This is a genomic window from Paenibacillus sp. BR2-3 (genome assembly GCF_046529485.1).
Taxonomy (GTDB): domain Bacteria; phylum Bacillota; class Bacilli; order Paenibacillales; family Paenibacillaceae; genus Paenibacillus_AQ.
The window spans coordinates 807,401-865,071 of record NZ_CP126311.1; the positions used below are offsets into that span (position 1 = coordinate 807,401).

The window sequence follows — 57,671 nt, forward strand, 5'->3', positions numbered from 1 at the left end:
ACAAGCTCGCCGCTGCCGTAAATCAAAGGTTACCACCGGGCTGCTGCTTCAGTCTGGATACTTCTTCGGCGATGTTGTCTTTAATCAAATTGGCATTCCACTGGGCTCTATTCGTGTTTATTTAATCACAACCGTAAATGCTTATGGGGTCAAAAAAAGCCTCAGACCCGAGGTCTGAGGCTTCAACAAGTCACATAGTACTTCTGTTGTCTTAAACGCCCTGCGGCAAAGGCAGACCCAACCCTGCGGCGATGCGCTGGCCGAATTCCGGATCGGCTTTGTAGAAATGCCCGATTTGGCGGATTTTGATTTCGTCCCGCTCGACTGGAGCCATGGCACCAACGATATTTTGCACGAGACGGGTACGTTCCTCTTCGCTCAGCAGCCGGTATAAATCTCCGGGCTGTGTGTAATGATCATTATGGTCATAGGCAACACTCTCCGCGAGGCCGGATACCTCGAAAGGAACAGGTTTATGTTGCGGAGACTCTTTCGGACCGCCGTAGCTGTTAGGCTCGTAGTAGACAGAACTGCCTCCATTGGTACCGCTGGTCATGGCACCGTCACGCTGATAGTTGTTCACGTCCGCTTTCGGACGGTTAATCGGCAGATTGTTATGATTGGCACCCACACGGTAGCGGTGTGCATCGGAGTAGGCAAACAAGCGGCCCTGCAGCATTTTATCCGGAGAAGCCTCAATTCCGGGCACGAACGAACCGGGGGAGAAGGTAGCCTGCTCAACCTCGGCAAAATAGTTCTCAGGATTACGGTCGAGCACCATGCGTCCAACTTCAATCAACGGATAATCATTCTGTGACCACACCTTTGTAACATCGAATGGGTCGAAACGGTAGGTGTTCGCGTCCTCGATCGGCATAATTTGCACATGCAATCTCCAAGCCGGGAAGTCTCCTTTGTCAATCGCGTTGAACAAATCCTCTGTATGATAATCCGGGTTCTCACCGGCTATTTTGGCTGCAAGATTCACGTCCATATTCTGAACGCCCTGTTCCGTTTTGAAATGATATTTCACCCAGACAGCGGCACCCTCCGCATTTACCCATTTGAACGTGTGGCTTCCGAAGCCGTGCATATGTCGGAGTGTAGCCGGAATTCCGCGATCCGACATCAGAATGCTTACCTGGTGCAGAGATTCAGGAGATAATGACCAGAAATCCCACACGGCATTGGGGTTTTTCAGGTGTGTCTGCGGATGGCGTTTCTGTGTATGGATAAAGTCAGGAAATTTAATGGCATCACGGATGAAAAAGACAGGTGTGTTATTCCCGACTAGATCATAATTTCCTTCTTCTGTGTAGAACTTTACGGCAAAGCCGCACGGGTCACGCACCGTATCGGCAGAACCCAGCTCACCGGCAACGGTGGAGAAACGGATGAACATCGGCGTACGTTTGCCTACTTCGGATAAAAAGCTTGCTTTTGTATATTGGGACAAATCATTGGTAACCTCAAAATATCCATGGGCTCCGGCACCTTTGGCATGTACGACACGCTCCGGCACACGCTCCCTGTTAAAGTGCGCTAATTTCTCAAGAAGGTGGACATCTTGAATTAAAGTCGGGCCCCGGGAACCGGCTGTCATCGAGTTTTGGTTGTCGCCTACAGGAGCGCCCCAGCTAGTTGTAAGATTGTTAGAATTGGAACTCTTATCAATTCCCGGAAAATATGCAATCCTTTTTTATAATAATTTTAAATAAGCGATATTTAGGTATAAAAAATCCCATCCGAAGGGGCGGATGGGATAGGGAAAACTTTTTAATTATGCCTTGATATACATTCTATTGTAATATTCTTCAAGCATACGCTTGGTAGCGAACTCGGTGCGGGTGGTCTCGATACTCTTTTTCATCATTTCGACCCACTTGCCGCGGTCCTCGTAGTAGGTTGGCAGTACACGGTTCAGGAGCGTATCGTACAGCGCATCACTGTCATGACGGTCCAATTCCCCGAAATCCGTGGTTTCAAAGCCGTCCCCGATCTGCCAGCCATTCTCGCCGTCCATGCAGGCTTCCGGCCACCATCCATCCAGTATGGAGCAGTTAAGTACACCGTTCATGGCTGCCTTCATGCCGGAGGTACCGCTGGCTTCCAGCGGCCGGCGCGGATTATTCAGCCAAATATCGGAGCCCCGGGTCAGCTGTGCGCCAATCGTCATATCGTAATTTTCCAGGAAGACGACGCTCTTCGGATATTTCTTCATCATGGACACCAGATTGCTAACGATTTTCTTCCCGTTATCATCAAGAGGATGAGCCTTGCCGGAGAAAACGATCTGTACCTTTCCGCTTTCCAGATACGGCTCGATAATTTCCGGCTGCGAGAACAGCAGGTCGCTTCGCTTGTAGGGTGCAGCTCTGCGGGAGAACCCAATGAGGAGATTATCGGGATTTAAGGAGATGCCCGAACGCTCCTCAATGAATTGAATTAGTTCGCCTTTGATCTCTGTATGAGCCGCCCATAGATCGCCGTCCTCTTCTAACGCATGAGTGATACGTTCATCTACCCAGGTAGGCGTATGAATGGCATTGGTAATTCCGATGATTGGTGATCTGCCGGCTACTTCCTTCCACATTTTATTGGAGGTCTCGGCATGCAGCTGGGCAACACCGTTGGAGATTCGGGACAGACGAAGTCCGGCTACGGTCATATTGAACGGCTCCCCCCCGATCCGCTCCATTTGCTCGCGGGAGAGGCCGTTAAATGCGCTCATATATTCCAACCGGTCCAGCGGGTGGGTTTCATTGCCTTCCTTAATCGGGGTGTGGGTGGTAAATACGACTTCTCCCCGTGTCGCTTTCCATGCTTCCTCAAAGGTACTGCCCCCGGACATTTTTTCACGAATCAGTTCAGTGGCCGCCAGAGCAGCATGCCCCTCGTTGAAGTGATATACGTCAATGGGGATGTCCAAGGCACGCATAGCTTTCACGCCGCCGATTCCAAGCACAATTTCCTGGGCAATTCGTTCCTCGCCGAACCATCCGTACAGCTGTCCGGTAATCCAGGCGTCGCTATTCTCAGGAATGTCTGTATCCAGTAAATAAAGCGGGTTGTTGCCGAAGTGATCGGTTTTCCATACTTTACAGACCACATCGGTTTTTCTGACTTTTACCGTAACCTTTACCCCTGTATCTTCAAGGAAATCATAAACATAGTTGTGATAGGAGTCGTATGGATTGCCGTTTGCGTCAATTTTTTGATCCGTGTAGCCTTGCTTCCACTTCAGACCGATGGGGATAATGGGGGCGTTAATGTCCTTGGCGCCCTTGATGTAGTCCCCTGCCAGAATACCCAAGCCTCCGGCATACATTTTGAAATCGGAATGAAGCCCATACTCCATACTGAAATAAGCCACTGCCGGTAATTTCTTCTCGTTCACTTGATAAGCCTCCTAATCATGGAATAGATTAAATTACAGAAATACTGTAGGCATTATCTAAGGTGCAAACGTTTGCTCAAAAAGTGGTGAGCAGTCATTAGTGAAAGCGATTGCATATATATTTTAGCACACATTAAGCGTGAAAGGTTAACGAAGTTTTGGTGGGAATGATCCGCAGATTTATTTGCATGCAGTCAATCATAAGTAGGTCTGTCCGGCTGGTACCGGAGTAGCGTTGCAATCTCTGACCCGAGCTATATTACCCAAAAAGCACGACTGCTCTAACAAAGTTAAAGTGTTCAGCCGAATATAGAAGGGATATATACAAATACTGAGGAGGTAAAGGGAATATGAAAAAAAGCTTTATGATTCTCACAAGCTGCCTACTGGCAGTTAGCCTTATGTCGGGTTCGGCATTGGCAAGGTCACAAAATGGCAATGGGACAGAGAAGAAGCAAGGAAACAGTTTCAGCAGGTCTGTTACGGTATCGGACAAAGAAAAGGAAATAGAAATAGAAATAGAATATAGAAAAGAAAGAGAAAATAAAAAAGAAAGAGAAAATAAAAAAGAAAAAGAAAAAGAAAAAGAAAAAGAAAATAGGAATGAAAAAGAAGATAAAAATGAAAAAGAAGATAGGAATGAAAAAGAAGATAAGAATGAAAAAGAAGTTAAGGTGAAGGTAACAGTAACTTCAGCTACATATGCTACATATGGCAAAGGCGGCAATGGATATAAAGGTCTACTCCATGCGATTGAGAATATAAAGGACAAGCCTGCCGGTGCCATAATTGCCGAGCTTCTGTTGACGAAATATAATACCCAGCTTACACCTGAAATGAAGGCCGAGCTGGAAGCCATCAAGGAAAAGGATGCAGCGCTGTCTGCGCTCGCTGATATGCTGAATAAAAGAGGAAGCGTAACCGATGCGGTATACGTGGAGAAGGAAGCTATCAAAGCGAACGTTAAGAATCTGAATTCTTACAAAAAGCTGGGCAAGCTGTACGATAAAATCGGTGAAAAAGGTGTAAAGCTGTACATTAACGGTGAAGAGTCTTCCTCCGATGTGGCTCCGATCCTCACGAACAGCAGCACATTAGTGCCGTTCAGAGTGGTTGCCGAGTCGTTGCAGGCGGATGTAGTCTGGAACAAAAAGGAGCTTTCCGTTACCGTAATCCGTGACGGGATTACCGTGAAGCTATTTATCAATAAAAAGACGGCTTACGTCGACGGTAAACCAGTTACGCTTCAAGCGGCCCCGGCGGTTGTGGATGGCAGCACGGTGGTGCCTGTCCGTTTTGTGAGTGAATCCCTTAAGGCGACCGTTAAATGGGAGCCGGAATCCCAGTCCGTAGTGATTTACGAAGAATAGGATTTCAGACTGAAAGTGGAGCACAAGGATCAGAAGTGAATGGAATAGGTGCATTAAGGGACACGGTATAAATGCCGTGTTCTTTTTTGTATAGGAACATGAAATCAAGGGTTTGATAAAACGGATAAAAGCCAATAAGATAGAGACTATGAGGATTAATCCGCCAAGTCAAAATGCAGACATAAAATAAGGAAATAAGGAGCTGTAATATGAGCCGTACGGTAACCGTTAAAAATGTAATTATTGGTGAGGGTACACCGAAGATTTGCGTTCCGATAATGGGAAAGGCGGTTCCGGAATTAAAGCATGAGGCTGAAGCGTTGAAGTCACTGGCTCCCGATTTAGTCGAGTGGAGGACTGACTTCTTCGATCAAGTAGAGGATATTGGTGCAGTTATGGAGGCGCTACAAGAAATCCGCTCTGTAATTCCGGAGCTGCCGCTAATATTCACCTTCCGCAGCGCCAAAGAAGGTGGCCAGAAGCAGGTTAGTACAGAATATTACCTTGCGCTAAATGCAGCAGCGGCCGAAAGTGGCCTGGTTGATATTATTGATGTGGAATTATTCAATGCGGAAGCAGATGTAAAAGCACTTGTCGCAGCCGCTCATGCCCAGGAAGTGTTCGTGATTATTTCTAACCATGATTTTCAGGGAACCCCTGCTCAGGAAGAAATCGTATCACGCTTGCGGAAAGCTCAGGAGCTTGGGGGGGATCTTCCAAAAATTGCGGTCATGCCGCAGCATGCGGGTGATGTACTGACCCTGCTGGAAGCTACTTACATCATGAAGGAAAAGTATGCAGACCGTCCTATAATAACAATGTCTATGGCTGGAGCCGGGGTAATCAGCCGTCTTGCGGGTGAAGTATTTGGTTCTGCCCTGACTTTTGGTGCTGCTCATAAAGTCTCTGCACCGGGTCAGATTCCCGTCGCTGAGATGAGGGAAATGCTTTCCTTATTTCATCGCAATTTATAATTACTCTGCTTTATGTGGTCTAAATTAAATTAGTAAACGGCATCCGGATCCACGGATGTCGTTTTTTTTGTCCAGCAAAGCATGGGAGTGTACTGCCGAAGGATAGGATTGCCAGCTGCCTTTGCCATAGATGTATTGCAAACCTAAAAGACCTGTGCTATATTTGTGTGGTAACGCTACCGCATAGCATAAAACGTTTAAATACTTAGTTATTTTGTATATATGGAAGCGATACCATATGATCATAGTCGGGAAGTGAAGCTAGGATGGCAACCATACGTGATGTAGCTAAATTAGCTGGGATCTCCGTTTCTACAGTCTCTCGCTATTTGAATAAGAGTGGCTATGTGAACGCTGAAACAGAAATGAATATTAAAAACGCAATCGAGAAATTAAATTACTTACCCAGCGTTGTGGCAAGAGGGCTCGCAGGGAAAAATACGAAGACCTTCGCTTTGCTGCTTCCGGATATATCCAACCCCTTTTTCCCGGAGCTGGCCAGGGCAGTTGAAGATGTGGCCACCATTTACGGCTATACTGTAATTTTTTGTAATACAGATGGTCAAGTGGGCAAAGAAAAAAAGTATATAGAAGCTTTGAAGAGCAAGAACATTGATGGTATTATCTTCGCCTCAAATACTTTAGGGCAAGAAGATGTAGACAAACTGGCCTCTTACAATATCCCTTATGTGTGTTTGGATCGTGCGCCTACCAGTGGAATCTGCAGTGTAGTTAAGTCAAATGATCTCGAAGGCGGCAAATTAGCTGTGAAGCATCTTTTGGAAGCGGGCTGCAAGAAGATAGGACATATTTATGGCCCACAAGATCTAATCACAGCCAAAGAAAGATTGATTGGATATGAGGAAGCTGTGAGAGGTTTTGACTGGTTCAGTCCAAGCTTGATGGTGCCAGGAGATTTTGGGATTGAAAGCGGTAAGAAGGCTACTGAAATCCTAATGAAGCGGCACCCGGATATTGATGCGATTTTTGCAGGGAATGACTTAATGGCTTTCGGAGCTTTAAAAGTGCTGCACCGCATGGGTATTAACGTACCTGAGCAAGTAGCCGTGTGCGGGTATGATGGCATCAGCATAACGGAAATCACTGAGCCTGAATTAACAACAATTGCCCAACCTATTTACGATATGGGGGCGCTTGTCTCTAGGATTTTGATAAAGAAAATCGAAGGCGATATTGAAGAAGACCAAATTCATGTGCTCGATGTCAAATTAACACTAAGAGAGTCAACGAGAAGGAGGAGATAAAATGAAGACACCTCATATAGTAGTGATCGGCAGTTTGAACATGGATATTGTCATTGAAGCGGATAGATACCCACAGATGGGAGAGACCCTTCTAGGACATAATGCCCGTTTTATACCGGGGGGGAAAGGCGCGAATCAAGCGGTTGCGGCTGCTAGGCTTGGTGCTAAGACGACCATGATCGGTGCAGTTGGAGCGGACAGCTTCGGTCAAGATCTCCTGCGGGCACTCGATACCGATACAATCCATAGAGATTCCGTAAAGGTTGTTGAGGGTAGCTCTACTGGTGTAGCGTCCATCTTTATTACTGAGGGTGATAACAGCATTGTAGTTGTACCAGGGGCTAATTACCAATTAACACCTGAAGATATAGACCAATATGAAGACATTCTCCAAGATGCGGATGTCCTTCTTCTTCAACTGGAAATTCCCCTGGAAACGGTTATTCATGCAGTTAAAAAGGCAAAAGCATTGGGCAAGACAATTATTCTGAATCCTGCACCTGCACAGGCCCTACCGGATGATCTGCTGAGAAATGTAGATTATATTACGCCCAACCGGTCAGAACTGAGTTTAATCACAAACATGAGTACCGAAGGGGAAGCGCTGGAAGCAGCGATGGGAAGCTTAACCCAGCTGGGAAGCCAGGTAGTGACAACTCTCGGGGCAGAGGGATCCGCTTTTTTAACGGAAGTGGGCACTCTGCATCAGGTACCTGGCTACAAAGTTCCAGTTATAGATACTACAGGTGCAGGTGATTCGTTCAATGCAGGACTGGCCTACTCAATAGCATTAGGTAAGAGCCTGGAGAAATCCGTCTCGTTCGCAGCAAAAGTGTCTGCATTAGCCGTTACTCGGTTTGGGGCTCAGGCTGGCATGCCAACCCTAGAAGAAGTAACTAAGTTCGCAAATACGACTATGGGAGTAGAACGAGCATGAAGAAAATCGGTATTCTAAATAGTGATATTTCAAGAGTCATTAGTGAACTTGGCCATACCGATACCATTGTAATATGTGACAGTGGGCTTCCTATCCCTGCTCATGTCAAGCGTATTGATCTGGCTTTGAAGCAGGGCGTTCCAAGGTTCATGGATTGTTTGGCAACGGTGCTTCAAGAAATGCAGGTCGAGGAGGCTATCATTGCCTTGGAAATGGAAGAGAAGAGTCCAGCACTTAAGGAAGAGATGACGTCGGTGCTTGAAGGTGTCACTTTACATGAAATAAGTCATGAGGAATTCAAGATATTAACTCATGATGCCAAGGCCATTATTCGGACAGGTGAGTTTACTCCTTATGCCAATGTGATTCTTCAAGCCGGAGTAATCTTCTGAAGGGAGGGATAAGAAGTGACTACAAATCTATTAGAAATGAAGGGAATCAGTAAAAGCTTTCCGGGTGTTAAAGTATTGGATCAGGTGGAATTCACCCTTCAGGGTGGAGAAATCCATGCATTGATGGGAGAGAACGGTGCGGGTAAATCTACGCTTATGAAAATACTAGGGGGTATTTACACCAAGGATAGTGGTTCCATATCTGTAAATGAAAGCGCTGTTGATATAATATCTCCTTCTATGGCGCACAGCCTAGGCATCGTTATTATTCATCAGGAGTTAAATTTGGTTCCTCATTTGACGGTTATGGAAAACATATTTCTCGGACGGGAATTCACATATGGCAAGTCAAAGTTAATAAACTGGCGCGTGATGAGAAGGCAAGCCCAGCAGTTTTTAAATCAGCTTGGGTTGAACATAGATCCTGGGATGATGGTAAATGAACTTTCTGTGGGTCAGCAGCAGATGGTGGAAATCGCAAAAGCTCTTTCAATGAATACGAAAATTCTCGTGCTGGATGAACCTACTGCGGCCTTAACAGACCGGGAAATTGATGCGCTCTTCCAAGTTATTGACTCACTTAAGCGTAAGGGTGTAGGGATGATCTATATCTCCCACCGGATGGAAGAAGTATTCAGAATCTGCGACCAGGTCACAGTGATGCGCGACGGACATTACATTGGAACCGAAAAGATTGCTACCACTACCATGGACCAGTTGGTCAAAATGATGGTGGGCAGGGAAATTAAAGACCGCTTCCCTAAGGTTGCAGTCGAACTTGGAGAAGAGCGTTTAACTGTCAATGGGTTGACGCAAAAGGGGAAGCTCCACAATATTTCTTTATCCGTAAGGGCTGGAGAAATTGTAGGGATTGCTGGACTTATGGGAGCAGGTAGAACGGAACTGGCTAAAGCACTATTCGGAGTGACCTCCATAGATCAGGGAAATATCCTTATTAACGGCCAGCCCGTTTCCATCAAGAAGCCAATCGATGCGATCAAGGTAGGGATTGCCCTGATTACCGAAGACCGCAAAGATGAGGGACTGCTCCTTCCATTGTCCGTAAGCGATAATCTGGCACTTCCTAATCTGGATTTGCTATCTTCCTTCGGTTTCATGGATCGCAGCAAAGAACGGGAGTTATCTGAATCTATGATTAAGAAGCTTCTGATAAAAACGCCAAATAGTGAGCAGAAGGTCGGCTCCTTGAGTGGAGGCAATCAGCAGAAAGTAGTCATTGGAAAGTGGCTGGCTACAAGCCCTCAGGTATTGATCTTGGATGAGCCTACCCGGGGTGTTGATATAGGGGCAAAGAAAGAAATATATGATTTAATGAATGCGCTTGCTTCCCAAGGTGTAGCCATCCTTATGATTTCTTCCGAGCTTCCTGAGGTTATGGGGATGAGTGATCGTATCCTCGTTATGCATGAGGGCAGAATTAGTGGGGAATTCGTAAGAGAAGAAGCCACTCAGGAAAACATTATGTTATGTGCGACAGGGGGAGAAAAACATGCAGGCTGATGGCAAATTAATGAATAAAATAAAATTCGATAAAATCCAGAATTTAGGACCGTTAGTAGGATTGGTTCTCATCATTGTATCTTTATCAGTAATTAACGGGGATTTCTTGACCGCAAGCAACTTCTTTAATGTTCTTCGTCAAATATCCATTAATGCACTTATTGCCTTCGGGATGACCTTCGTTATCTTAACAGGAGGCATCGACCTTTCCGTAGGGTCTATACTGGCTTTATCCAGTTCACTGGCTGCAGGCTTGATGGCAGGAGGCATGAATACATGGATGGCGGTGGCCATTGGCCTTGTTGGCGGCATGCTCATGGGGATGGTTAACGGGATATTAATCACCAAAGGTAAGGTAGCTCCCTTTATAGCCACTTTGGCAACGATGACCGTATTCCGCGGGTTAACCTTGGTTTATACCCAAGGAAAGCCGATTACTGGATTCAAAGAGGACTTCTCCTTTGTAGGTAAAGGGTATTTCCTGCAAATTCCAATGCCGATTATTTGGATGGCAGTCGCATTTGCAGTGTTATATATCATTTTAAAGCACACGACTTTTGGCCGGCGCGTCTATGCGTTAGGCAGCAACGAGGAGGCGACTTGGCTATCAGGAATTAATACCACTAAGGTAAAAATCCTGGTGTATTCAATCAGTGGGTTACTAGCTGCAACTAGTGGCATGATTCTCAGCTCCAGACTTAACTCCGCACAACCTACTGCAGGAGGAGCCTTTGAACTGGATGCAATCGCAGCCGTAGTCCTGGGCGGAACCAGCTTGTCGGGTGGGAAAGGTTGGATTGTAGGAACACTGATTGGTGCAATGATTATTGGAGTTCTGGATAATGGTCTCAATTTGTTGAATGTATCTTCCTTCTATCAACAGGTGGTCAAGGGTATAGTCATTTTAATTGCCGTATTGCTCGATCGGTCGAAGTCTAGAAAATAAAACAAAATTAAAGGGGAGTTTACAATGAAAAAAATGTACGCAAGCTTGGTAGTAATCTTAGCAGTCGTATTGGTTCTGTCAGGTTGTTCTACCAACTCCAAAAATGAAGGTACAGCCAATAATGCAAATAACGGGACGGGTGAAATAACGATTGGTCTTTCGGTCTCTACACAAAACAATCCATTCTTCGTTACTTTGAAAGACGGAGCTGAAAAAGCAGCCAAAGAAGCAGGAGCAACCCTGGTAGTCGTAGATGCTCAAGATGATACAGCCAAACAAATCAGCGGGATTGAAGATTTGATTCAGAAAAAAGTGAGTGTAATTCTGATTAACCCGACAGATAGTGATGCTATTGTAACTGCAGTAGAATCCGCAAACAAAGCTAACATCCCGGTAATTACAGTAGACCGTGCAGCAAATGGCGGCGAAGTTGTTACTCATATCGCTTCGGACAATGTGAATGGTGGTAAAATGGCCGGTGAGTATATCTTGAAGGCACTTGGCAATAAAGGCAACTTGGTAGAGCTTCAAGGTATCGCAGGAACCTCTGCTGCAAATGACCGCGGTAAAGGCTTCCATGATGCAGTAGATGGTAAAGACGGAGTTAAGGTGATCGCTTCCCAGCCTGCTGATTTTGACCGTGCCAAAGGACTTTCCGTAATGGAAAATATTCTGCAAGGCAACAAAGATATCGGCGCAGTATTTGCTCATAATGATGAAATGGCTCTAGGTGCGCTTCAAGCGATTCAAGCCTCCGGTCAAAAAATTCTGATTGTAGGTTTTGATGCTACTGACGATGCTGTAAAAGCTGTAAATGACGGCCAAATGGCTGCTACCGTAGCTCAAAAACCGGCTTCTATTGGCGAAACTGCTGTTAAAACAGCTTTGCAAGTATTAAAAGGTGAAACTGTAGAAAAAAATATTGCGGTGGAATTGGAATTGATCACGAAGAAATAATAAATCCCAATCTTAATAATCAACCTTAACCATAATGAGACCCCACTACCAGGCAGTTACAAGGTAGCGGGGTCTATTTTTCGAAAAAAACGGGAGTGTCCCGTAGCCAATTCTATTGGACTTTGAGGCACCCCACCTAATGTTACTCTATAGTATTTTACTCTTTAATCTTGGTATAGTGATGCACGGCATCTCTCAGGAAAGCTGCGAGGCCCGGCTGGCGCTTGTCATAGTAGGCGGTGAACCGCTCATCGTCCACATACATTTGGGTAACACCCGCATGGGCCTCCTTGGAGTAGGTATCCCAGTAAAAGCTCAACCATTGACGGTGGAGGTCGGCGGCTTTTTGCGCCAGTACGCTTGCAGGATCGCCTTCTTCCATCGCATCCACCAGGGATTCGAACATTTCCTCTTCGACTTTCTGAATATCGGCATGCTGCTCTTCTGTCATGTTTTGGATTTTGCGGTTGGACCGATCTACGGCGTCATCCCCGTATTTCTCACGCACTTCCTTGCCGTACTTCTTCTCATTATCATCAATCAGTTTTTGCTTGAATCCCTCGAATTTTTCCTTATTGCTCATCGTAATTCTCCCTTCTGTGGACGCCAGCGTTTTCTCGACGCTCACGATTAGCAGGTTTAGTTGTTTTCTTTTCTCAAGCAGCTTGTTGTGGTGTTCCCGCAGTGCTGTGGCCCCGTACGGTACCCTGAGGAGTTGATTCTTGCCGGCTTAAGAATTCCAAACTCATCGTAGTAACGCAGTGTCCGAGTACTTATCCCTGCCAGAGTTCCCAGCTTTTGCACGGTGTATTCCGTAGTAACACCTCCCAGAAGTTTTGTTAGCGTGTGCTTACAAAATAACTGTACTCCTTTACGTAACGGCAATGTCAAACAGTTATTTTGGAAGAGAAATGATAGTAGTATGTAAAACAGCGCCAGTTTCCCTTCGTAAGTTCATTGGGGAGACTGCCGCTGTTTTTTTGGGGAAATCGGAAATAGATTGAGGTCAGGCCCGGCCGACCTGCGCCGCAAAAAACGCCTGCAGCTCCGCCAACTTCCGGGGATCGGCAAGAGTGGCTTCCGGAAAGTAATGCTCGGCGACAAGCTCCCAGGTAGGGACAATTTTTTGTGCCTTTATGGCTTTTATGGCTATTTTTACGGTTTTGCGTTCTCTCGCATTGGAGAAGGTGTCCTTGTAATGCTGTACACGTTCGAAATCCAATTCATTAAAGACGGCCCGGAAAATTTCCGAAGTCATCCGCGCATCGTCCAGCGCCCGGTGGGCGGAGCCGGAGGGATCCAGCTCAAGCAGAGCCATGGCGCCCTCAACACTGATATCGTTGCTTAAGCCGCGGGCCCGAAGGACGCCCTTCAGCAGATCAAAATACGGGGCGGCCAACCAGTAGGCAGCATCCATTTTGTGAATACGGACGTCCTGTATAATCCGTTTCATGTCTTCGCCGCCCCAGGTAAGCAGCAAAACACCGTCTGCACTCTGGTCCAGCCAAGCTCTAAATTCGGTGATGACCTTGGGAAAACGATCGGCTACGTCGATCTCCTCTTGGGGGATACCGGTTTTTTTCTTAATAAAGGAATTCAGGGTGGAGAAATATATGGGTTTGATCAAGGAAGAGAATTCATCCTTATACTGCAATGAAGAGTCTAACCGGACGGCTCCAATCTCAATGACCTCCATAGGGTGATCACTGGCAAACTTCCGGCCGTTGAATTCGATGTCCAGAATAATATAATCCACAGGTACTTGCCTCCGTTTCCATGACTGACGCGCTGACATGCCCAGAACGCCGACAACTCTATTTTAGCAAAAAAAGCGGAGCAGCGGGGGATATAAGGAAGTATTCGTACTCGTATCAGATTTATTGTTGCAGTTAACGAGAAAAATTATTTACAGCCAAATGAACAAATGGGCTATAGGCGAAGTCGTTTCCTTTATACACTTGAGAGGAGATTTCAAAAATGAAGCGATTGATTGAATCCGTTATGCAGCGGGCAACCATTATTTTAGTCTGTGTCGTATTTATATTAGCGTGGGGAGCCTTCTCGGCTTTCCAGATGCAAAGAGATTATCTGCCGGGTATTAACAACACCACTTTAATGGTGTCATTACGTGCATCGTCTTATCAAGCCGATCAAATCAGACGCGATATCACTACGCCCCTGGAGGAAGTGATCCGCAAGACGGACGGGTTAACCAATCTGGAGACGACCTCGTACGATGGCGGGCTTCTGATGAATCTTTATTACCCGATGGATTACAATATGGAAAAAGCAGAGAACACCATCAGACAGGCGTTGAACGATGCGGATTTGCCGGATGGGGTCAACAAGCCTGCGGTAACCAGACTGACCTCGAGTACATTTCCGATTCTGAGCTACAGTTTAACCGCCAAGGGCAGCCAGGTGGATGACTTGACCCTACAATCCTCTTTACAAACGGACATTGTAAAACAATTGAAATCCGTTCCCGGCGTGGCGGATGTCCAGACTGTAGGCGGAGCTAATAAAGGCTATGTTGTTACTCTTCGTATGAAGGATCTGGTGGCGAACGGGATGACGTTGGATGATTTTAATAAATCCATCACGGCGGATGTCCCCAGCTTGCAGGGGAACATTGCAAATGTCAAAGCCTCTTTTCCCATCAGAGTAGAAGGCTGGGACCTTACCATGCAACAACTGAACCATTTTGCCATCAAGAATAAGGATGGTGACAGCGTACCTTTATCGGCCGTTGCATCGGTTTCCGAGTCGCTCACGGATGTGAAAACCGTCTCGCGAACCAATGGTAAGGCAAGCGTGATTATTAGCGTCATCAAGACGCCTACCGCTACTATTACCGATGTAGCTCAGCATGTAAAAGAACGTGTCTCCGGCATATCCGCTGTAAAAAACGGCGATGCGGCGATGACCTTGCTGACAGACCGTGCGCAAGATTTGAACGGCTCCCTGAAAGGCCTTGTTCGCGAAGGTTTATTGGGCTGCCTGTTCTCCATGCTGTGCGTGCTGTTCTTTTTCCGGAATGTGCGATCTACACTCTTGATTGCCGTATCGCTTCCCATTTCACTGCTCGCAACCATCGCTATTCTCAAATGGATGGGCGTTACGCTTAACATATTGACCGTTTCCGGTCTGATCGTGGCCATGGGGCGTATTGTTGACGACGCGATCGTTATCTTGGATAACATGTACCGCAGGGTCCAAGAAAACAAGGGTAAGCCTGTCTTGCACGTGCTTGCATCTGCGGTGGTCGAGATGCTGCCGGCGATATTTGCTTCTACCGCCACAACCGTTGCCGTCTATGTTCCGATTGCTTTGGTCGGGGGCATCATCGGCGCGTCCTATGCCGGATTTGCGTGGTCGGTTGTAATCGCCCTTGTTGTATCTTTCCTCGTCGCGATGCTGGTGATTCCGGCCTTTGCCTTTATCGGGTGGAGGGAACCTAAAGCCAATGCGGTAACGCTTGAACCGTTGATGAAGCCTCTTCTTCAGTGGTCACTTGCGCACAAAAAAACAGTGATCAGCGTCTCGTTCATCCTGTTCGTTGCTGCCGTACTGTTCGCCTCCCGTCTTCCGTTCAGCCTGCTGCCCGGCACGGCAAGCGGTCAGGTGGCTATAAAGGTGGAATTGCCGAAAGGGACTCCACTATCGGAAGTGGATAAAGAAGTGAAAAATGTAGAAGACGTTCTGCATAACAACGCGAAAATCGCTTCCTATTCGGCTACCTTCGGTTCTTCATTTACACCGCAGGCAGACGATGTGTTCGACCAGGGCGGCGGTTACATTCAGCAGCCGAACGTTGCGAACCTTTCCATCCAATTGAAAAACACGAAGGAGGTTAATTCGACCATCACGGCCTTGCAGTCGGAGTTATCGCATCTTTCCAACCGTGCCGACATTACGGTTACCAATCAGAACCTCGCAGGCGATGATTCAACGATTAAAATCATGCTTACGGGCGCTGATGAGAAAACTCTGGAGCAAGCAGCGCAACTGGTTCGTACGAAGCTGTCCGTTATTCAGGGCCTAAGCGTGGCAGGAAAAGCGGATTTGACCAATGGCATCCCCAAGTACGCCATAGTTATTGACAAAGAAAAAGTACGGCAGGCCGGTGTCAATGAGGATGACATTAATAAGCTGTTGAAGCGTTATCTCACCAAAGGAAAAGACTTTGATATTTCAACGTCTACAGGGACAGGGATCATCCCGGTTGACGTATATATCGACCCTGTGGCAACAAACGCAGTAAATAATAAATCTTTGCCAGTCTATACACCGGAGCAAGTGCTGGCCTCGCTTGCAGCGGAGTCATTCCAGGGTAGTAATGGACAATCCTATCGTCTGGATCAATTGGCATCCATTCATAAAAGTGATGCAATTTCTTCTATTCAAGAGCGGGACGGCCAGCCCTTCTCTGTCGTAACCGCGCAAATTATCGGTAGTGACGTGAGCAAGGTTTCGAACGACGTAGATCAGGCATTGCAGGACATGGGGCTTCCAAACGGAGTGACCTATTCGCTGGGCGGCATCACTCAACAAGTCACACAGATGATTATCGAAATGACGATAGCGGTAGTTATATCCATACTGCTTGTCTTGCTCATCACCAGCTTTGTTTTCAGAGGGTGGAAAGCGCCCTTTGCCGTATTAATCAGCATTCCCCTGGCCTTATCCGGCGTAGTTCTCGCCTTGTACATGGTTCATGGACAATGGAATCTTGCCGCTCTTATTGGAGTATTGATGCTTACGGGCATCGTGGTCACTAACGGAATTGTCTTAATTGATAAAATCGAACGTAACCGGAAAGAAGGATTAAGCCTGAGGGGAGCGGTGGTACATGGAAGCCTGTCCCGGGTTCGCCCGATATTTATGACTGCCGGAACAACGGTTCTCACCTTGATTCCGCTTACGTTATCCCATAGCGCGGACACGGTCATTTCACAAGTGCTTGGTATCGTGGTTATTGGCGGTATGGTTACATCCACACTCAACAGCTTTGTGGTCATTCCGATCATTTACGAATGGATGCAGGGAAAAGCGGTCCGGAATGGATTATAACGAACATTTGCGATCAAACTAAGGGAGGAGGAGTGTTTTCATTGGGCACATTAACAACTTGGCTAGAACACTATGGATATGGACTGATTTTTATCTCCCTGTTCCTTGAAATGCTCGCATTGCCCCTTCCTGGTGAAATGATGATGAGTTATACAGGTCTATTTGTTTTTCAAGGGAAATTGAATTGGATGCTTAGTATCCTAACAGCGAGTGCCGGTGTCACAGCCGGCATAACCCTTTCCTATTGGATCGGTTACCGGCTGGGTCAACCGTTCGTCACCAAGTATGGTCATCGTATTCATTTGGGTGAAGAACAGCTGACACGGATGAATGTGTGGTTTGAGAAATATGGAGACAAGCTGTTATTCGTGGCCTACCACTTTAACTCACTTGGCAAAGTCCGGTTTTTGGTACTGGCCTCCTTTATGATCTTTGTGTTCTTCGTTTCCTTGATGCTGGGACTCATTCAGGATTTTCTGGCTCAGGAGTTCAATCATTTCGACGAGGTTGTCTCTTACGTGGTTCTCTCGGGATTTGGCCCCGAATGGCAGGCACCCATGGCTGTCTTCGCCAAGTTAGGCTCCATATATTTATATGGGCCTCTTATTATTATAACTGTCTTGTGGATCGTTTTTTTGGCCCGCGAGAGACTGCTGGAGCTTACATTCCTATTCTGGGTTGTAATCGGAGGCGATCTTCTGGACGAAGGACTCCGGTACCTTTTTCATCGCCCCGGGCCGGTTGCAGCCGGGTTCCGTATGCGGCTTTTCAGCCTTTTTGCTGCTTCGTCATTACAGCGGGAGACTTGTGAGAATGGCGGTTATTGTAACTGTTATTCTTTTGTGCCTCCTTGTAGGCCTAAGCCGGATTTATTTTGAAGTGCAATTTCCAAGTGATGTAGTGGCAGGCTATGTATTCGGCGGGGTTTGGATCAGCCTGAATGTTATTCTGCTTGAGATTCTAAGGAAGCTGAATGTTGGGATTTCAGCTTAATACAGGGGGACTCCATTTTGTCAGTCTTTTACAACTTTCCTTTAAACGCTGCGCTATTGTCGATTGTTTTGGCCCAGCTCATCAAAGTCCCCATCTATTTGATTACCAAACAGACATGGAATCTAAAACTTGGATTCAGTACCGGGGGTATGCCCAGTTCCCACTCGGCAGCAGTATGCTCCCTCGCCGCGGCGATCGGCATTGAGGAAGGATTATCGTCCGCCTCTTTCGCCATTGCTGTCATCGTTAGTGCCATTACCATGTATGACGCGGCAGGCATCCGAAGACATGCGGGCATTCACGCGTCCTTAATTAATCAACTCATGAGCGCATTTCCCGGTACTAAAGGGACTCCCCCAAAAAAAGCTCTAAAAGAATTGCTTGGCCATCGGCCAATCGAGGTTGTTGTCGGCGCATTATTTGGCATTCTGGTTAGCATCGTACTCAATTACGTGATTTACTAACACAACTAAGCTATGGCATGATAGTGGAAAAGCCGCCGTTTCGGTAGGAGTTGAACACGAGCAGTGAACGAGGAGCTTTATCATATCATTCATGAGGCCAAGCGCGGCAACCAGGAAGCATTTGCTGAGCTTGTCAGCCGTTATAAAGGTCATGTATACCGTTATGCCGTGGGGATGCTGAACGATCGAATGGACGCGGAAGATGTCGCTCAAGAGGCATTCGTTAAGGCGTTTTATTCCTTATCCAGTCTGAACAATGAATATGCATTCACATCGTGGTTGATTCGAATTGTATCCAACCTGTGCAAGGATCGTTTGAAAAAAAGAATAAAAGAACAAGGGTGCAGAGAGGAACCAAATGAGAGAGCGGCGGATCAAAGCTTGTCCGACCCGCTCGAGAAATTGTCCATTGAGGAATGTTTGAGCAAGCTTTCCATTGATCATCGGGAGGTCCTGCTGCTGCATGACGTTCAAGGGTATCGCTATGAGGAGATCGCAGAAATGGTTGATGTACCCCTTGGGACTGTAAAGTCACGGTTGTTCGCTGCACGAATGGCGTTGCGCAAAGAGTTAATAAAGGAGGACCAGGGATGAACTACCATCCAGAGGATCAATTATCGGCTTATATGGATGATGAATTAAATGAAGACGAAAGACAACAGGTCGAAGCCCATCTTGAGAAATGCGAGTCCTGCCAGGTCCTTCTGGAAGAACTATTATCCATACAAAGCGACGTTCTGCACACGTTCACTCTGATTCAAGAGCCCGCCGATTTCGAAATGCGGGTTCTCGGGTCCATCGCAACAAAAGAAACACCAGCAGTCGCAGGAAAGGGCTGGTTGTTCATTCCTGCAACGGCGTTCTTAGCACTAGTCGTATTCTGGGTTTTGGCAGGCACTGTGTTCGTAAATATGATGCATGGATTCTTGAAAATAATGATAGCCATGATTTATATGACTTCGCATTTCATTTCCAGCGTGCCCGTTCTGTCCGGACTGACGGTTGTGCTCTCATTAATTATTCTTACGACCTCCGTTTACTCGCTTAGACGGCTGCTCCAGACGACAACCAGTTGAAGGGGATGGAAACCTTGAGAAAGATTTTTTATACATTCATTTGTTTTGCGCTCCTCATGCTTCTCATCCCGGGTATGGCATCAGCAAGGAGTATTTTTGAGCATCAGAATACGATTGTACCCGCAGGGCAGACCGTCAATGATGTCTATGTCATCGGAGGGGATGCTGAGATACGGGGTAAAGTGACCGGTGTGCTTGTCGTCGTAAATGGAGATCTCCATCTTGGCAGTACAGCAGATATAAATAGCGTAGTTGTAGTGATCGGGGGACTGGTAAAGCAGGATCCAGGAGCCGTACTCGGTGACGATGTATACAATATTTCTTTGGACAGCGCGACACAAAACAGTCTGATGATTGGAGGCGGTCTCGCACTGGGCTTATGGGTGCTGCAGCTTGCCGGCAGTTTGCTTATGGTACTCATACCCGTTCTAATCATGCTTTTGGGGAAACAAAAAACAGCCGGCTTCACGGACCGCTACCAGCTGAATTTAGGACGATTGCTCTACATCGGGTTCTTTAGCAGTTTAATTATCGCGGCGATAAGCACACTGCTTCTCGTCACGGTTATTGGCATTCCTATCTTAATTCTTATACTACTCGCTGTGATAGTATCACTGGCGATGGGAATGACCGTAATCAGCTGCCGCATCGGAGAAATGTTTCATGAACCGGCACAAAGATCCGACTGGATGAAAGTGCTGCTCGGAGCAGCCATCATAACGGCATTTTTGAATATCCCTATTGTAGGCTGGATTGTCTTATTACTCATCTTGCTGATCTCTCTAGGCATTTGCACACAGTGGATTACCAGTAAGCGCAAGAAAAAATCTAAGACATCCATTAAGGAGTAAGCACGGTATGGAAGTGAATCCGCAAACAGTAACACAGGGTAGTAAGCAGAAAGGGAAGGCCGCTGCACTTATGGAGGTGTTGAGTGTATCCACGAAGCTCGGGTTGACCTCATTCGGGGGCCCGATTGCACACCTCGGTTATTTTCATAATGAGTACATTCGCCGTCGAAAATGGATGGATGAGCGGAGTTACGCCGACCTGGTTGCACTCTGCCAGTTTCTTCCCGGTCCGGCCAGCAGTCAGGTTGGGATTGGAGTGGGTATCGTAAGGGCGGGGGTGCTCGGCGGTATTGTCGCATGGTTAGGCTTTACGCTTCCCTCTGTCATTGCTTTAGTGGCTTTTGCCTTCCTGCTTAAGGGCTTCGACATTGGAAATTCGGGGTGGATACATGGACTGAAAATCGTTGCAGTAGCGATCGTAGCTCAGGCTATTCTGGGAATGGGGCAAAAGCTTGCACCGGATCGTGATCGAGTCACCCTAGCGGTGATTGCTGCAGCTGTTACCTTGTCTTGGCAAACCGCTTATAGTCAGGTCCTGATTATTGTTGCAGCAGGAGTTGCCGGGTTATGGTTGTACCGCAGGAAAGCTGTGGAGGATACTCCCGGCTTGGACATTAAGATAAGCCGTTCTTTTGCCATAGCTTGTCTTATTTTATTTTTCGGGCTTCTTCTGGTGTTTCCGATGCTTAGACAGTGGGGAGAAGCCGAAGGGCTGGCGATGTTCGACAGCTTTTACCGTTCAGGCTCCTTGGTGTTCGGCGGTGGCCACGTTGTGCTTCCGTTGCTGGAGCGGGAAGTAGTTCCCACAGGTTGGATAAGTCATGAGGATTTTCTGGCAGGGTACGGCGCTGCTCAAGCAGTTCCAGGGCCTTTGTTTACCTTTGCAGGATATCTTGGAGCAATGATCGGTGGCATATCTGGAGCAGTTGTGGCGGTCATTGCCATCTTTCTGCCGGCATTTCTGCTCGTTGCCGGTGCGCTCCCGTTTTGGAACGGTCTAAGGAATAATCCGAAAATTCAGGGAGCATTGGCAGGCATCAATGCAGCCGTTGTTGGAATTTTGCTGGCGGCTCTATATGATCCCCTTTGGACCACCGCCATTTTGGAGCCAATGGATTTTGCCCTGGCGGCCAGTCTGTTTGTTATGCTTGTGTTCTGGAAGCTGCCCCCTTGGGTGATTGTTCTGGCAGGAGCTGCGGGTGGCATGCTGCTTGGGTTAGTGTAAAACAGGCAAGTCCGGTATAGTATTAAACAGAATACATAGAGAAGAAGAGGAGAGACATCATGGCTTTGGAAATTGAACGCAAGTTTCTGCTGCCGGAGTATCCGGAGCAGCTTATAAATAAAGGGGAGCTGGAGATACTTACCCGGCAGAGCATGGATCAGACCTATCTGGCGATCGATGGTGCCCAGGAGCTGAGAGTGCGTAAAATTACGGATCTCGACTCGGGAGAAGTAACATTCACGCATACTTTCAAGGATGGCAAAGGCATCAGCCGCGAGGAGGTTGAATATTTCATCTCGGAGGGCTTATATCATCAGATGATTGAGGCGGTTAACGCGGTGCCGCTGATCAAAGAGCGCATAACGGGTGTGTGGAACGGCACAACAGTGGAGATCGATGTATATACCCAGCTGGAGCTGTCTGTACTGGAGGTTGAATTCGACTCACTGGAGGAAGCGGAGAGCTTCAGTCCCCCTGAATGGTTCGGAAAGGATGTCAGCACAGAGCGGCAGTACAGCAACAAGACTGTCTGGAAAGAGCTCCAGAATAAGGCCTCCCGCTAAGATATAGCCAGGTTCACAGCTTATAACGGACTTTAACGCATAAACGTGTTAATATATAGGATAAATAAAGAGGGGTTTTAGGAGGATGAGCATGAAGTATATAAGCACAAGGGGTAATGTGGAAGCAAAAGGCTTTATCGATACGGTCTTAATGGGATTGGCCGATGACGGCGGGTTGATGATTCCCTCGGAGATTCCGGTGATTTCGCCAGCTGAACTTGAAGCATGGAGAAGCCTCACCTACCAGGAGCTTTTCCTGAAAATATTCTCCTATTACACGAATGACGAGATTCCATACGGGGATTTGAAGGAAATGGTGTACACCAGCTATGCCAATTTCCGTGCGCCGGAAGTAACGCCTGTGCGGCAAATCAACGATTCCTTATACGTTCTGGAGCTTTTCCATGGACCTACCTTTGCTTTTAAGGACGTGGCGCTGCAATTCATGGGTGAGTTGTATTCCTACATTTCCAAGAAGCAGAACAAGATCATTCATATTCTCGGTGCAACCTCGGGAGATACCGGAGCAGCTGCCATTCAAGGGGTTCGCGGCAAGGAAGGCATCAAGATCTGCATCCTTCATCCGCATGGCAAAGTGAGCAAGGTGCAGGAGCTGCAAATGACAACGGTTGATGACAGCAATGTGCTGAATCTGTCCGTTAAGGGCAACTTTGACGATTGCCAAAAGGTGATCAAGGAGCTGTTCGCGGATCTGGACTTCAAGAGCAAGTATCACCTGAGAGCCATTAACTCCATCAACTTTGTGCGTATTTTGGCTCAGACGGTTTATTACTTCTATGCCTACCTGCAAATCGAGGCCAATGCAGACAAGAAGATCAATATCAGCGTGCCTTCAGGTAACTTCGGCAATATTTTCTCCGGATATCTGGCGAAAAAGATGGGCTTACCGGTGAACAAGCTGATCATTGCCACGAATGAAAATAATATTCTGGAGCGCTTCGTGAACACCGGCGAATACAAGCCAGGCAGCTTTACGAGCACCTATAGCCCCTCGATGGATATTCAGGTGGCCAGCAACTTTGAACGGTACCTATATTACCTGATAGGGGAAGACACGGAGAAGCTCTCCGCCTATATGGCCGCACTGCAGAGTGAGGGCAAGATTACAATTGAGGGCGAAGCGCTTGAGCAGGTACAGTCTGATTTTGCTGCGCTCGGTGTGAAGAATGACCAGTGCCTCAGTACAATCGGCAAGTACCAGTCCGAGTACGGATACCTGCTTGATCCGCATACGGCCTGCGGGATTGCGGCTTACGAATCCTTTAACGGCCCGGATGAAGTGGGAATCACCTTTGCGACTGCACATCCGGCCAAGTTTGATGAGGCGATTGCCCTGATCGACATTAAGCAGGAGTTTCCGGCGGAGATTGAAGCCCTGTTCAAGATGCCTCAGCATCAGACCGTGGTGGAGCATAGCAAGGATGAGATTGTGAGACAGCTGCAAGCTTTTTATGAGTAAATTAGCGCGTGGGTGAGTCTTAACATTAGTTTCGTTTGGCTGTAATCCAATATGACTGTAAGGGGATGTCTCCAAAGCCACGGCTTCTGAGATATCCTCTTTATTTTTATATTGTCCCTGGCTTACATCCTTTGTTATCAAATTTTGTCGTAAATTTGTCGTAAAAAGTAGACATTACTACCCCGGGAGTGAGAAAATAGCATTTAGAGTCTAAGAACCAAAAAAGGACGGGATCACATCATGACAATTCGATTCGGTGTCGTTGGAACCAACTGGATTACAGACCGCTTTGTTCAGGCCGGCCTGGAGAGTGAGGAGTTTATCCTGACTGCGGTGTACTCCCGTATGGAAGAGAAGGGGAAATCCTTTGCCGCTAAATATGCCGGAGCCGCCATTTATACAGATTTGGAAGAGATGGTTTCGAGCAGCGAAGTGGACGCGGTTTATATAGCCAGCCCTAACTCCATGCATGCGGAGCAGGCCATTGTCTGTCTGAATCATGGCAAGCATGTGCTGTGTGAGAAGCCGATCGCTTCCAACAGCGCTGAACTGCAAAGAATGATTGAAGCTGCGCGTAATAACGATGTACTGCTGATGGAAGCTATGAAGTCTACGTTTATGCCAAACTTCAGGCTTGTGAAGGACAACCTGTACAAAATCGGGCGGGTCCGTCGCTATTTTGCAAGCTATTGTCAATATTCATCCCGCTATGATGCATTTCGGCAGGGGACCGTGCTGAACGCGTTCAATCCGGCCTATTCCAACGGTTCATTAATGGATCTGGGCATCTATTGTCTGTATCCGATGGTGGCGCTTTTCGGCAAGCCGGAATCCGTGCAGGCAACCGGTGTTTTGTTATCTTCCGGAGTAGACGGGGAGGGCAGTATGGTGATGCGTTATGCAGATATGGACGCGGTCGTGATGCATTCCAAGATCGCAGATTCCTATCTTTCCGCCGAGATACAGGGTGAGAACGGTACAATGGTTATCGACAAAATCAATCAGCCCTACGAGGTGAAAATCCGCTACCGTGACGGAACGGTTGAAGAGCTGACCCAGCCCCAGGTTTATGAGGCCATGTATTACGAAATCGAGGAATTCATCACGCTGCTTAAGAACGGTGAACGGGAGAGCGGCATGAACAGTCATGCCAATTCACTGGCAGTGGCTGAAGTGATGGAGGAAGCCAGGGCACAAATCGGGCTCCGCTATGCCTCCGATCTATAAGGAATGGGGAGCAGAACTTGAAGACTTTTAAAAAGGTATACATCGAGATTACAAGCGTCTGCAACCTGGCCTGCAGCTTTTGTCCGCAAACCGCCCGGCAGAAGAATTTCATGAAGCTGGATACGTTCAACACCATACTCGATGAAATTAAGCCGCACAGCAATCATATTTATCTTCATGTCAAAGGTGAGCCGCTGCTGCATCCCAAGATCGGGGAGCTGCTGGATGCGGCCCATGCCAAAGGGTTCAAGGTCAACATAACGACCAACGGAACACTGATCCATAAAGCGGGGCCCAAAATTCTCGGCAAGCCGGCACTGCGGCAGATGAACTTCTCGCTGCACAGCTTCGACGGGCATGAAGGCTCCGAGAACCGCGAGGGGTATCTGGCGGAGATTATTTCTTTTGTAAAAGAAGCTGCTGCGCAGGGTGTCATTATCTCCTTCCGGCTGTGGAATCTCACCGAGGACAATCGCACGAATCTGGAGAAGAAGCGCAACCGGGAGACCTTGGCGGTGCTGGAGGAAGCTTTTGACCTGGATTTCAACATTGATGAAAAGGTGGTGCCGGGCAGCGGAGTCAAAATCGCACCGCGCATTTACCTCAATCAGGACCATGAGTTCAGGTGGCCGAGTCTTACGGAGCCGGAGGATGACGGCAAAGGCTTCTGTCATGCGCTGCGCAGCCAGGCGGCGGTGCTGGTCGACGGCACGGTTGTTCCGTGCTGTCTGGATGGCGAAGGGGTCATTAACCTCGGCAACATCCATGAGACCTCCTTCTCCGAGATCGTTGAGGGCGAACGCGCAAACAATCTGTTCTACGGCTTCTCCCGCCGAGAGGCCGTGGAGGAATTATGCCGCAAATGCGGGTACCGGCAGCGGTTCGGAACTTAGCCCGCCGTTAATAAGTGCCGAGCCTTCGAACCAGCCTTACCATTATTAGCTCTAAGGATGCAGCTGCCCGGGACCAGCGGCCTGCCCCAACCCCTTTCTGAACTCGGAGGGGGAGCACTTCATTGCTTTGCGAAATACCTTAATGAAATAACTTGCGTTGTCAAATCCGACCTCGAGTGCGATGTCGGATATTTTGCGTTCGCTTTGCTGCAGTAAATCCGCTGCCTGACGAATCCGGTAGGAGTTGATGTAATCCACCGGCGTCTTACGGGTCATCGCTTTGAAAAAGCGGCAGAACTGCCCTTCGCTCATCGGAACAAGCTCGGACAAATCACGGGTGCGAATCGGCTCCCGATAATTGTCCTGGATGTAGAGAATGATCTTTTTGAGGCGGTTGATCTTGGTGGTGTCAGCGCCATCCGACTGGCTATGGTTTACCGAGCGGCCCTCTGCGGCGATTAGCGAGAGCATGATGAGCAAGGAACCTTTTATAAAGACTTCGAATCCGGACATTTTATTAGCGTATACCTCCATCATGCGTTCCAGGTGGATGAGCAGCTCCTTTTGCCAGGGTATGCCGGGTCTGATGTGACGGGGGAAGCTCTGGCGCTTCTCCTGAAGCGGCAAAATCGAGGTCTGCTGAATCGTATCGTACTGGGCGCTGGCCAACAGATCAGGGTGAAAGACAAGTGCGCAGAATTTGCAGGGGGAATCGTTCGATACATAGGCGGCGTGAATATCACCGGACTCAATAAAGACAGCTTCCCCGGCCTTCAGCGGAAAATAATCAGTATCCACCTGAAACAAAATCTCCCCCTCAAGCAGCATGAAAAACTCCGCTTCCTCATGCCAGTGCGTATCCAGCACAGGTGTCCCGGCCGGGAGCTCAATCCAGTAGGCGGCCAGGGGAAACATGACATCACCATGTACACGGTCTTCTTTTAGCAAACGCTGGGAAGTACGGTCCATAATGCTCCTCCTTGTGCAAATAACATCAAAATAGTGTTATAAGTAAGCTATATTATATAAGTTTTGTATTATTATTATCGGTATAATGCAACTATAAACACCAAATGGAAGGGTGGCAAGCCACAAATGAAATTTACAGACGGTAACTGGTTGATTCGCGAGGGGTTGACCCTGGATACGGCAGTACAGGCTTATGATGTAGAGAAAACGGCCGAAGGTCTAACAGCATATGCATCAACGGCTCCCATTGCGGGACGCGCCAACATGATTAATACAACACTTTTGACGATAAAATTCCATTCTCCGCTGCCCGGCGTAGTGGGCGTGAAGCTGATTCACCATGATGGTGTGAAGGAACGCGGTCCGGTCTTTGAACTGACAGAAGGCACCGGAGATCATGTGGAGATTGAACAAAACGAGCAGGAGACGGTGCTCATCAGCGGTGGTCTTCGTGTTGTCATCCGTACAGGCGAACATTGGGCAGTAAATTTCTACCGCGGTGATGAGCGCATTACCGGCAGCGGTTACAAATCCATGGCGCACGTTACCGATAGAGACGGCAATACGTTCATGCGCGAAGAGCTGGATCTCGGCGTAGGTGAGTGGGTGTACGGACTCGGTGAGCGTTTTACACCTTTTATCAAGAATGGACAGGTTGTAGATATCTGGAATCAGGATGGCGGCACCAGCTCCGAGCAGGCCTATAAAAATATCCCTTTCTATGTAACGAGCAAAGGCTACGGCGTATTTGTGAACCATCCAGAGCTGGTTTCATACGAAATCGCTTCGGAAAAAGTGAAGAAGGCTCAGTTCAGCGTAGCTGGGGAGAGCTTGCACTATTTTGTAATCGATGGACCTACAGTTAAGGATGTGATCAGCAAATATACTTCTTTGACAGGCAAACCGGCGCTTCCGCCTGCGTGGACCTTCGGCCTGTGGCTCACAACCTCATTTACTACGAATTACAATGAAGAAACGGTTAATTCCTTCGTAGACGGTATGGCTGAACGTGACTTGCCGCTGCATGTGTTCCACTTCGACTGCTTCTGGATGCGTGAATTTGAGTGGACCAATTTCAAATGGGATGAGCGGGTGTTCCCTGATCCGGAAGGTATGCTAAAACGCCTGAAAGACAAAGGCCTGAAGATTTGCGTGTGGATCAATCCATATATCGGGCAGCGTTCCGGTCTGTTCGAAGAAGGCAAGAAGAACGGCTATCTGGTGAAAAAAGCAAACGGCGACGTTTGGCAATGGAACCTGTGGCAGCCGGGTATGGCGCTCGTTGACTTCACCAATCCTGAGGCTTGTGAATGGTTCGCGGGTTATCTGCGGGATTTGGTGGACATGGGCGTGGACAGCTTCAAGACGGACTTTGGCGAACGGATTCCGACCGATGTAGTGTATTTCGACGGTTCCGATCCGAACAAAATGCACAATTATTATACTCAGCTCTATAACCAGGTTGTCTTTAATGTACTGGAAGAGAAGCTGGGCAAAAATGAAGCGGCCGTATTCGCCCGTTCTGCAACCGCCGGCGGACAAAAGTTCCCGGTACACTGGGGCGGAGACTGCTACGCCGATTATGAGTCCATGGCAGAAAGTCTTCGCGGCGGCCTGTCGCTCGGCTTGTCCGGCTTCGGCTTCTGGAGCCATGACATCGGCGGGTTCGAGAACACCGCACCTGTGCATGTATTCAAACGCTGGTTAGCGTTTGGCCTGCTGTCCAGCCACAGCCGCCTGCACGGCAGCAGCTCCTATCGTGTGCCTTGGGCTTATGATGACGAAGCAGTCAATGTGACCCGTTTCTTCACCAAGCTGAAATGCAGCCTCATGCCTTACCTGTATGATGTGGCCGGGCAGGCAACTGAGCATGGCTGGGCTTCCATGCGCGCAATGATTATGGAATTCCCGGAAGATCCGGCTTGCGAAACGTTGGACCGCCAGTATATGCTGGGAGACTCCCTGCTGGTAGCCCCGATCTTCCAGGCGAACGGCGAGGTGAAGTACTACCTGCCGGAAGGAAGATGGACACATCTGCTGAGCGGAGAAACCGTGCAAGGCGGCACATGGCGCAAAGAGAAGCATGACTTCTTCAGTCTGCCGCTCTTCGTCCGCCCGAACAGCCTGGTAGCACTCGGCAGTGTGGACAACCGTCCGGATTATGATTTTGCGGAAAGCGCGAAATTTGACTTGTATTCGCTGGAAGACGGCAAGGCTGCCACTGCTACCGTGCGTGATCTGAAAGGCGCTCCTGAGCTGACCGTGAAGGCTGAGCGCAAGGGCAGCACATTGTCCGTTGTTGCTGAAGGCAGCGGGAAGGAATTCACGTTATCGCTGAAGGATCTGGGAGCTATCGCGTCGGTTCAAGGCGTGGAGCAAATCGACGACACTACAGTGAAGGTAAGTGCAGGCAGCAAATCTGTATCGTTCACACTTACGCTGAAATAAGTGTTGTCTTGAAAGCGTTTTTATGTTAGTTTTAATTCATAAAAACGTTTTTATGTGAAAGGCGAATTACTATGGGAAAGATAACCATTAAAGATGTGGCCAGAGAGGCAGGCGTCTCCATTTCTACGGTTTCCAACGCGTTAAATGATGTAGATGTATTGAATCCCGAGACAAAATCACATGTGCTTAAGGTTGCGCAACGTTTAAATTATGTCCCCAACCTGAACGGCAAGCTTTTAAAGTCGGGAACCACCAAAATGCTGGGTTTTTTCACCACAAGCGTATCCGGTCCCTATTTCTATAAGCTGGTTGAATCCATGGCTCGTGAGTGTGACCGCCTGGGTTACGGACTGAATGTGTTTGTCACCAAGGATAAGCAAGTCATTATGAGCAATATTCTCGGACGGCGTGTGGATGGTGTGATTATATACGAAGAACTGAGAATAGATGAATATGATATCCAAGCGATGGAGAAAGATAAAATCAAGGCTGTTTTTCTGGATCGGGTCATTCAGAAAGATACCATAGGAAGCGTAATTTTTGATTCCTATATCGCAGGCTACGAGGCTACAAAATACTTGATCAGTCTGGGACATAAAAAAATTGCCTATATATCCGGCGTGGATACGATGTTTGACAGTGTCCAACGTAAAGAAGGGTATCTGGCCGCATTGCGAGAGTATCAGCTTCCGATAAATGAAGAATATATTTTGCAAGGTTATTTTGAGGAAGAAGGCTCCTATAATGCTGTGAAAGGCTTGTTGCACCTGCATCCCGACAAAATGCCTGATGCTTTTTTAGCCGGGAATGACCTCAGTGCGATTGGATGTATCCAGGCTTTGAAAACGCATGGCTATGAAGTTCCTTTGGATATTAGCGTGATGGGCTTTGATGATATTGATATCGCCCAGTATTTTTCACCGCCGTTAACGACCGTGAGAAATCAGATCGCCAGACAAGGGATTCTTGCTATAGATCACCTGGTCCGCATGATCCAAAAGAAAGAGCAAGGCAATATACAGAAGTTGGCGGGCGAACTTGTAGTACGAGGTTCAAGTCACGTGAATATCGATAGGGAATAGTCACATATAGATAGAGGTAACGATTCATCCCAAAAAATAAAAACGTTTTTATTCGAGATTGAGGGGAGAGTAGAACGTGAGTAAATTAGCCGTAGTGCAGTCGACCTCTACCGGGAAAAGACCTATGGGGCAAAGAGTCAAAGAATTCGTGGTTGATTATAAGAGACAATGGGAGATTCAATCCATGGTTTTACCGGGAATTATTTTTATGATTATCTTTTGTTTCGTTCCCATCTATGGATTGTCCATTGCTTTTAAGAATTACACTGTAATTGATACCCTGGATTCCGCTCCATGGGTGGGTCTGGACAATTTTAAAATTATTTTATCCGACAAATATTTTTGGGACGCTGTAGTGAATACCTTGGGAATCAGCTTTTTGAAATTGGCGATCGGGTTTGTAATCCCCATTATATTGGCGATTATGATTTACGAATTGAGCATGGGACGCTTCAAGAAGTTTGTTCAGACCATCTCTTATCTGCCGCACTTTTTGTCCTGGATCGTTCTGGGCGGTATGTTAATTACCTGGTTCTCGACAACAGGGTTGTTTAACCAGATTCTGCTCGATCTTGGAATCATTTCACAGCCAAAAAATATTTTGCTCGATGCCGGAAAATATTGGTGGATTGCAACGTTGTCTGATATTTGGAAAGAGGCCGGTTGGGGAACGATTTTATATTTGGCCATTATGTCAAAGATTGATCCCACGTTTTACGAGGCGGCCAAAATAGACGGTGCAAGCCGGATTAGACAAATTTGGAATATTACACTTCCTAACATGAAGTCGATTATCAGCTTAAACCTGATTCTGACTGTAAGCGGTTTATTGGGTTCGAATCTGGATCAAACCCTGGTCTTGATGAACTCTCAAAACCGGGCCAGAGCTGAAGTCATTAACTCCTATGTGTACCGTATGGGGATGACGCAAGGTGACTTTTCTTATGCGACCGCCGTTGGTTTGGGTGTCTCCATTGTTTCTGTCATTCTGCTGGTCACCGCCAATAAAGTAACCAGTAAATTAAATGATAACCAATCAGTCCTATAGAAGGAGGCCTTGCTGTGAATCGAAAGGCGGTTAAAGAAGATCTCGACAGCCGAATCTTTGATACCTTAAATATCATTTTGCTTGTTATTGTTACCGTAGTTATTCTTGTCCCGTTATGGAACGTCATCATTTCTTCCTTCAGTTCGGGCCGGGCGCTGGCGGAAGGCGGATTTATATTCTGGTCCAAAGAGTTTTCCCTGGAAAATTACCGTGCTGTGTTTCAGGACGACAGTATCTGGCAGTCCTTTTTTATCTCGGTATCCAAAACCACAATTGGAGTCATAACCCATGTATTCTTCTGCGCCATGGTCGGTTACGGACTCAGCAAAAGATACATACGCGGCCGCAAGTTATATGTTGCGATGGGGGTCATCACCATGTTTTTCTCGGGTGGAATGATTCCGACTTATTTATTGATCAAATCACTCGGTTTGTTAAACAGCTTTTGGGTTTATATCATTCCGGCTCTGTTCAGCTATTACGATGTTGTCATTCTAATGAATTTCTTCAGAAATGTGCCGGATTCGCTTGATGAGTCAGCCAAAATAGACGGCGCCGGCGATTGGCTCATTTTCCTGAAGATATTCATACCTCTTTCCATGCCCGCTATGGCTACAATCGCCTTGTTTAACGGGGTTGGACAGTGGAATGACTTTATGACAACCAAATTATATATCACCGATCAAGCCCTCTACCCGCTGCAAATGAAACTGTATGAAATTATTGTTCAATCGCAGACGCAATCCATGCAGAATATCGGGGGCTCGGCAGTGATCGAAACAACAACAAAAGGGGTTCAACTAGCAACAATTGTCATTACAACCTTGCCGATTGTTGTGATGTATCCAATACTTCAAAGATACTTTATCTCGGGCATGATGCTGGGGGCGGTGAAGGAGTAAAGGTTGCTTTTGGAGATGAAAAAGAGGGGCAAGTCCTGGATTTGGATTTGTTAGAAAGCGTTTTAATTCAAAGGAGGGTATTAAAGTGAACAATGCTTCCGAAAAAAAAAGGCTTAAACTTTGCGCTGCTCTGCTGGCTGCAGTACTGATGGTTACCGGTTGTGGATCAAGTGGTGGTTCAAACAGCTCCAAAACAGAAGACTTAATCTCTATTGAAGGACGTTACACTCCGGACCCGGAAACCCCGGCCTGGACGCTCGATAAAAAGGAAGAAGCTACAGATCTCACTTGGTACGTGAATGCGGATTGGTGGAACACCGATTTCGGCAAGGACATCGTGACAAAGAAAATCAAAGAGGACTTAAATATTAATATTAAATTCATTACCGGGGACGACACGAAATTAAATACCTTTTTTGCCGGTGGCGAAATGCCGGATTTATTGACCATATTCGATTCGAACTCTCCGGTGGTGCAAAAAGCCGCGACTTGGGCGCTGCCATTAAATGATCTTGCTGAAAAGTACGATCCATATTTCAATAAAGTTGCAGCTAAAGATACCATGAACTGGTTCCAGTTGAGTGACGGCAAGACGTATGGCTATCCCAACTATTCCAATACTCAAGCGGATTATGACAGCGGTAACATTCCGGCTAAAACGGCATTTGTCATCCGCAAGGATGTTTACGAAGCTTTGGGCAAACCCAGTGTGGGAACCCCTGAAGAATTCAAGAGCGTAATGGGACAAATCAAGAGCCAATTTCCTGAGATGATCCCGTTTGGCTTTAACTCCATAGGTGAAGGCAGCGGCTCTTTGGGCGATGTTCTGCAGGACTTTATCGGGGTGCCGCTGGAAGATGAGAATGGCGGGTTCTACAACCGTAATCTGAATGAGGATTATCTGACCTGGTTGAAAACGTTAAATGCGGTTTACAGAAACGGCGATATCAGTGACGACAGCTTTGCCGATGACGGTACGGCATTTGAGGAAAAAGTGAAATCAGGCAAATATGCCACCATTTTTCTCGACGGAACGCCTCAACAAGGGGGCAATCTCCAAATCTTCATGAGCGGAAATCCCGGCAAGGAATATATCGCCATTGACGGGCCTGAAAGCACGGTCGGCAATCAACCGACATTGAATCAGTCCGGCATTACCGGCTGGATGATCAGTTACATTACCAAAAAATGCAAGGACCCTGCCAAAGCTATTCAAGTCTTTACTTATCTGTTAAGTGAAGAAGGACAAATGCTGATGAATTACGGCATTGAAGGTGAAACTTACAAGTTAAATGATAACGGCAAGGTTGAATTGCTGCCAGATGTGAAAGATCTTCAATTAAATAATGCGGATAAATTTAAAAAGGATTACCGGATGGGCGAATTTATGTTCTTCGGACACGACCGTCACAAAGCTTTGAGCGATGACGCATTTCCAGAATCCATTAAACAAATGCAGGAATGGGGAAAAGGGAAATTGAAACCGCACTTTATTCTGGAGAATATTAATCCTAACCAAGGCACTCCGGAAGCACGGGCTTTAACCGCGATCAATACCAACTGGAATACCTCCCTGGTAAGTATGATCCGGGCAAAGAGCGACGCAGAATTTGACAGCACCCTGGCCGCTTACAAATCATTTTTGGATGATAACAGCTGGGATAAGATCGTGGAAGTCCGCAGTGAAAAGATGAAAGCGAACAAAGAGAAATTGGGTATCAAATAAGCAATTACTTGGGTGAAAGGGGCCCTCTTTTGGGGAGCCCCTTTGGTCCCTCTGATCCAAAAGTCGCAAATGAACGTGCAAACTAAATATAGATACTTTGGAGGAAACCAACATGCCAGAGCTGATCATTTACCAGTCCAAGGGAGAAGGGGAGTTGTTTGTACAACATTCCCCGCAAGACATGACACCAGTTGCTTCAGGTGAAACGATTGTTACTGTGAGCATTGATGATAATCAAACCTACCAGGAGATGGATGGCTTTGGGGCATCCTTTACGGATTCGTCCGCTTATTTGATTAACCAAGTCCTTGTTGATGAGCAAAGAACCGAATTAATGAGCAAGCTGTTTGATCCGCAAGATGGAATTGGTTTATCTGTATTAAGAAATCCAATGGGAGCATCGGATTATGCCAGAGATATTTACAGCTATAATGATTTGCCTGAACAGGAAACCGATCCGGAATTAACCCGCTTTTCGATTTCACATGATGAAGAGGATATTATCCCTTTATTGCAAAGGGCTTTGGAATTGAATCCTGAAATCAAGCTGATGGCTTCGCCCTGGAGTGCACCCGGTTGGATGAAGACCGGCGGGTCAATGATTGCCGGAGAACTGAAAAAAGAATATTACCAGGCTTATGCCGATTATTTTGTTCGATACATTAAGTCCTATGCAAACAGCGGGCTGCCTACTTATGCCGTAACATCGCAAAATGAACCTCTTTATGAGCCGCACCACTATCCAAGCATGTTGATGCTGCCTGAGGCGCAGACCGATTTTATAAAAAATTACCTGAAGCCCAGTTTTGTTAAGCATAATATCCATACCAAAATTCTTTGCTACGATCACAACTGGGACCGACCCGACTATCCGCTAACGGTGCTGGAGCAGGCAAATGAGTGCGTAGACGGCGTAGCATGGCACTGGTATGGCGGGAATCCGTCAGCCCAAACGGAGGTTTTTCAAGCCTTTGCCGGTAAAGAAGTGCATTTCACAGAAGGCTCGGGCGGAGAGTGGATTCCTCCTTTTGAACAGGCCTTTTCCAATGTGATTCGAACAGGGATTGAAATTCTTAAGAATCACAGTAAATCCTTTGTTCTATGGAATATGGCGCTTGATGAAAATAACGGTCCTACGGTGCCGGGCTTTGGCCGGAGCACTTGCCGCGGAATTGTGCAGATCAATCAACAGACCCGGGAACTTACGTATACCCTGGACTATTATGCGCTGGCTCATTTCAGCAAATGTATACGCCCAAAAGCTTTGCGTATTGCGTCGTCCTCGGGCAAAGATTCCATTTATTCGGTTGCTTTTAAAAATAAGGATCATTCGATTGCGGCCGTTTTGTTCAATGATGGTGAAAAGGCCGAGGATGTAGCTGTGAAATTGCAGAATGAAGATATTTTAGAATTCCGGCTAGAGGCTAAAAGTGTCGTAACCTTTATGATAAACAACCAAAAATGAGTGAATTTGCACCTTAACGCAAAGACGGCTCTTAATTACGAAAATAAAGCTTATTATTAGTTTATTACCACACCTGCCCCACACTGTGTTCTAAAAGTGTGGGGTTTTATTGTGTTGAACTATCTTGAGGCATTTAAGCCGGATATTGACGGAACGAAGAGAAATTTTGGAACTGTAGAAGCGTTAGCGTTCGCCTTTATGGATGGATTCCAACCGCTTCAGCGGTTTAATGAAAGGAATCCATCCATAACAGCGATCGAAAGTCCAAACATTTCTCGCAGTGACGCACAATTTCCGTACATGTCTATGCCTCTGTAGTTCATCCAATTGAGGCACCGCACCTTTAGTGCAGCCTCCTAAATTGCTCCGGCGTAGTCCCCGACTGCTTGCGGAACGTGGCCACGAAATGGCTGACGTCGCGGAAGCCGACCTGCTGCGAGATTTTTTTTACCGTGGTTGCCGGCTGGCTTACGAGGAGTTCTTTCGATTTGCGCACACGCATACGGACAAAATAGGCATAGGGGGACAGTCCGAAGGTCTGCATAAACAAGCTGTTGAGATGACGCCCGGAAACCCCAAGCTGGGCGGATAAATCGGATAATCCGATACCAGAGTCACCGTAATTCAGATCCATCCATTTCAGCAAAGGCTGAAGTTTATCGATATTGCGGGAGATCGCCGTATTGTTATGAAGCTGGCCGTACTTGCTGAGGGTAAGCAGGAAACGGTAAGCATCCGTGGAGGCTTGCAGCCCGAACATATCCTGATGATTATCCTGCCAGTCGAGCATATTATTCAGCATGTTTGAAAGCGGTGCTTCACTTTCCCATCGATAGAAGGAGGATGACTGTATCCCAACTGACTCCAGAATATGACCAGCAGAGCAGCCGCCAAAGGTCAAGTAATAGGTGCGCCAATCTCCGGAGAGGGCCTCATAGCGGTGGGGAATGTGGGGAAGAAGAAGTACACCGCTGCCTTCTGCAAGCGTTAGCGATTTATTTTCGAAAAAAATAGTCCCTTCACCGTATGCGGTTTGAATCCAGTGGTACATGGGGTAACCGTCCGGGCGGGATATTTTTTCCTGTTCAGGATTGTACCCCACACTGTCCAAAGTAATAGGCAGATTCTGTCCGCCCTCGTGGGTAAACACAATTCTCCGATGTTCTGCCTTCAACATACGACCCTCTCCTAAGAGTTCCATATTATTATATCCTTTATCTTGAATATTATATTTAAAGCGTGAGACGGCAGGATTACAATATACATATAATTATACTATAAAGGATGTGCAAATCGTGATCAACGATAAATTGCCGAAGATTTGGTATGGTGGAGATTATAATCCCGAGCAGTGGGATGCTCTGGTATGGGCTGAAGATGAACGTATGTTCAAGCTGGCAGGAATCGATGTGGCTACCATTAATGTTTTCTCTTGGGCGCTCATTCAGCCTTCCGAGGACACTTATGACTTCTCTTCATTGGATGAATTAATAGATAGATTATATAAAAATGGCACCTATGTTTGCCTCGCAACCGGAACAGGCGCGCACCCGGCCTGGATGGCGCATCGTTACCCTGAAGTGACCCGGGTCGATGTGCAGGGCAGAAAACGCAAATTCGGCGGACGCCACAACTCCAATCCGAACAGCCCGGTTTACCGCAAATATGCAGCACTGCTGGCCGGCAAGCTGGCCGAGCGCTATAAGGATCATCCGGGTCTGGTGGCATGGCATATTTCCAATGAATATAGCGGCTATGACTACTCCGAACTGTCTGCTGCTGCATTCCGCGTATGGCTGCAGGATCGGTACGGTACGCTGGATGCCCTGAACAAAGCATGGAATACACGTTTCTGGGGTCATACCTTCTATGATTGGGAAGAAATCGTTGTGCCTAACGAGCTGAGCGAAGAATGGAACGGCAACCGCACCAACTTCCAGGGGATCTCGCTGGATTATCGCAGATTTATGTCGCACAGTCTGCTGGAATGCTACAAGCTCGAATATGACGCCATCAAGGAGCACAGCACGGGCGTTCCGGTTACGACGAATTTGATGGGCTTTTACCCGGAGCTGGATTATTTTGAATGGGCCAAGTACATGGATGTGATCTCCTGGGATAATTACCCTGCATTGGATACACCGGTCAGCCATACAGCCATGACCCATGACCTGATGCGTGGACTCAAGAACGGCCAGCCTTTCATGCTTATGGAGCAAACACCAAGCCAGCAAAACTGGCAGCCGTACAACTCGCTGAAGCGTCCGGGTGTGATGCGTCTGTGGAGCTATCAGGCTGTGGCGCGTGGCGCGGATACGGTGCTGTTCTTCCAGCTCCGCCGCTCCATTGGGGCCTGTGAGAAGTACCATGGTGCTGTTATTGAGCATGTGGGTCATGAGCATACACGCGTATTCCGTGAGTGTGCAGAGCTTGGCAAAGAGCTGGAGCAGCTGGGGGATCAATTGCTGGATGCCCGCGGTGCAGCGCAGATCGGGATTATTTTTGACTGGGAGAACCGCTGGGCGCTCGATCTGTCAAGCGGACCGTCGGTGGCGCTGGATTATGTAAATGAAGTGCACAAATATTATGATGCGCTGTACCAGCAAAATATCGAAGCCGACATGATTGGTGTGGAAGAGAACCTCTCTAAATACAAGGTGGTTATCGCACCCGTATTATATATGCTTAAGCCGGGTTTTGCGCAAAAGGTAGAAGCCTTCGTCCGTGCAGGCGGTACGTTTATCACCACGTACTTCAGCGGTATAGTCAATGAGAATGATATTGTAACGGTAGGCGGTTATCCGGGAGAGCTGCGGAACGTGCTCGGGATTTGGGCGGAAGAGATTGACGCGCTGCTGCCGGGAATGAGCAACCAGATCGTAATGAACAAGGAGTGGGGCAGCCTGGGCGGTTCTTACACATGTGATCTGCTCTGCGATCTAATTCATTCCGAAGGCGCAGAGGTTCTTGCCGAGTACGGTTCCGACTTCTATAAAGGCATGCCTGCACTTACGGTCAACAGCTTTGGTGAGGGTAAGGCTTATTATGTAGCCACCAGTCCGGAGGATCGGTTCCTGCAAGACTTCCTGGCAAATGTGTGCACCGAGAACAACATTAAGCCGCTCGTAAAAGCGCCAGCAGGCATCGAATCCGTTCAGCGTGTAAAGGATGGAGTATCCTACCTGTTCCTGCTGAACCATACCGAATCAGAACTCACCGCTGAGATAGGTTCTGCTATGCGGACCGATCTGCTGACGGGCAAGACGGTAAGCGGTTCAGCCGTTGTTCCGGGCCGTGGCGTGCTGATTCTAAAAGGCGAAAAGTAATCGAAGCCGGACAATTGGAAAGGCGTCTACATTCTAATGAGCCTCTGCGGAAGCAACTCCGCAAGGGGCTTTTTGCCATGAATAGGAATTGATATGAACATTTCTTTCATGAAAAATAATTTCACAAAAAGTGAACTTTTTTCGAAGTCATTGATTAATAAAAAAATTTTTTTTATAATGAGACAGAAAATGAAAGTGTTTTCAAAGTCAAACCAGCTCCATGCAACGGTCCATTTGCGGGTCTGAAGGTCATAATAGCGATAATTATAAGAAAAGAGGTAGAAACCATGAGTGCAAAGTATGTTATCGGCGTGGACATTGGGACAACCAGCACCAAATCGGTATTGTTCACAAGCGAGGGTAAATTGATTGAAAGCCATAATATCGAATACCTTCTGATCACGCCAACTCCTACGACGGCCGAATTGGACCCCGAGGTTCTTTTCCAAGCCGTTATCGGCACCATTGAGCAAATTATGTTAAAGAGCAAGGTGGACCCATCCCAGGTGCTGTGCGTCTCCTTCAGTTCAGCAATGCACAGTGTAATCGGGGTGGACAGTGAAGGAAGGCCCCTCACGAAGGTCATCACCTGGGCGGATAACCGCAGCGCGGCTTGGGCGGACCGGATCAAAGAGGATTGGAACGGCCATGAGATTTACCTTCGGACGGGCACACCCATCCATCCGATGTCGCCGTTAGTGAAATTGACTTGGCTCCGCCATGAGCATCAAGAGCTGTTTGCCAGCATTTCGAAATTCATCTCAATTAAAGAATACGTCTTCTATAAGCTGTTCAACCGATATGTCATCGATTATTCCATTGCCTCTGCAACGGGGATGTTCAATCTGAATGATTTGAATTGGGATGAAGAAGCTCTACAGGTTGCAGGTGTAACGGCGGAGCAGCTGTCCGAGCCGGTTTCGACCACGTATGCCTTGACGGGGCTGGATAAAGCGAGGGCGGCGGAGATGAATCTTTCGGCGGAAACTCCGTTTGTCGTAGGAGCCAGCGACGGCGTATTATCCAACCTGGGGGTCAATGCCATCGACCCGGGTGTAGTGGCCATCACCATTGGTACCAGCGGCGCTATCCGGACGGTCACCGACAAGCCGGTTACGGACCCCAAGGGTAGAATTTTCTGTTACGCCTTGACGGAAAACCATTGGGTTATCGGGGGACCCGTCAACAATGGCGGCATGATCTTCCGTTGGATCCGCGACCAGCTGGGATCGGCGGAGAAGGAAACGGCCATTCGTTTGGGGAAGGATCCGTACGAGATTTTGACGGAAATCGCAGCCAAGGTGAACCCTGGTTCCGATGGGCTGATTTTCCATCCGTATTTGGCGGGAGAAAGAGCGCCTTTGTGGGATGCGAACGCACGGGGTTCCTACTTCGGGTTAAGTCTTCACCATAAGAAAGAGCATATGATCCGGGCAGCGCTGGAGGGTGTTATCTACAATTTGTACTCGGTCTTCCTCGCGCTGGAGGAACTGATCGGCCAACCAAAGAAGATTCAGGCTACGGGAGGTTTCGCCCGCTCGGAGCTGTGGCGCCAAATGATGTCCGATATCTTCGATCAGGAACTACATGTTCCGGAGAGCGTCGAAAGCTCCTGTTTGGGTGCGGCGATTCTCGGCCTGTACGGCATCGGTGAAGTGGATTCCCTTCATGTCGTTCAAAAGATGATCGGAGCCTCCTATCATCACACACCGAATAAAGCCAATGTGGAAGTGTACCATGAGCTTGCAAAGATATACGTGCGTATATCACGTTTGTTAAAAGAGGAATACGAAAGCATTACAGCCTTCCAAAACAAGTGGGTTAAGTAAGGAGGAAATAGAAATGAATAAACTAAGAATTATTCGTCAAATCAGGGAGGAAGGTGTCGTTGCGGTTCTCCGTGGCGATTCTCCCGAAGAAGTAGTGGAGATGGCGGAGCAGGCCATAGCGGGCGGGATTAAAATAATTGAAGTGACCATGACTGTTCCGTTTGCACTGAGAGCCATTGAGAAGCTGGCTAGACTGTACTCGAGCACAACCCAGGACAGGCAGAAGTACGCTGTCATCGGAGTCGGTACCGTCCTCGATTCCGAAACCGCCCGCGCCGCCATCTTAAGCGGCTCGGAGTTTGTCGTTGGGCCTTGCCTGAACGAAGAGACGGTCAAGCTGTGCAACCGGTACCGGATTCCGGTTATGCCCGGCGTTATGACGGTCCGGGAAATCCAGGAAGCGCTGGAGCTCGGTGTAGATGTGGTGAAGCTGTTTCCGGGCAATTTGTATTCGCCTTCCATGATCAAGGCTGTGAAAGGCCCGCTTCCCCAAGCGAACATCATGCCTACGGGCGGGGTTAACCTGGAAAATCTTCAGGATTGGATCAAAGCGGGCGCCTTTGCCGTCGGCATCGGCTCCGATTTGACGACGGATGCAGTCCGGTTGCAGGATTACAGCCTGATCGCCAATAAGTCCGCCCAATATGTGGAAGCTTTCAAAGTTGCGGCTGCAAACCGCTGATACTTGGGAAATTCAGCAAAAATATCTATAGGTGAGCATCGGGGCGCGCAGTTTATCCTATGCTTCATGTCAACTCGGGCTTCATTTATTCCGATTCATATGGCGGAAAATTGCGGTTTGTTATACAATACTGGAATAAATATTGCCTAATGAAAGGGACATCATGAACGACCAAAATACGTCTCCAAGCGGTGAGAATGTGAAGAAAAGCCCAGGTAGTGGATTAGCGCGAATTCATGCCATATATAACGACTTATCACCCAAAATTCAAATTGTTGCAGATCATATCCTTAACCATCCCCAGGATGTGGTCCATCTCTCCATTACGGAACTGGCTGAAATGACCAAATGTGCGGAGGCCACCATTTTTCGCCTATGCCGGTTGATCGGAATGAAAGGTTATCAGGAGCTAAAGATCACTCTGGCAAGTGAAATCGTAAAGCAGCCCATGCAAAACATCCACGAAGAGGTTTCCTCCGAGGATAATATGATGCAGGTCGCACAAAAAATATTTCATTCCAACATTATTGGGATTACGGACACATTAAATGTGCTTGATGCCGGCTCTTTGGAAAAGACCGTCGAGATGCTAGACAAGGCCAAAAATGTTTACATTTATGCCGTAGGAGGATCAGCCCCAATTGGGCTTGATTCATACCATAAATTTATTCGTGTGGGACTGAACTGCATTGTTCACTCCGACCCGCATCTCCAAGTCATGACGGCATCGTTAATGAATAGTGAAAGCGTTGCATTCGGCATATCCCACTCCGGGAGCAACAAGGATGTCATTGAGGCGTTTAAGGTTGCAAAGCGGGCGGGCGCCCAAACCATCGCTTTAACCAGCTATACCAAATCGCCGCTGGCCAAGATGGCGGATGTGACGCTGTATACGTCCACGAAGGAAACCTCTTTCCGTACGGAGGCAATCTCCGCCCGTATTGCACAATTGTGCATCATTGACGCTCTGTATGTGGGTCTCTCTTTGGTCAGACAGGAGCAAACCTTGGCGAACCTGCAGAAAATCCGCGAAGTCATTTCGGGAAAAAGGGTGTAAATACGATGTTTTCTTTGATCTATATCCGGGCGGACGTTTTGACAAACGATCCGGTCCGGATTTTTTTTGCATATAGTTGAAAAAAAATTCACAATTTATCAATTGAATTATGAAAAAAATTTTTTTATAATACAACTATCAATTTAAAGCGCTTTAAATTGATGCTTATGAAGAGGGGGGTTGCAGATGTCTTGCTTGCAAGAGATTTTGGAATACAACAAGGGTTTTGTAAGCAGAAAAGCTTATGAACCGTTTCAAACGACCAAATTCCCCAATAAGAAGCTGATTATCTTAACTTGTATGGACACCCGGCTTGGAGAGATGCTGCCCAAGGCCATGAACCTGCAAAACGGTGACGCCAAAATCGTCAAAACGGCAGGGGCGGTCGTCTCCCACGCTTTTGGCAGCATTATGAGAAGCATATTATTGGCCATTTATGAGCTTGATGCGGCGGAGATTTGTGTCGTCAGCCATTATGATTGCGGCATGAACGGGCTCCAGGCGGAGAAAATAATCGAAAAAGCAATAAGCCGGGGCATTTCAAACGAAACCGTGAGAACGCTTCAAAAAGCGAGAATCGGACTGAACGAGTGGCTGACCGGGTTTAGCTGCCCCGAGGAAAGCGTAGCCCACAGTGTCAGACAAATTCGGGAGCATCCCCTTTTCCCGGCGGATGTCCCCGTACACGGCTTGATCATTGACCCGGAAACTGGAAGACTGCATGTTGTGGTTGACGGGGGGACTTGTTGAAAATATAGAAATAAACCGGTCTTAAATACCGGATAGGGAGGGAATGTTATGAAAAACCGTATATCTGAAATCGCACCCTATACGCGCGCCATTCTTAAAGCCCACTTATGCTCGTGCGGCGTAGACTACAGCAGTCTGAATAAACCGGTTATCGCTATCGCCAACTCTTGGAACGAAATTGTGCCCGGCCACGTTCATTTGCGTGAATTGGCAGACCGGGTCAAGGCTGGAGTACAAGCGGCCGGCGGTATCGCCCTGGAGTTTAATACCATTGCGGTTTGCGACGGCATTGCTCAGGGCCATCAAGGTATGAAATATTCGCTGCCAAGCCGGGAAACCATTGCGGACAGCGTGGAAATTATGGTGAACGGCCACGGCACTTTCGACGGAATGGTTGTTTTGAGCTCCTGCGACAAGATCGTACCTGGAATGATGATGGCTGCAGCACGCCTGAATCTTCCGAGTCTTGTCGTTCTTGGAGGCGTTATGCCCAACCATATCAAGCCGAAGGAATCCAAGGCGGCAAGACGGGCCTTTTTGGATGGAACGCTGGATGAGCAGGGGCTGGTTGAAATCACCAATCAATATTATCCGGGTCCTGGAGCTTGTCCGTTCCTTGGGACGGCCAATACGATGCAGGGCTTGTCGGAAGCATTGGGAATGGCTCTTCCGAAATCCTCGTGGATGCAGGCCTTGTCCGACGAGCAGATGGATGCGGCGGAGCAGGCGGGACGCCAGGTTGTCGAGCTGGTTCGCCAAGGGATAACACCTGACAAGATTATGACGAAGGATGCTTTCGAGAATGCGATCTCCGTATTGCTTGCAATGGGTGGCTCCCTTAATGCTTGCCTGCACTTGCCGGCGGTAGCCAATGAGCTTGGAATTTCGCTTCCGATGGATTTGTTTGATGAAATCAGTCGGAGAGTGCCTTTCCTGGCGGGGGTTACGCCTAACAACCAGGAATACACAACCAACGACCTGCAGCGGGCAGGCGGGATTCCGGCGTTGTTCAAGGAACTGAGCGGCCTTATTCATCTAGATGCATTAACCGTAACCGGAAAAACCGTTGCCGAAAATATCGCCGAAAGTGAAGTACTGGACAGGGAGATTATTCATCCCATCGACTCTCCTCTTGATCAAGAAGGCGGCATTGCGGTGTTAAAAGGCAATTTGGCAGTTGATGGCTGTCTCATCAAGCAATCCGCAGTTCCCGCAGAGCTGCGGACCTTTAGAGGGCCGGCCAAAGTCTTCAATTGCGAGGAGGAGTTTGATGAAGCCTACGAGCAGGGACGTATCGAAGAAGGGGATGCTGTCATTATCCGCTATGAAGGACCTAAGGGAGGTCCCGGCATGCGCGAGCTTCACCGCTGTACCGAGATTCTGGGTAAATTCAATAGAGTCGCTCTTGTTACGGATGGACGTTTTTCCGGCGCCAGCGCGGGGCTTTCCGTTGGCTATGCCAGCCCTGAAGCAGCGGAAGGCGGTACAATCGCCCTTGTCGAAGACGGCGATACCATTGTGATTGACGTTCCATCAAGGGTGTTGAAAGTGGAACTTACGGAAGAAGAACTGAAGCAGAGAGCCGATAGGCTGGAGAGTGTAAAGCGCGAAGCCAGTAAGTACTTGCGCCTGTATGCCGCCAACTCATCGTCGGCCGCCTACGGCGCCATTCGCAAGCTATCGGAATAACTGTAAAAAAAATTTCACATCATAGACATTGAAATGCGAAAAATTATTTTTTATAATAGGAAAGAAAGCGTATTCAATGTAATAGTATAACCTATCAGTTGGTTACAAACATTCATGAGGAGTGAGGAAAAAATGTTATTATTTATTGTGGTTGCCGCGATTGTAGCACTGCTGCTGATGATTACCTGGGGCAAACTGAATCCCTTCGTGGCTCTCATCATCACCGCAATCGGTACCGGTTTGGCGACGGGGATGCCGATCGATAAAATCATTCAAACCATTAAAGACGGTATGGGTGGAACACTGGGCTTCCTGGCTATCGTTCTCGGCCTAGGAACCATGCTGGGTAAGATGATGGCCGAATCCGGCGGCGCCGAACGAATTGCCAAGACTCTGATCTCGTTATTCGGGGAAAAGCGCGTTCATTGGGCGATGATGGTTGTCGGTTTCATCGTAGGGATTCCGGTATTCTTCCAAGTCGGCTTTGTATTGCTTATTCCGTTGGTGTACACCATTGCTCGTGCAACAGGTGTTTCCTTGATTAAAATCGGCGTACCTCTTGTAGCGGGGCTGTCCGTCGTACACGGACTGGTTCCCCCCCATCCGGCTGCAATGGCTGCCGTTGGAATATTCAAGGCGGATGTAGGTAAAACCATTCTTTATTCCTTGATCGTCGGGCTTCCGACCGCAATTGTAGCGGGTCCTCTGTACGGTAAGTTTATCGGTAAACGCATTCATAAGGAAGTTCCTGCAGATTTGGCTGAGCAATTTGTCAATAACGACAAAAAAGAACTGCCTGGCTTCTTCGTCACCATATTCACAATCCTGCTGCCGGTTTTCTTGATGATGGCCGCATCGATTGCAACTCTGTCCATTGCTGATAAAGCTGATCCAGTTCGCAAAGCTTTTGAGTTTATCGGTGACCCTGTTATGTCCTTGCTGGTTTCCTGCGTAGTTTCATTCTTCACATTAGGCTTTGCCCGCGGCATGTCCCGCGATCTTGTTCTAAAGTTCTCCAACGATTGCCTGGGCCCGACGGCTTCCATCCTGCTGGTTATCGGTGCAGGCGGCGCATTTAACAAAATTCTGCTTGAATCCGGCATCGGCACAGCCATCGCGGATTGGGCGTCAGGATCCAATATTTCCCCGATTATTCTGGGCTGGCTGATCGCAGCCCTGATCCGTGTAGCAACCGGTTCCGCGACTGTATCCATGATGACGGCCGCAGGTATTTTGGCTCCTATTGCTGCAACTATTCCGGGAACTTCCCTGGAGCTTCTGGTGTTGGCTACAGGCGCCGGCTCCTTGATTCTGTCCCACTTTAACGATGCTGGCTTCTGGATGATCAAATCATTCTTCGGGATGTCTGTCAAAGAAACCCTTATGACATGGACCGTTCTTGAAACCCTTATCGCAGTGGTTGCGCTTCCACTTATTCTGCTCTTGAACGTTTTTATCTAAGACTGCAATTACCCTGGAAACAATGGGGAAGCGATTGGCTTCGCAAGGTGCATGCACCTGCGGGGCCTTTTTAATGGCCGACGCTAACCAATCGTTAATTAGTCCGATTCATGGCAGTTACCCGGTATATCGGCAAGCGAACCCCGCACGCGGCTGATATAATAGGAGCGATCGATAGCAATCCAAGGAAAGAGGCAAGTCATGAAAACCTTACTGGTCACAGGCTACCGTGCGCATGAGCTCGGGATTTTTGACAACAAGCATCCAGGCATTCCTTATATTAAAAAAGCGCTCGCTGCCAGACTGATTCCTTTAGTGGAGGAAGGGGTGGAATGGATAGTTACGCCCGGACAATACGGCGTTGATCTTTGGGCGTGCGAAGTGGTCATTGAGTTGAAGCGGCAGTACACGGATTTAAAGCTCGGGATTATCACAGCCCATGCCGCACCGGAGGAAAAATGGAAGGAAGAGAAGCAGAACGAATACCGCTGTATTGTGGCAGGTGCTGATTATTACGGGGCGGTCAGCAATGCCCCTTATGACGGAAGCTGGCAGTTTCGGGCCAGAGACGATTTATTGTTCCGCAAAAGTGACGGAATTCTGCTCTTTTATGATGAAGATGCCGCAGAGGGGAGTCCGAAGTTTTTTAAAGAACGGGCTTTGAAGCTGCACGCAGAGGGGGATTATGAGTTGTTCCTTATTCATTCGGAGGAAATCCAGAATATAGCGGATGAAGAGAATCAGCGTGACTATGAGTGAGGAACATGTTAAGCATTTACAGGAGTTGGACCGTCAGGGACGGCTGGTCATGTGCGGACCCTTTAGCGATGCTCCGGGCGGAATGGTTATTATTCGCGCGGACTCCCGCGAGGAAGCCGTGTCCCTTGCGGAGCGTGATCCCTATGTTCTGTCAGGTATCCGCAGCTACGAGCTGCGGACCTGGAGTCTGTCACATGAGGGCAATAAGCACATGAGCATAGCCGAAGAATAAACCATGCCCATGACCCCGGATCAAATAAAGCTGCGCAAGGACGGCGCTTTGCGGACTTTGGAATACTGCTCAAACGCATAGGCGAGCCTGATAAGCACGGGTTCCTGATAGGCCTTGGCCGAAAAGGTGACGCCGAAGGGTGCCCCTGCCGTGGTATAGCCGGAGGGTACGACAATGGACGGGTACCCTGCTCTGGAGGTGATTCTGGCCCCGAAATCAGCAGGGAAGAGCAGCGCATCAAGCTGGTGCTCTTGTATAACGGCATCGATTCCCTCTTCCTTGCACAGCTTAAGGTCAGTGGCACGGTCGCGGATATATTGCGGCTCGGTTAAGGTGCCGGAGGAGGTATATTCGGCGTCAATCAGCGTGGCTTGACCATATTTCAATGTTTCCACCGGATGTGCATGATTGTAATCGATAATGTCCTTCAAAGTACGCATAGGCGCTCCCGGGCCTAACCGGGACAAATACGCATTGATGGAGGTTTTGAATTCGTTCAGTACGACGGAAGAATACTTGATCTCGCGTGCGGTTCTGATGTCGGCGGGATCAATGATGGTTGCGCCCATTTCTCTCATCAGCTCTACGGAAGCGTTGAATAAAGCGAGCTGTTCCTCGGTCAATTCCTCGAAATAATAATCGCGCGGAATTCCGATGCGTGCCCCTTGCAGTCCGTTCTTATCGAGAAAGACCGTGTAATCCTCGTGTGTCTTTCCGGCATTGGTTCCCATGGCAGCATCACTGACATCTTGTCCGAGCATGGCGTTCAGCATCAGCACAGCGTCTTTCACGGTTCTGGCCATAGGACCTGCTGTATCCTGCGTGTTGGAGAGCGGAAGAATACCTGAACGGCTTAACAAGCCTACGGTTGGTTTGATTCCGATGACAGAGCCGAGATTTCCGGGGTTCAGGATCGAGCCCGATGTTTCGGTTCCGACAGATACGGTGCAGAAATTGCAGGCTACGGCAACCGCAGAACCTGCGCTTGAGCCTCCTGTCGGTGAGGAGATGTTATAAGGGTTCAGCACCTGACCTCCACGGGAGCTGTAACCGGAAGGCATGCCGTTGGTCATAAAGTTGGCGAACTCGGTCATATTGGCTTTGCCCATAATGATCGCACCGGCTTCCCGCAGTTTGGCAACGATAAACGCATCCTCCCCGGCAAAAGAATCCTTAAGTGCCAGCGATCCGGCACTCGTGTGCAGTTTATCCCCCGTGTTGATGTTATCCTTCAATAATACCGGTATGCCATGCATCGGTCCGCGCGGTCCGCGAAGTGAACGTTCTACATCCAGGGATTCTGCGATAAACAGCGCATCAGGGTTGATCTCCAGCACGGAGTTAATCGTAAGGCCGTTTTTATCATGATCAGCTATGCGTTCAAGATACATAAGAACTAATTGCCTGGACGTTATTTCACCGGAATCCAAAGCAGCTTGAATGTCCGTAATCGTGGCCTCTACGATTTCAAAACTCATGCGGATCTTCACTTCTTTCCCTATATTTATCATCTTGTATTCTCTGCCTTGGGTTCATTGCGCAGCAGGTTTATTGCAGGGATTCCCACTGCTGAGGCATTGTCTGGTACATCTTTTAATACAACGGAATTAGCCCCGATATTCGCATCATTACCAATGGTGACAGGACCAAGTATTTTAGCGCCGACTCCAATTAAGACCCTGTCTCCAATGAACGGTTCACCCAATTGATTTCTGCCGCCGATCGTCACTTGATGAAATATAGTAGCATTACTCCCAATTACAGCCTTATGGCTAATGACAATTCCATTTAACCCGTGCGGCAAATGAAGAAAGTCGCCTATTTTTGCTTGAGCATGAAGTTCTCCATTAGAAAGGATTCGAACAAATATTAGATCCATAAACTTATATAGCAGCCATAGTGGTTTTTTGATCATGTTGCTTTTAGCCTGGTAAAAAACGTAATTTCCAAAACGATAGGTTGTTAAAACCAAAATGGTTTGTGGATTTTTCCGGTTCGCCTGCAAATCATTTTTAAGAGATCTAAACATTGTTCTTCCCCCCCCTAAACTATTTTTCGTATTTACCGCGATAGGCCCGCCAGCCCGCGTAAAACACGCAGTACAGCAGGCACAGCGCAAACCTACGCTTTTTCAGGAACAAAGCCTTCCTCCGCCAAATATTCCTTAGCTTCGTCAACCGTTTCAAATGCCATCTCCAGATGGAGGCCGGCATAGACATACCATAAATCCTCCTCGAACTTGAGGGTAAGGGTATTTCCGTCCGGATGTGTCCAGAGGGTTTCCCCTTGGGCAGAAGCCTTGGCCTTCTTTCTTTTGCCTACCACCGGGACTTCCGGTATATGGATGGACAAAGAGGTAATGGAAGCGTCAAGCAGACTCCGCAGCTCAGCCTCAGAGTAATCACGGATATTCACAAACCCCTTGTCATCCGTCTCATAACCTCTCAACAATCCTGCAAAAACAAAGCCATTTCCGTTTGGATGAAGATGAAAGGCTACTGTTTTTTTGTCATGCTGGCTTTCCTCATAGTGGTAGTTCACGCGCCCCAGGGATACATTCTTGCGCTCCAGCCCGGGGTACGAATCCAGAATATTTATTTTTTGCTCAAAAGTTAACATAAACAGCCTCCGGTTCACGGTTTCATTGTGCAAGTGATTATATCATGTTGTCTTGAAGCAGACTACTTTTTAAAGGTGTCCACTGGATATTCGCTGTACACAGCGGTATATTCCGTATATAGAGGAAAGGGTGATTCCCGTGATTGAAGTAGCGGCGGCAAAATCGAACCTGGCGAGAGTGTCCGGGATTGCCTGCAAAGAGAGTTGATGGAAGAGATGGGCATCACAATTCTCCCTTATGAGGACTATGGCACGAATGGACATTATTATGGGAGCATACATATCCGGCTGATTGCCTGGAAAGCGGAATATCAGGGAGGCGAGATCAAGCTCTTGTGGAGCGGCTGATCAAAGAGTCTTGGTAAGCTGAATTTAAAAAAAGAGCGATGAGAATCTTTTTACTTGTTTGTTCTAGTTTGATAGAATCAAACTGAGAGACTTTTACGCAAAGAGGAGAGACGCTTAATGACTGTAGACAACGCTTACAAGTTAAAATGGGGCATAATCAGTACCGGCTGGATTGCGGAGCAGTTCGTATCCGATTTGGTTCACAGCTCGAATGGTGTGGCCTATGCGGTGGGATCGCGTTCGCAGGAAAGCGCAGATGAATTTGCCCGGAAGCACGGGATAGCCAAGGCTTATGCAACCTACGAGGAATTGGTGAATGATCCTGAAGTAGATGCCGTGTATATTGGAACACCGCATCCTTTTCATAAAGATAACGCACTGCTTGCGCTGCGTGCCGGCAAAGCCGTGCTGTGCGAGAAGCCTTTTGCCGTGAATAGCGGTGAGCTTACGGAAGTCATTGCCTATGCCCACGAACACAAGCTGTTCCTGATGGAGGCGATGTGGAGCCGCTACATCCCGGCGATGGTCAAGGTCAGGGAATGGCTTGCCGAGGGGCGAATCGGAGAGGTTCGTCTGGTAAAAGCCGATTTGGGCTTCCGCACGGAGTGGAATCCGGAAGGCAGATTGCTTAATCCGAAGCTCGGAGGCGGGGGTCTGCTGGACGTGGGGATTTACCCGGTTTCTTTTGCTTCAATGGTCTTTGGGCCACATCCCGAGAAAATATTAAGTACAGTAAGTATCGGGGAGACAGGCGTGGACGAGCACTTTTCGATGCTGCTGTCCTACGGCGGCGGCAAGACAGCCTCGCTGAACGGCGGAGTACGCCTGAACATGCTGGAGGAAGCCCATATTTTTGGAACAGAAGGTCATATCATCGTTCAGGGCACTTTAGTGAATCCGAAGTCGGCGGTGCTGTATGCGGGTAAGGAGAAGGTGGAAACGTTTGAAGATGATCGCCTGTCCACCGGTTATGTTTTTGAAGCCGAAGAAGTGGGGCGCTGCCTGCAACAGGGGCTTACCGAAAGCCCAACCATGCCGCTCGATGAGTCTTTGGCGATCCTGAAGCTGCTGGATGAAGTGCGTGCGCAGTGGGGACTTGTCTATCCCGGCGAGTAACTGCGAACGTACACTGGACTCCAGTATAATAGAGGCATATATCATTAGGGGGAAGCTGGTATGAGTTCATTTTCAAAAAGATTTCTAATCCATCTCGGAGTGTATACGATTCTATTCTTTCTTATTCCTTTTCTCCAGACCAATAGTGCTGCCGGTTCTATGAATGATCTGGGTGTTTGGGTGCTGCTGCTGCTCATGGTAAATCCGGCCGCGATTCTGATTCTTTCCGGCGAGGCCGGATTGCGTTCAGGATTTAACCTTATTCTTTGCCTGCTTCCGGCGGTATTGTTCACCCTGTCGGTGTATATCTTTTTTCAAGGCAACAGCAGTGCTCTGTCCTATTCGGTAATGTACGGTGTTATTGGGCTGGCAAGCAACGGGATTGGAGCATTGTTTAAAAGAAAGAAAAAGTAAGGTGCACGATGACATTTTCAATCAGGAAGTCCACGGTCTCGCGAAAATAGTAATTAATAGTTTCTTAATATCTAGTTAATCTTTGCGGGTTATAGTGGTTTGTAACGTTTTTTTCGTTATAAATTACTTAACAGCAGGGGTGAGATTGTTATGAAGCGCGACCTGGAACCGAATATTAAGCGAAATTTAAATAGAACCAAAACGTTTAAAGCTCCAAAACGCAAGAAAAAACGGGTATTCAGATCTTTATTTTCAATACTGTTTATACTTATGCTCGTGGCTGTTGGATGGTTTTACCTCACGCCTTCCGGAACTAATCTGCGTTATATGCTGGCGGACACGATTATTACTACCAAGCACCGGTATCTGGCGAAGTATTTAATCGGTCAAAGCGAATTGGATCGCCGGGTGGCCTCATACTCCAAGGAATTTGACGTAATGGCTCAGGTGAAGGACAAGCATAATGTAAATCTAAATCTATCGGCCACCGTTAATAAAAGTGTCGAGATTGAATCCATATCCGGCCCAGGATTCAAAGGCTACATTATGTATGTACACGATCCGAAAATGGTGCGTGTAGTGACTACGAATAATGTCGGCCAGGGTGAGCAGGTTTTGAGCATGGTCAAACGGACGGGGGCGATTGCCGGGGTTAACGGAGGAGGCTTTGATGATCCGAACTGGAATGGTAATGGTTTCAAGCCTGCCGGTATTGTTATGTCGGGTGGAGAAATGCTGTACAAGGGCTCCGGTATGAATGCTCCAATCAACGTAGTAGGCATCGATCGAAATGGCTTAATGGTGGCCGGAAAATATAAACCATCCGAACTTCTGGACATGGGAGTCAGAGAAGCGGTGACCTTCCAGCCGAAGTTTATCGTCAACGGTAAAGGGCTGGTCAGAAACGAGGCCGACGGCTGGGGCATTGCTCCACGTACATGCATGGCACAGAAAAAGGACGGCACCATCATGTTCGTTGTTATTGACGGCCGTCAGCCGGGATATTCTATTGGCGCAACTCTATATGACGTGCAGAAGATCCTCCTTGAAAAAGGAGCGGTCACCGCAGCTAATCTGGATGGCGGTTCTTCTACCGTTCTTGTGAAGGACGATAAAGTCATTAATCAGCCTTCAAGCAGATACGGAATGCGCTACCTGCCGACTGCCTTTTTGATATTCGATCATCCAGATCAAGTAGCAGTCAACAATATATGGCAGGGCATAGATATGAAGAATTTTGATTCATCCAAAAAAAAATAACCGCACAGGGGACAGCATACAACCATCGTGTCAGCGAGCTGCCCGGATACTTAAAGCGTACCCAATCCTCCACAATATAGGGACTGAATCCCTATGGTGGAGGATTTCGTTTTTTATATTTCAGAATTCTTTTATGAGAAAATTTTCAGATTGAATTTCTATTTTTCTCAGATGGAGGGGATATAGTTTAACTCATAAGATTAAAGGAGGGCACAGAATGATAAGAACCAACCATTTATCCAAGGTCTATAAAAATGGATTTAAGGCAGTAACTGATCTCAATTTACAAATTGATGAGGGTGATATTTACGGTTTCCTGGGACCCAACGGGGCTGGCAAGACTACCACAATCAGGATGTTAACGGGATTGTTAGCGCCAACCCAGGGAGATACTTTCATCAATGGTGTTAACGTAAAGGAAAAAAATACAGAAATCAAAAAAATGGTAGGCGTCTTGCCGGAGTCGCATGGATACTATAATTGGATGACGGGCTATGAATATCTTGAGTATTTTTACAAGTTATTTGGCCAGGATGCCAGTGGAGCAAAACAGCATATCACCTATTTGCTTGAAAAAGTTGGACTGAGTGAAAGAGGACAGACACTGGTCGGACAATATTCAAGGGGAATGAAGCAAAGGCTGGGCATTGCAAAAACGCTCATAAATCATCCAAAGGTCATATTTCTTGATGAGCCGACATTGGGATTAGATCCTTCAGGACAAAGAGACATTCATGAGCTGATCCTGGAATTAAACAAAAGCATGAATATCACCGTATTTATTACCTCCCACTTGCTTAAAGATATTGAGGTATTATGCAATAAAATTGCTATTGTCAAAAACGGGAATCTGCTTGAACAAGATACCATTGAAAATTTGCTGAAGAAATATTCGACAGATGGGGTTTTTCGTATTAGAACCTCAAACAATTCCGAAGCCATGAGCTATATACAGGAGATCAACGGCTTTGACAAGCTGGAGCTAAAAGAGGACTACATTGAAGCTTCAATCACGGATGCCTCTTCAATTGATCTTATAAAACGCCAGATCGTTGAAGTGCTGTTCATGAACAAATTTGATATCCAGGAAGTTATCAAGGTCACAACTTCTGTGGAGGACCTATTCTTAAAACTGGTTAACGATGCCGATAAAAAGGAGGTGCAATGATGAATAAGACAATCATTTGGAAGGAAATTAAAGAGAACATATTTGCGATGAAGGGGACACTTTGGTTGTTTGTTGTTGCACTTCTATTCAGCGGATTGTCATATAGCTTTGTTTCTGTAAAGGAGTTAAGCCTGCTGGCCCAAACCGAGGTGATGGTAACCATGGGTAAAATGATTATTGGGGTAGCTGTGCTTATTTCGATTATTTTAGCCTCTGTAAGCTTTTCTAATGAAAAGGAGCAGAGCACCATAGAAAGTTTGTTGCTTACACCTATATCGAGTTTTAAGCTGGCTATAGGCAAACTGATGGGCACGCTGTTTATGTGGGCGCTGATCTTCATAGTATCTATACCCTATATCATCACGTTAGGACATGGAACGCAGGTAGTGCCCTCCATGATCGGATTCTTCGCTATTATTGGAACAATGATTGTATTCATCTACTCCTGCTTATCCATGTGCCTATCTATATTAATGGGGTCTTCGAAGAACGCAATGATTACATCGATATTATTATTTCTAATTACAGCAATTCCCGCATTCCTGTCAACCACTATGAAAAAATCGGGCTTCGGAAAGATTCTTGATCATGTAAGCCCATTATCAAACTTTACAAGCCTGATGAAAGGTATAATCATAAACAGACAGGATTTATTCACGTTGTCCAATTATATATTGCCTCTAATTCTTTATATAATTTTAAGTTATTTGCTGCTTAGATTCGCTCTGAAAAAGTTCAATTTTGAGGGAGGAGAATAAGATGAAAAAAATTCTGGCTCTTATGCTGATCATGTTATTAACCTTATCCACTTATGGAATGGTGTTTGCCGGCGAAGCTGTAAACAACCATCCACTAAATATAGAAATCCTATCCCCGACTTCGGTTAAGGATTACCCTGGCCTGGAACAAACCATTAAGGCCAAAATTACCAATAACAGCAATGTGCCCACGGGTGAGCTGCTGGCCTATATAACTATGGCTGATATAAGGAAAAACATGACCGTCAATCTGGAAGACTACAGCGCAGATAAACCGGTTGTCATTGATGGGCTTAAAGCAAATGAATCACGAACCGTTGATCTTCCTGTCAGATTTGTATATACCAGTAATTACAAATTATATGTGACGGTAGCATATAAAGAGAGCAATATAATCAACTCCAGCTTATCCATACCCATTGAAATTTTGGGGAACACTAAGATAGACAAAACTATGGTTGTGGCTGTATCTGGAATTGAACCCTTGTTACTGCTCGGGGTCGTCGGATTCATATTCTTGAAACGAAGACGGAAATTCAAAATATCTTAAAAAGTAATCAGAGCTGTGTTTTAGCAGCTCTCTTTCTCATAATGAGGAGTTGATAAAGTTGAATGACAAGGATATCTTAATTATTGAGGACGACAGGGCCATAGTGAGAATCCTGGAATTGGAATTACAGTACGAGGGATATTCATTTGATAGTGCTTATGATGGGAAAGAAGGACTGAATAAATTTCGGAATGGCCAGTATGGGCTGGTTCTGCTTGATTTAATGTTACCAGAGGTAAGCGGGATGGAAGTTTGCAGGAAAATACGTAAGAACTCTAATGTTGCCATCATAATGCTTACTGCAAGAAGAGATATTACGGATAAAGTCATCGGGCTGGATTTAGGTGCGGACGATTATATTACAAAGCCTTTTGAAATGGAAGAATTACTCGCTAGAATAAGAGTAGGACTGAGACATAGTAAAGCCAGAATAACGGAGTCGAAAATACTGAAAATAGCGGATTTAACCCTGAATCTTTTGACAAGAGAGGTTGTAATGCGAGGAGAACCTATAGATTTAACAAAAACAGAATACGATCTGCTCGAATATTTGATTACTAATAAAGAGCGCGTGCTTTCAAGGGATCAGATTATTGAATATGTTTGGGGGTATGACTTTGTTGGGGATACGAACATTTTGGATGTGTATATCAGATATCTCAGAAATAAAATAGATTACCATTATGATGAAAAATTAATTCATACCGTAAGGGGAGTAGGTTACACCCTCAAGGAGTCGAAATGAAAAGCATACGTTTGAAAATAAAGAAAATATCCCATAGATTAACAATTGTGTATGCGGTGCTTTTTTTTGTTGCTTTGGTTTCAGTTAATGCTGCGACCCTTTTTAGTGTAAGTTATTATATGAATCAATCCTCTAAGGATCAGCTGGAATTAATTAATCAAGCCGTAAAAAAAGAGATCTATGTATTGCAAGATGTCCAGGAAATTGATTTAAAAAACATCTCTCAAATGAATGAGAACATTGATATCAATTTAATTTATGACAATAAACTGATCTTTGAAACAGGTGAACGATATAATTTACCATTGATGGATAATACCAACCTCAAAACGGTGAAATCAATCGAAGTTGGAGAAAAAAAGATCATCTATTTAAGTGACAAGCTCATTTTAAAAGACAACCAAGTTATTCATGTTCAGATTATAAAAGACCTGTACAATGAGCGGGGATTTCTGAATGTTTTATTTTGGATTATGACTGTTATGGATTCTTTCATCTTCATTGCCGCCATTATTGTTGGTTACATCATCAGTAAAAAAGCTTTAAACCCTATTGATAAAATTACGAATCAAGCTAAACAAATCAGTGCCAGCGATTTGACTAAGAGAATTAAGATTGAAGGTCCAGACGATGAATTGAAAAGACTTTCCGATACCTTCAACGACCTGATTGCCAGAATTCAGTATTCTTATGAGAAACAAAATCAATTTACTTTGGATGTGTCTCATGAATTGGCTACCCCTCTGGCTGTCATAAAAGGATATGTAGATTTGATTGATCGTTGGGGTAAGGAGGATCGGGAAATTTTAGATGAAGGTATCCTGTCGATTAAAAGGGAACTATCAAATATAATCAGGCTGCTGGACACCCTGTTTTTTTTGTCTAAAAGCGATAATGAAATTCTAAAGCTGGAGAAGACAACGTTTTGGCTGAATGAATTAATTGTTGAAGTACTCAAAGAGAGTAAACTTGTTACAACTAGCCATGATATCTCTTCCAATATCAATGATTCCATCTCTATAGAAGCGGATAGAAGACTCATTAAGCAAATGCTTAGAGCGATCATTGATAATAGCATTAAGTACACAGCCCAGAATGGGAAAATAGAGATAAATTCAAAATCAGTAAATGGTCAGGCCGAAATCACAATTTCGGATAATGGTACGGGTATATCCAAGGAAGAAGTCCCCCATATCTTTGATCGGTTTTATCGGGTAGATAAAGCCAGATCCAGGGAATTAGGAGGGACAGGTCTAGGATTGTCCATAGTGAAATGGATTGTTGAAATTCACGGTGGCAGCCTATTGGCGGAAAGCGAACTGAACAAAGGCACTCAAATGATTGTTCGTTTACCTCTTGATTTGTGACAAAGCAGTGTTATTAATGTGCCAAGCTCTGACTCGCCACCGAATCCACTACAAAGACAGGCACATAAAGCACCCCGGTATCCGTCACAATGGTCTCGTAACCATATTGGAATTGCCCGGAGACCATAGAACTACCTGTGACTGAACCCACATCTCCTTGAAGAGAAATATAGAGGCCGTCTGAATATGCAAGTACTTTTCCGGTGTTATCCTGAAAAATCTCACCGTTCAGCGAGACGTTCTCATAAGGGTGGAGCTCCAAATCTGCAGCCGGGATCAGCGTGTACTCCTGAACAA

The 57,671-nt window shown here is 47.1% G+C and carries 53 protein-coding genes and 2 pseudogenes (2 of these 55 running past the window's edge); 44 read left to right on the plus strand and 11 right to left on the minus strand.

Going from position 1 to position 57,671, the window contains the following annotated elements; all coding sequences use genetic code 11:
• The 3 genes and pseudogenes from PaeBR_RS03875 to glgP all read right to left on the minus strand — a co-directional run.
• Nucleotides 1-109: pseudogene (locus tag PaeBR_RS03875) on the minus strand (dihydrofolate reductase family protein) (its annotated part extends 178 nt beyond the left edge of the window); the annotation flags it as partial.
• A gap of 102 nt (nucleotides 110-211) precedes the next feature.
• Nucleotides 212-1,675 (minus strand): catalase KatA, encoded by a 1,464-nt coding sequence (katA, locus tag PaeBR_RS03880; protein ID WP_410515067.1) that lies wholly within the window; start codon nucleotides 1,673-1,675, stop codon nucleotides 212-214.
• Nucleotides 1,676-1,780: 105 nt separating this feature from the next.
• Complete coding sequence (gene glgP, locus PaeBR_RS03885; protein ID WP_410513577.1) at nucleotides 1,781-3,397, minus strand: alpha-glucan family phosphorylase; 1,617 nt, start codon at nucleotides 3,395-3,397, stop codon at nucleotides 1,781-1,783.
• A gap of 350 nt (nucleotides 3,398-3,747) precedes the next feature.
• Between glgP and PaeBR_RS03890 the strand changes: the two genes are divergently transcribed.
• From PaeBR_RS03890 to rbsB, 8 genes are all read left to right on the plus strand, one after another.
• Nucleotides 3,748-4,767: a copper amine oxidase N-terminal domain-containing protein gene (locus PaeBR_RS03890; RefSeq protein ID WP_410513578.1), complete on the plus strand. Its 1,020-nt coding sequence runs from the start codon at nucleotides 3,748-3,750 to the stop codon at nucleotides 4,765-4,767.
• Between the two features lie 209 nt (nucleotides 4,768-4,976).
• Nucleotides 4,977-5,741, plus strand: coding sequence for a type I 3-dehydroquinate dehydratase (aroD, locus tag PaeBR_RS03895; RefSeq protein WP_410513579.1), 765 nt, complete (start codon nucleotides 4,977-4,979; stop codon nucleotides 5,739-5,741).
• A 266-nt stretch (nucleotides 5,742-6,007) separates the two neighbouring features.
• Nucleotides 6,008-7,006 (plus strand): LacI family DNA-binding transcriptional regulator, encoded by a 999-nt coding sequence (locus PaeBR_RS03900; protein ID WP_410513580.1) that lies wholly within the window; start codon nucleotides 6,008-6,010, stop codon nucleotides 7,004-7,006.
• A 1-nt stretch (nucleotide 7,007) separates the two neighbouring features.
• Nucleotides 7,008-7,943, plus strand: a complete 936-nt coding sequence (gene rbsK, locus PaeBR_RS03905; protein ID WP_410513581.1) for a ribokinase — start codon at nucleotides 7,008-7,010, stop codon at nucleotides 7,941-7,943.
• Nucleotides 7,940-8,335: a D-ribose pyranase gene (gene rbsD, locus PaeBR_RS03910; RefSeq protein WP_410513582.1), complete on the plus strand. Its 396-nt coding sequence runs from the start codon at nucleotides 7,940-7,942 to the stop codon at nucleotides 8,333-8,335. Before rbsK ends, rbsD begins: the two co-directional genes overlap by 4 nt.
• A 15-nt stretch (nucleotides 8,336-8,350) precedes the next feature.
• Nucleotides 8,351-9,856, plus strand: coding sequence for a sugar ABC transporter ATP-binding protein (locus PaeBR_RS03915; protein WP_410513583.1), 1,506 nt, complete (start codon nucleotides 8,351-8,353; stop codon nucleotides 9,854-9,856).
• Between the two features lie 10 nt (nucleotides 9,857-9,866).
• Nucleotides 9,867-10,802, plus strand: a complete 936-nt coding sequence (locus tag PaeBR_RS03920; RefSeq protein WP_410515068.1) for an ABC transporter permease — start codon at nucleotides 9,867-9,869, stop codon at nucleotides 10,800-10,802.
• A gap of 24 nt (nucleotides 10,803-10,826) precedes the next feature.
• Nucleotides 10,827-11,759, plus strand: coding sequence for a ribose ABC transporter substrate-binding protein RbsB (rbsB, locus tag PaeBR_RS03925; RefSeq protein WP_410513584.1), 933 nt, complete (start codon nucleotides 10,827-10,829; stop codon nucleotides 11,757-11,759).
• A 157-nt stretch (nucleotides 11,760-11,916) separates the two neighbouring features.
• Here rbsB and PaeBR_RS03930 read toward each other — a convergent pair.
• Together PaeBR_RS03930 and PaeBR_RS03935 are read right to left on the minus strand one after the other, a co-directional pair.
• Nucleotides 11,917-12,590 (minus strand): annotated as a pseudogene (locus PaeBR_RS03930) (MerR family transcriptional regulator).
• 175 nt (nucleotides 12,591-12,765) lie between these two features.
• On the minus strand, nucleotides 12,766-13,515 hold the full coding sequence (locus tag PaeBR_RS03935) for an exonuclease domain-containing protein (RefSeq protein WP_410513585.1): 750 nt from the start codon (nucleotides 13,513-13,515) through the stop codon (nucleotides 12,766-12,768).
• A 221-nt stretch (nucleotides 13,516-13,736) separates the two neighbouring features.
• Here PaeBR_RS03935 and PaeBR_RS03940 point away from each other — a divergent pair, with 221 nt between their 5' ends.
• The 12 genes from PaeBR_RS03940 to PaeBR_RS03995 all read left to right on the plus strand — a co-directional run bounded on the left by PaeBR_RS03940 (nucleotide 13,737) and on the right by PaeBR_RS03995 (nucleotide 25,604).
• Nucleotides 13,737-16,832, plus strand: a complete 3,096-nt coding sequence (locus PaeBR_RS03940) for an efflux RND transporter permease subunit (RefSeq protein WP_410513586.1) — start codon at nucleotides 13,737-13,739, stop codon at nucleotides 16,830-16,832.
• Nucleotides 16,833-16,873: 41 nt separating this feature from the next.
• Nucleotides 16,874-17,710, plus strand: coding sequence for a hypothetical protein (locus PaeBR_RS03945; protein WP_410513587.1), 837 nt, complete (start codon nucleotides 16,874-16,876; stop codon nucleotides 17,708-17,710).
• On the plus strand, nucleotides 17,646-17,825 hold the full coding sequence (locus PaeBR_RS03950) for a phosphatase PAP2 family protein (protein WP_410513588.1): 180 nt from the start codon (nucleotides 17,646-17,648) through the stop codon (nucleotides 17,823-17,825). The genes PaeBR_RS03945 and PaeBR_RS03950 overlap by 65 nt, the downstream gene beginning before the upstream one ends.
• A gap of 17 nt (nucleotides 17,826-17,842) precedes the next feature.
• The gene (locus PaeBR_RS03955; RefSeq protein WP_410513589.1) at nucleotides 17,843-18,289 is read left to right on the plus strand and encodes a divergent PAP2 family protein; all 447 of its coding nucleotides are present in this window, start codon (nucleotides 17,843-17,845) and stop codon (nucleotides 18,287-18,289) included.
• Between the two features lie 63 nt (nucleotides 18,290-18,352).
• Nucleotides 18,353-18,883, plus strand: coding sequence for an RNA polymerase sigma factor (locus PaeBR_RS03960; protein WP_410513590.1), 531 nt, complete (start codon nucleotides 18,353-18,355; stop codon nucleotides 18,881-18,883).
• Entirely contained in the window at nucleotides 18,880-19,365 is a 486-nt protein-coding gene (locus tag PaeBR_RS03965) for an anti-sigma factor family protein (RefSeq protein ID WP_410513591.1), read from the plus strand. Before PaeBR_RS03960 ends, PaeBR_RS03965 begins: the two co-directional genes overlap by 4 nt.
• 14 nt (nucleotides 19,366-19,379) lie before the next feature.
• On the plus strand, nucleotides 19,380-20,216 hold the full coding sequence (locus PaeBR_RS03970; protein WP_410513592.1) for a hypothetical protein: 837 nt from the start codon (nucleotides 19,380-19,382) through the stop codon (nucleotides 20,214-20,216).
• A gap of 7 nt (nucleotides 20,217-20,223) precedes the next feature.
• A complete protein-coding gene (locus PaeBR_RS03975) occupies nucleotides 20,224-21,441 on the plus strand; it encodes a chromate transporter (protein WP_410513593.1) in 1,218 nt (405 codons plus the stop codon).
• A 59-nt stretch (nucleotides 21,442-21,500) separates the two neighbouring features.
• Nucleotides 21,501-22,004, plus strand: coding sequence for a CYTH domain-containing protein (locus tag PaeBR_RS03980; protein WP_410513594.1), 504 nt, complete (start codon nucleotides 21,501-21,503; stop codon nucleotides 22,002-22,004).
• 91 nt (nucleotides 22,005-22,095) lie between these two features.
• The gene (gene thrC, locus PaeBR_RS03985; RefSeq protein ID WP_410513595.1) at nucleotides 22,096-23,484 is read left to right on the plus strand and encodes a threonine synthase; all 1,389 of its coding nucleotides are present in this window, start codon (nucleotides 22,096-22,098) and stop codon (nucleotides 23,482-23,484) included.
• A gap of 240 nt (nucleotides 23,485-23,724) precedes the next feature.
• Entirely contained in the window at nucleotides 23,725-24,711 is a 987-nt protein-coding gene (locus PaeBR_RS03990) for a Gfo/Idh/MocA family protein (RefSeq protein ID WP_410513596.1), read from the plus strand.
• Nucleotides 24,712-24,728: 17 nt separating this feature from the next.
• A complete protein-coding gene (locus tag PaeBR_RS03995; RefSeq protein ID WP_410513597.1) occupies nucleotides 24,729-25,604 on the plus strand; it encodes a radical SAM/SPASM domain-containing protein in 876 nt (291 codons plus the stop codon).
• Between the two features lie 51 nt (nucleotides 25,605-25,655).
• Here the strand turns inward: PaeBR_RS03995 and PaeBR_RS04000 are convergent, their stop codons facing one another.
• Nucleotides 25,656-26,573, minus strand: a complete 918-nt coding sequence (locus PaeBR_RS04000; RefSeq protein WP_410513598.1) for a helix-turn-helix domain-containing protein — start codon at nucleotides 26,571-26,573, stop codon at nucleotides 25,656-25,658.
• Between the two features lie 126 nt (nucleotides 26,574-26,699).
• Between PaeBR_RS04000 and yicI the strand changes: the two genes are divergently transcribed.
• The 6 genes from yicI to PaeBR_RS04030 all read left to right on the plus strand — a co-directional run bounded on the left by yicI (nucleotide 26,700) and on the right by PaeBR_RS04030 (nucleotide 35,244).
• The gene (gene yicI, locus PaeBR_RS04005; protein WP_410513599.1) at nucleotides 26,700-29,021 is read left to right on the plus strand and encodes an alpha-xylosidase; all 2,322 of its coding nucleotides are present in this window, start codon (nucleotides 26,700-26,702) and stop codon (nucleotides 29,019-29,021) included.
• A 71-nt stretch (nucleotides 29,022-29,092) separates the two neighbouring features.
• Nucleotides 29,093-30,103: a LacI family DNA-binding transcriptional regulator gene (locus PaeBR_RS04010; RefSeq protein ID WP_410513600.1), complete on the plus strand. Its 1,011-nt coding sequence runs from the start codon at nucleotides 29,093-29,095 to the stop codon at nucleotides 30,101-30,103.
• 76 nt (nucleotides 30,104-30,179) lie between these two features.
• A complete protein-coding gene (locus PaeBR_RS04015; protein ID WP_410513601.1) occupies nucleotides 30,180-31,151 on the plus strand; it encodes an ABC transporter permease in 972 nt (323 codons plus the stop codon).
• Nucleotides 31,152-31,165: 14 nt separating this feature from the next.
• Nucleotides 31,166-32,053, plus strand: a complete 888-nt coding sequence (locus tag PaeBR_RS04020; protein ID WP_410513602.1) for a carbohydrate ABC transporter permease — start codon at nucleotides 31,166-31,168, stop codon at nucleotides 32,051-32,053.
• A gap of 85 nt (nucleotides 32,054-32,138) precedes the next feature.
• On the plus strand, nucleotides 32,139-33,779 hold the full coding sequence (locus tag PaeBR_RS04025; RefSeq protein WP_410513603.1) for a sugar ABC transporter substrate-binding protein: 1,641 nt from the start codon (nucleotides 32,139-32,141) through the stop codon (nucleotides 33,777-33,779).
• A gap of 112 nt (nucleotides 33,780-33,891) precedes the next feature.
• Nucleotides 33,892-35,244 carry a glycoside hydrolase family 30 protein gene (locus PaeBR_RS04030; RefSeq protein ID WP_410513604.1) on the plus strand — a complete coding sequence of 451 codons (1,353 nt, stop codon included), beginning with the start codon at nucleotides 33,892-33,894 and terminating at the stop codon, nucleotides 35,242-35,244.
• A gap of 343 nt (nucleotides 35,245-35,587) precedes the next feature.
• Here the strand turns inward: PaeBR_RS04030 and PaeBR_RS04035 are convergent, their stop codons facing one another.
• On the minus strand, nucleotides 35,588-36,421 hold the full coding sequence (locus PaeBR_RS04035; RefSeq protein ID WP_410513605.1) for an AraC family transcriptional regulator: 834 nt from the start codon (nucleotides 36,419-36,421) through the stop codon (nucleotides 35,588-35,590).
• A gap of 118 nt (nucleotides 36,422-36,539) precedes the next feature.
• On the opposite strand from PaeBR_RS04035, the gene PaeBR_RS04040 reads away from it, so the two are divergent.
• From PaeBR_RS04040 to PaeBR_RS04080, 9 genes are all read left to right on the plus strand, one after another.
• Entirely contained in the window at nucleotides 36,540-38,570 is a 2,031-nt protein-coding gene (locus tag PaeBR_RS04040; RefSeq protein WP_410513606.1) for a beta-galactosidase, read from the plus strand.
• 287 nt (nucleotides 38,571-38,857) lie between these two features.
• On the plus strand, nucleotides 38,858-40,399 hold the full coding sequence (gene gntK, locus PaeBR_RS04045) for a gluconokinase (protein WP_410513607.1): 1,542 nt from the start codon (nucleotides 38,858-38,860) through the stop codon (nucleotides 40,397-40,399).
• A 13-nt stretch (nucleotides 40,400-40,412) separates the two neighbouring features.
• Nucleotides 40,413-41,081 carry a bifunctional 2-keto-4-hydroxyglutarate aldolase/2-keto-3-deoxy-6-phosphogluconate aldolase gene (locus tag PaeBR_RS04050; RefSeq protein WP_410513608.1) on the plus strand — a complete coding sequence of 223 codons (669 nt, stop codon included), beginning with the start codon at nucleotides 40,413-40,415 and terminating at the stop codon, nucleotides 41,079-41,081.
• A 163-nt stretch (nucleotides 41,082-41,244) separates the two neighbouring features.
• Complete coding sequence (locus PaeBR_RS04055) at nucleotides 41,245-42,138, plus strand: MurR/RpiR family transcriptional regulator (protein WP_410513609.1); 894 nt, start codon at nucleotides 41,245-41,247, stop codon at nucleotides 42,136-42,138.
• A gap of 186 nt (nucleotides 42,139-42,324) precedes the next feature.
• The gene (locus PaeBR_RS04060) at nucleotides 42,325-42,888 is read left to right on the plus strand and encodes a beta-class carbonic anhydrase (protein ID WP_410513610.1); all 564 of its coding nucleotides are present in this window, start codon (nucleotides 42,325-42,327) and stop codon (nucleotides 42,886-42,888) included.
• A gap of 48 nt (nucleotides 42,889-42,936) precedes the next feature.
• Complete coding sequence (gene ilvD / locus PaeBR_RS04065) at nucleotides 42,937-44,577, plus strand: dihydroxy-acid dehydratase (RefSeq protein ID WP_410513611.1); 1,641 nt, start codon at nucleotides 42,937-42,939, stop codon at nucleotides 44,575-44,577.
• A 132-nt stretch (nucleotides 44,578-44,709) separates the two neighbouring features.
• On the plus strand, nucleotides 44,710-46,038 hold the full coding sequence (locus tag PaeBR_RS04070; RefSeq protein ID WP_410513612.1) for a GntP family permease: 1,329 nt from the start codon (nucleotides 44,710-44,712) through the stop codon (nucleotides 46,036-46,038).
• Nucleotides 46,039-46,239: 201 nt separating this feature from the next.
• A complete protein-coding gene (locus PaeBR_RS04075) occupies nucleotides 46,240-46,797 on the plus strand; it encodes a DUF1273 domain-containing protein (protein ID WP_410513613.1) in 558 nt (185 codons plus the stop codon).
• The gene (locus PaeBR_RS04080; protein ID WP_410513614.1) at nucleotides 46,790-47,029 is read left to right on the plus strand and encodes a YciI family protein; all 240 of its coding nucleotides are present in this window, start codon (nucleotides 46,790-46,792) and stop codon (nucleotides 47,027-47,029) included. Before PaeBR_RS04075 ends, PaeBR_RS04080 begins: the two co-directional genes overlap by 8 nt.
• Before the next feature lie 20 nt (nucleotides 47,030-47,049).
• Here the strand turns inward: PaeBR_RS04080 and PaeBR_RS04085 are convergent, their stop codons facing one another.
• The 3 genes from PaeBR_RS04085 to PaeBR_RS04095 form a co-directional block, all read right to left on the minus strand.
• Entirely contained in the window at nucleotides 47,050-48,507 is a 1,458-nt protein-coding gene (locus tag PaeBR_RS04085; RefSeq protein WP_410513615.1) for an amidase family protein, read from the minus strand.
• 29 nt (nucleotides 48,508-48,536) lie between these two features.
• Nucleotides 48,537-49,058 (minus strand): serine O-acetyltransferase, encoded by a 522-nt coding sequence (locus PaeBR_RS04090; RefSeq protein WP_410513616.1) that lies wholly within the window; start codon nucleotides 49,056-49,058, stop codon nucleotides 48,537-48,539.
• A gap of 92 nt (nucleotides 49,059-49,150) precedes the next feature.
• The gene (locus tag PaeBR_RS04095; protein WP_410513617.1) at nucleotides 49,151-49,648 is read right to left on the minus strand and encodes a hypothetical protein; all 498 of its coding nucleotides are present in this window, start codon (nucleotides 49,646-49,648) and stop codon (nucleotides 49,151-49,153) included.
• A 162-nt stretch (nucleotides 49,649-49,810) separates the two neighbouring features.
• On the opposite strand from PaeBR_RS04095, the gene PaeBR_RS04100 reads away from it, so the two are divergent.
• From PaeBR_RS04100 to PaeBR_RS04140, 9 genes are all read left to right on the plus strand, one after another.
• A complete protein-coding gene (locus PaeBR_RS04100; protein WP_410515069.1) occupies nucleotides 49,811-49,996 on the plus strand; it encodes an NUDIX domain-containing protein in 186 nt (61 codons plus the stop codon).
• 117 nt (nucleotides 49,997-50,113) lie between these two features.
• Complete coding sequence (locus PaeBR_RS04105) at nucleotides 50,114-51,112, plus strand: Gfo/Idh/MocA family protein (RefSeq protein WP_410513618.1); 999 nt, start codon at nucleotides 50,114-50,116, stop codon at nucleotides 51,110-51,112.
• Nucleotides 51,113-51,172: 60 nt separating this feature from the next.
• A complete protein-coding gene (locus PaeBR_RS04110) occupies nucleotides 51,173-51,526 on the plus strand; it encodes a hypothetical protein (protein WP_410513619.1) in 354 nt (117 codons plus the stop codon).
• A 150-nt stretch (nucleotides 51,527-51,676) separates the two neighbouring features.
• Nucleotides 51,677-52,786 (plus strand): phosphodiester glycosidase family protein, encoded by a 1,110-nt coding sequence (locus PaeBR_RS04115; RefSeq protein ID WP_410513620.1) that lies wholly within the window; start codon nucleotides 51,677-51,679, stop codon nucleotides 52,784-52,786.
• Nucleotides 52,787-53,003: 217 nt separating this feature from the next.
• Nucleotides 53,004-53,954: an ABC transporter ATP-binding protein gene (locus PaeBR_RS04120; RefSeq protein ID WP_410513621.1), complete on the plus strand. Its 951-nt coding sequence runs from the start codon at nucleotides 53,004-53,006 to the stop codon at nucleotides 53,952-53,954.
• Nucleotides 53,954-54,712 carry an ABC transporter permease gene (locus PaeBR_RS04125; RefSeq protein ID WP_410513622.1) on the plus strand — a complete coding sequence of 253 codons (759 nt, stop codon included), beginning with the start codon at nucleotides 53,954-53,956 and terminating at the stop codon, nucleotides 54,710-54,712. Before PaeBR_RS04120 ends, PaeBR_RS04125 begins: the two co-directional genes overlap by 1 nt.
• Nucleotide 54,713: 1 nt before the next feature.
• Nucleotides 54,714-55,262, plus strand: a complete 549-nt coding sequence (locus PaeBR_RS04130; RefSeq protein ID WP_410513623.1) for an LPXTG cell wall anchor domain-containing protein — start codon at nucleotides 54,714-54,716, stop codon at nucleotides 55,260-55,262.
• 58 nt (nucleotides 55,263-55,320) lie between these two features.
• Complete coding sequence (locus PaeBR_RS04135; protein WP_410513624.1) at nucleotides 55,321-56,007, plus strand: response regulator transcription factor; 687 nt, start codon at nucleotides 55,321-55,323, stop codon at nucleotides 56,005-56,007.
• Entirely contained in the window at nucleotides 56,004-57,374 is a 1,371-nt protein-coding gene (locus PaeBR_RS04140) for an ATP-binding protein (RefSeq protein WP_410513625.1), read from the plus strand. The genes PaeBR_RS04135 and PaeBR_RS04140 overlap by 4 nt, the downstream gene beginning before the upstream one ends.
• A 13-nt stretch (nucleotides 57,375-57,387) precedes the next feature.
• Here the strand turns inward: PaeBR_RS04140 and PaeBR_RS04145 are convergent, their stop codons facing one another.
• Nucleotides 57,388-57,671, minus strand: partial view of a hypothetical protein gene (locus tag PaeBR_RS04145; RefSeq protein WP_410513626.1) — the final stretch only. The gene runs 1,489 nt beyond the window's last position; 284 of the gene's 1,773 nt are visible here — the last part of the coding sequence; its start codon lies beyond the right edge, outside the window — the gene reads right to left on this strand; it ends in the stop codon at nucleotides 57,388-57,390.

Excerpts from the sequence above, each read along its gene's own strand:
- PaeBR_RS03890 (WP_410513578.1), top strand. The coding sequence starts at position 3,748 with ATGAAAAAAAGCTTTATGATTCTCACAAGCTGCCTACTGGCAGTTAGC.
- aroD (WP_410513579.1), top strand. The coding sequence starts at position 4,977 with ATGAGCCGTACGGTAACCGTTAAAAATGTAATTATTGGTGAGGGTACA.
- PaeBR_RS03900 (WP_410513580.1), top strand. The coding sequence starts at position 6,008 with ATGGCAACCATACGTGATGTAGCTAAATTAGCTGGGATCTCCGTTTCT.
- rbsK (WP_410513581.1), top strand. The coding sequence starts at position 7,008 with ATGAAGACACCTCATATAGTAGTGATCGGCAGTTTGAACATGGATATT.
- rbsD (WP_410513582.1), top strand. The coding sequence starts at position 7,940 with ATGAAGAAAATCGGTATTCTAAATAGTGATATTTCAAGAGTCATTAGT.
- PaeBR_RS03920 (WP_410515068.1), top strand. The coding sequence starts at position 9,867 with ATGAATAAAATAAAATTCGATAAAATCCAGAATTTAGGACCGTTAGTA.
- rbsB (WP_410513584.1), top strand. The coding sequence starts at position 10,827 with ATGAAAAAAATGTACGCAAGCTTGGTAGTAATCTTAGCAGTCGTATTG.
- PaeBR_RS03940 (WP_410513586.1), top strand. The coding sequence starts at position 13,737 with ATGAAGCGATTGATTGAATCCGTTATGCAGCGGGCAACCATTATTTTA.
- PaeBR_RS03950 (WP_410513588.1), top strand. The coding sequence starts at position 17,646 with ATGGCGGTTATTGTAACTGTTATTCTTTTGTGCCTCCTTGTAGGCCTA.
- PaeBR_RS03965 (WP_410513591.1), top strand. The coding sequence starts at position 18,880 with ATGAACTACCATCCAGAGGATCAATTATCGGCTTATATGGATGATGAA.
- PaeBR_RS03975 (WP_410513593.1), top strand. The coding sequence starts at position 20,224 with ATGGAAGTGAATCCGCAAACAGTAACACAGGGTAGTAAGCAGAAAGGG.
- PaeBR_RS03980 (WP_410513594.1), top strand. The coding sequence starts at position 21,501 with ATGGCTTTGGAAATTGAACGCAAGTTTCTGCTGCCGGAGTATCCGGAG.
- thrC (WP_410513595.1), top strand. The coding sequence starts at position 22,096 with ATGAAGTATATAAGCACAAGGGGTAATGTGGAAGCAAAAGGCTTTATC.
- PaeBR_RS03990 (WP_410513596.1), top strand. The coding sequence starts at position 23,725 with ATGACAATTCGATTCGGTGTCGTTGGAACCAACTGGATTACAGACCGC.
- PaeBR_RS04000 (WP_410513598.1), bottom strand. The coding sequence starts at position 26,573 with ATGGACCGTACTTCCCAGCGTTTGCTAAAAGAAGACCGTGTACATGGT.
- yicI (WP_410513599.1), top strand. The coding sequence starts at position 26,700 with ATGAAATTTACAGACGGTAACTGGTTGATTCGCGAGGGGTTGACCCTG.
- PaeBR_RS04010 (WP_410513600.1), top strand. The coding sequence starts at position 29,093 with ATGGGAAAGATAACCATTAAAGATGTGGCCAGAGAGGCAGGCGTCTCC.
- PaeBR_RS04030 (WP_410513604.1), top strand. The coding sequence starts at position 33,892 with ATGCCAGAGCTGATCATTTACCAGTCCAAGGGAGAAGGGGAGTTGTTT.
- PaeBR_RS04035 (WP_410513605.1), bottom strand. The coding sequence starts at position 36,421 with ATGTTGAAGGCAGAACATCGGAGAATTGTGTTTACCCACGAGGGCGGA.
- gntK (WP_410513607.1), top strand. The coding sequence starts at position 38,858 with ATGAGTGCAAAGTATGTTATCGGCGTGGACATTGGGACAACCAGCACC.
- PaeBR_RS04050 (WP_410513608.1), top strand. The coding sequence starts at position 40,413 with ATGAATAAACTAAGAATTATTCGTCAAATCAGGGAGGAAGGTGTCGTT.
- PaeBR_RS04055 (WP_410513609.1), top strand. The coding sequence starts at position 41,245 with ATGAACGACCAAAATACGTCTCCAAGCGGTGAGAATGTGAAGAAAAGC.
- PaeBR_RS04060 (WP_410513610.1), top strand. The coding sequence starts at position 42,325 with ATGTCTTGCTTGCAAGAGATTTTGGAATACAACAAGGGTTTTGTAAGC.
- ilvD (WP_410513611.1), top strand. The coding sequence starts at position 42,937 with ATGAAAAACCGTATATCTGAAATCGCACCCTATACGCGCGCCATTCTT.
- PaeBR_RS04070 (WP_410513612.1), top strand. The coding sequence starts at position 44,710 with ATGTTATTATTTATTGTGGTTGCCGCGATTGTAGCACTGCTGCTGATG.
- PaeBR_RS04075 (WP_410513613.1), top strand. The coding sequence starts at position 46,240 with ATGAAAACCTTACTGGTCACAGGCTACCGTGCGCATGAGCTCGGGATT.
- PaeBR_RS04080 (WP_410513614.1), top strand. The coding sequence starts at position 46,790 with ATGAGTGAGGAACATGTTAAGCATTTACAGGAGTTGGACCGTCAGGGA.
- PaeBR_RS04085 (WP_410513615.1), bottom strand. The coding sequence starts at position 48,507 with ATGAGTTTTGAAATCGTAGAGGCCACGATTACGGACATTCAAGCTGCT.
- PaeBR_RS04090 (WP_410513616.1), bottom strand. The coding sequence starts at position 49,058 with ATGTTTAGATCTCTTAAAAATGATTTGCAGGCGAACCGGAAAAATCCA.
- PaeBR_RS04095 (WP_410513617.1), bottom strand. The coding sequence starts at position 49,648 with ATGTTAACTTTTGAGCAAAAAATAAATATTCTGGATTCGTACCCCGGG.
- PaeBR_RS04105 (WP_410513618.1), top strand. The coding sequence starts at position 50,114 with ATGACTGTAGACAACGCTTACAAGTTAAAATGGGGCATAATCAGTACC.
- PaeBR_RS04110 (WP_410513619.1), top strand. The coding sequence starts at position 51,173 with ATGAGTTCATTTTCAAAAAGATTTCTAATCCATCTCGGAGTGTATACG.
- PaeBR_RS04115 (WP_410513620.1), top strand. The coding sequence starts at position 51,677 with ATGAAGCGCGACCTGGAACCGAATATTAAGCGAAATTTAAATAGAACC.
- PaeBR_RS04120 (WP_410513621.1), top strand. The coding sequence starts at position 53,004 with ATGATAAGAACCAACCATTTATCCAAGGTCTATAAAAATGGATTTAAG.
- PaeBR_RS04125 (WP_410513622.1), top strand. The coding sequence starts at position 53,954 with ATGAATAAGACAATCATTTGGAAGGAAATTAAAGAGAACATATTTGCG.
- PaeBR_RS04130 (WP_410513623.1), top strand. The coding sequence starts at position 54,714 with ATGAAAAAAATTCTGGCTCTTATGCTGATCATGTTATTAACCTTATCC.
- PaeBR_RS04140 (WP_410513625.1), top strand. The coding sequence starts at position 56,004 with ATGAAAAGCATACGTTTGAAAATAAAGAAAATATCCCATAGATTAACA.